Source organism: Neolewinella lacunae (assembly GCF_014349155.1).
GTDB classification, from domain to species: Bacteria; Bacteroidota; Bacteroidia; order Chitinophagales; family Saprospiraceae; genus Neolewinella; species Neolewinella lacunae.
Genome location: NZ_JACSIT010000030.1, coordinates 1 through 49803, shown reverse-complemented (window position 1 = coordinate 49803; position 49803 = coordinate 1). Strand labels below are relative to the sequence as shown.

The following is a 49803-nucleotide window of genomic DNA, read 5'->3' as shown; positions in this document are numbered from 1 at the left end:
GGGGCCGTCTAAAAAGTCAGCCCCAAAGCTGTGGGGTGCGCCACGGTGGCTGTGCTGGTTGCGTTCTGACACATTTAAGAAAAAATATGTGTTCCTTTTTTGGGCCTCCCCACATGCTGGGTGGGCCTTCAGGGAGTTAAAAATGCCGTCTAGACGGATTTTTGGGCCGTTTTAGGTCATTTGGGCCCTTTGTACGACCGGAGTAAGCAGACTACGCCCTTGCTCAATCGATAATTTATGTAATCGACGAAGATTTGTGGCTATCGAAAGGAGGCCCATCTCAATGTTAACCCCCGTAAGTCCCTTTAGTGTAAACCGACGTCTTCCCAGATTGGCCTTCAAGTTGCCAAAGAAGCCCTCGACTTCTGCGTTACGGCGCAGGCACTTTGCTCTACCCTCTTTCGTGCTCAGACGAGCTCGGGCTTGCTGGCGATAGCTTTGACCTTTGTGGCTAATGGTTACCACTCGGTTGCCGTCTTGTTTATGACACATCCCGCGCAAGGGGCAGCCTATGCAATTGACGGCTTTGTACTTACTTGTTTCACGGATATACCCACTTGCTGTTTTCTCCTCTCCCTCTCCACAATACGTCATATGCTGACCCATGGGGCATATCAGCACATTTTGCTCTTCGTTATAGTATAACTGGCTTGGCGCAAATGGCGCTTTAAGTACTCCTTGCTCTTCCTTGTAATAGCCCGGGTATTTGAGGTAGGCTTCTATCTCCTTGCCCTCACAATAGCGATAGGCCTCTTCGTTGCCATACCCCGCATCGGCTGTAATGGCCTTGGGCAAGTTCAATCCGATTTGGCTTAAGATCGATTCGGTGTCTTCAAGATGAGGAATGAGGCAGGCCGCATCAGAAGGCGTCTGGTGCATTGTCCAGTTTACAACAAAGTGGTTTTCCGTTCCCACTTGAGCATTGTAGCCGGGTTTTAGCTCCCCGTTGCCCAAGTGGTCGTCTTTGGGCCTCATGAACGTAGCACCATGATCCGTTTTAGAGTAAGACGACCGATCTCCCAGTAATTCTTGCTGGCGCTCATATTCCTGGAGTTTGGGCAAGGACTTGCTCTCCAGGTTTTTCAGTTTTGTCTTTGCCTTTTTGACCTCTTTGGCTTCCTCCTTGGTGCTGGGGGACTGACTTTCTAAGGCTTTGTTGAGTCGATCAATCGTTTCTTGGACTGCTGCACTGTCGCTGAGTTTGTCCCCTTGATCATCCCCATCGGCAGCTTGCTCATCCTCTTTATCCGCTTTTTCACATAAAGCGTCAATCTGAGAAACGATCATCCCTATCTGGTCTAGCACCGACTTCTTGTAACGCTCAACGTTTGACTTCCAAACGAAGGTGTACCGGCCAGCTACTGACTCCAGTATAGTGCCATCTAAAAAGTAATCATCCAGCTTGACATAGCCTTGTTCATGTAAAGTCAACAAAACGTGGGCAAACACTTCCTTTACCCGGCCACCCATGCGGTGCTTGCGAAAGTTATTGATCGTATTGTGATCGGGAGTGGACATCCCACTTAGCCACATGTAGCACACGTTCTCATAGCAAGCCTTCTCAATCGAACGAGATGAGTACACCCGATCAGAATAGGCATAAACCAACACCTTAAGCAGCATCCGAGGAGAGTACGCGCTACTGCCACCTCCTAAATAGGTGCTTAGGATCGAATCAATGTTCATCCCATCTATAATCTGGCTGATCAGCCGCGCCTTATGATGAGGCGGTACCATGTCGGCAAGATGTGGAGGGAATAGCAAGCCTTGGTTCTGGAGGTCAGGCTTGAAAACTGCTCTTTTTGTGCTCATCGGCTACGGGGATGGGAACAGCCTCAAAATACTACTTTTTCGTATTTTGTACCAGAATGCCCCCCTAGTAGACTTTTTAGACGGCCCCGAACCTCAATAACCCCGGATGGAGGATGCGAAGCATCCGTAATCCGGGGTACTCCCACGAAAGTAAGGGAGTAAGGGGGGAAAGGAGTAAAGGGAATCGGCTGACCATCCTCCCATGAGCCATCAGAACCGCACATTCATCAAACCACAGATGTCCTTGGCTTCGCGGAGGGTTTCCTGGGCGCGCTTGCGGATGTCGGCACTCGACTGCTTGATCTGGTCTTTGACGGCCTTGCGGTCTTTTTTCAGTTCGGCGAGGTTTTCGCGGATCTCGCGCGAGATGGCAATGAGGCTGTCGGCAACGGCTTCTTTGAGGTCGGCGTACTGCAAAGCCCCTGCTTCGTAATCGGCCAGCAGGGAGGCGTGGGCCTCGGCGTTCCCACTGGCGTCGAGCAGGGAAAAGAGGTTGCTGACCCCGGCGGACATTGCACCTGCGTCCGCGCCCCCGGCATCGGTCACGGCGCTGCGGACTTGCTTGCGGATGCGGTTATCGTCGGCAAACACGTCGATGTTGTGTTTATCGCCCAGGCTGGCGCTCATCTTGCGGGTGGGGTCGGCGGTGCTCATCACCTTGGGGACCTTGGTGTAAAGCCCCTCGGGGGTGGGGAAGAATTCCCGGCCCGCGAAGTTGTTGAAGCGCTGGGCGATGTTGCGCGTCAGCTCCAGGTGCTGCTCCTGGTCTTTGCCCACGGGTACGTAGTGGGCGCGGTAAATCAGGATGTCGGCCGCCTGCAAAACGGGGTAGGTGAACAGGCCCGCAGAGATGAAACCCTCGCTGCCGCTTTCCTCGTTCTGCTGGCTTTTGTCCTTAAACTGCGTCATCCGCGAAAGCATCCCGTAGCCCGTGAAACAGTTGAGGATCCAGTTCAGCTCCACGTGCTCGGGTACGAGGCTTTGGATGAAAATGTTCTCCGCCTTGATGCCGCAGGCCAGTAAATTGAAGCACAACTCCCAGCTGTTTTCGGCCAGGGCTTTGGCCGTAAAGGGCATCGTCATGGCGTGGTAATTCACCACCATGTAGAGGCAGTCGTATTCTTCCTGCAGGCGTTTCCAGTTCTCCACGGCCCCGAAATAGCGTCCGAAATGGAGTTTGCCGGTAGGCTGGATGCCGGAAAGGATCGTCTTGTTTTGGCTCATGGCGCGAAGATATGCTGGTTTAAGCGGTGGGAGGAATAATGGGGGAGGAAAGTAATGGTTGCCGGTTTGGGGGCGTCAACACCCCATGACCGGGTTTTCGTTGCAGTTAGGGAAATCTTAAAGCGCCGCAACAGGCCAATACTTACGTTAAAATCGGCTTAAAGCGACCGCTTGGTCGGGGTAAATCAAGGCCAGGCCCCGATCTTGGGTGGACGCAAAAAGCTCCCCAAATGAAAAACCCCTTCCAGCTTTTACTCCTGCTTCTGCCCCTCTTATCCGCCTGCTCCATCGAAGACCGCATCGAGCGCCGCGAAGACCGCCTGCTGGGTACCTGGGTGATTGAAAGAGCCTCCTTCGACGGCGATGGCTCCCTTTTTAACAACAACGTGACCGACGAATTCCGCAACGACCGCATCACCTTTTTGCGCGGAGGAACGGTGGAATACGTAACGGGAGACGGCCGCTTTTTCGTCGGCACCTGGTACATCGATGCCATTCGGGATCTTCAGGACGACGTGGAGTTTACCCTCGATGCCGACTTCTTCGACGGCAACGGTTTTTTGGCCTTCCGCTGGCTGGGGACGATCACCAAACTGACCAAAAACAACTTCAACCTCAACGTCTCCGAAGTCGACGGCACCCTGCGATTGCGCTGGGATAAGCTCTAAGCGTGGGCAAACTACTGCTGCTGCGCCTCCTGGATTTGCCGGACGATGGAGTCCTTGCCCTTTTTTTCGACGGTGCTGACCAGGTCGTTGATCCAGTCTTCGGGGATTTCCTTGATGGCCGCTTTGAGCTTCTCGCCCCAGGCGTTGCCGAAGTAGGCCGTTTCACTTTCTTCAAATCGGGCCTCGTGCATGAAGCCCGTGTCTTTGTGGTAGATGACCATGTCTACGGGGTAACCGACGTCGTTGGCACTCACGCGGGTGCTGTCGAAAGACAAAAAGCCCGTCTTGATGGCGAAATTCAGGGAGGAATTGTAGGTGAGTGTCCGTTTCAAAATCGGGGTACCGTAGCCGGAATTGCCGATGATGGTGAAGGGCGTTGCTTCGCCGATCTCGATCCAGTTGCCTTCGGGATAGAGGAGGTAGAGTTTGTGGTCTTTGTCCTTTTCGAGTTGCCCCCCGACGATGGTGAAGAGGTTGAAAGAGATGCCCGATTCGGCCAGCGAAGCCTTGTCTTCCTTTGCTACCCGCCGCAGTTGCTCGCCAAAGGCATTGACGGCCTTGTACATCTTATCGAAGTGGTTGCCCTCGCTTTCCAACACTTCCTCAAAGTAGGTCACGGCTTTATCGCGGACGGAGCGCAGGCCGCTCGTCATCAAAAAGATGTTGTTGTGGCCTTGCTTGTGGATGGAAATTTTCTTGGCTGAGGTCGTCTCACTACCGGAAGTGATGCGGGTATCGGCGATGGCAACGAGGCCTTTTTTAACGCGGATGCCGAGGCAGTAGGTCATGGGGCGGGAAAATACTGGTGAACAGAAGTGGGAAATAGGAACGTGGTCTCGCAAAGATACGCGAGTTCTAAGAGCAGAGGGAGGTCTGGTAGCGCGGACCAGGGCTTATTCACTTTCCCCGAAGTAACGTGCCTGGATGGCGTCGTGGAGGGCGTAGACGGAATCGAGGGCTTTGGAAAGCTGGCCCACCAGGTCGTCTTCCACCTCGGCGTACTCCAGATAGCGGAAGTAGTGGAAGAGCTTGCCCGCCTGAAACAGGACGGGGTTTTTCTCCGGCGCGTTGCCGTCCAGGCGTTCGATCAGGGTGGTCACCGCGCGCAGGTTGTAGGTGGCTGAGCGGGCAAACTGGGGGTGGGCCACCAGGAAGTCGACCGTAGTTTGCGGAGACAGGGGCTGGTGGTAAATCTGCTGGTGCAGGTCAAAACCCTCCAGGATTTTCAGGATCACCGTCCCCTGGTACTGCCGCAGGATGGGGTTGTCGCCCCGGGCGTTCATCTCCTCGATGTCGTAGAGCTTGCTCAGCAAGATCCGCAATAACTGCACGGCCCGCTCCAGGTGGATGCCCAGTTTCATCAGCGTCCAGGTTTCGTCCTGCAACAAGGTATCGTCGAGCCGCGAACGAATGATCGCACAACAGCGGCCCACCTCGCTGGTAAACTCGTGGAGGCCGTGGGTGACGAAAAAGTCCGGACTGAAATTATTGCAGTAGAGGTAGAAAGCGTTGATGCTTTCCCACAGCTCCGTGGAAATGACGTGGCGCAGCGCCCGGGCGTTTTCCCGTGCCAGGCGCACGGTGGAGCGGATCGACGAAGGCTCTTCGTAAGACATGCCCACGGAGCGGAGCACCTCGGCTTCGCTCAGGGTTTTTTCCGGGTCATTGTCGCCCTTGTACATGCGCTCGATGCTGCGCAGGGTAAAGGCGCGGCTGTCTTGCATGGGGATGTCCTGCATCGAAAAGTACTGTACCCGCAGGTAGCGGGCCAGGTGTTCGGAACGTTCCAGGTAGCGGCCCGTCCAGTAGAGGGAGTTGGCAATTCGGGTAAGCATCAGTGGTCGGTTGGGGAGGAACTGGAAAATGGGCCTTGGTACTGGCTTTGGGATTGGCTGGGGGCTGCGGACCCATCGGCCACCACCCAGGTGTCTTTCGAGCCTCCGCCCTGGGAGGAATTGACGATCAGGCTGCCCGCCTTGAGTGCAACCCTGGTCAGGCCGCCCTTGAGCACCTGGCTACGGAATTGCCCCAGCAGGGTGAAGGTCCGCAGGTCAATGTGCCGGGGCGCAAAAGTTCCGGCCTCGTCGATGAAGGTAGCGTGGGTGCTCAGCATGATTTTGGGCTGGGCGATGTAGTTGCGCGGGTCGGCTTTGATCTGGGTGGCCACGGCGTCTAGCTCGGCGCGACTCAGGCGGTCGCAAATCGTCACGCCGTAGCCGCCCGACATATCCACGGGCTTTACCACCAGTTCCCCCAGGTGCTCCAGTACGTAGGCCAGGTCTTCGGGACGGTCGCAGATGTAGGTTTTTACGTTTTCAATGATGGGCTCCTGCTGGAGGTAGTAGCGGATCATGTCGGGGACGTACGAGCAAATGGCCTTGTCATCGGCAATCCCCGTTCCCGGTGCATTGACGATGGTGACGTTGCCCTTCAGGTAGGCCCCGATGAGGCCAGCCACGCCCAGCATGCTGTCTTTGCGGAACACCTGGGGGTCGAGAAAGGCATCGTCGATGCGGCGGTAAATGACGTCAACCCGCAGCGGACCCCGCGTCGTTTTCAAATACACCAGGTCGTTGTTGACGAACAGGTCTGCTCCCTGCACCAAATCGATGCCCATCAACTGGGCCAGCAGGCTGTGCTCGTAGTAGGCCGAGTTGTACTGCCCGGGGGTGAGGAGGACGCAGCGGGGCACTTCCGCCGATTGGGGCGACACCGACTGCAGGGTTTCCAGCAGCATATTGGGGTAGGCGCTGACGTCTTCCACCATCGTGCGGTTGAACATTTCGTACATCGTGCGGCGCATCACCTGCCGGTTGGAGAGGACGTAGCTGACACCCGACGGGCTGCGCAGGTTGTCTTCCAAAACGTAGAAATTGCCGTCGGTGTGCCGCACCAGGTCCGTCCCGCAAATGTGGGTATAGATATTCCCAACGGGCGAGAAGCCCTCCATTTGCTTCACGTAGTGGGCCGAGGAGTGGATCAGGGCGGCGGGCACGACCCGGTCTTTGAGGATTTTGCCCTCGCTGTAGACGTCGGCCAAAAACAGGTTCAGCGCTTCGTTGCGTTGTTTGAGGCCGTTTTCCAGTTTTTGCCATTCTGCGGCGGCGATCACGCGGGGGAACAGATCGAAGGGAAATACTTTTTCCGTTCCGCCGCCGTCTTCTGTGTACACCGCGTAGGTGATGCCCTGGTTGAGAAAAGACAGCTTGGCCATCTGGTTGAGCCGTTCGAACTCCGCTTGTTGCAGGGCTCCGAACTCTTCCGAGATGCGGTCGTAAGCGGCGTAGGCCCCGGGAAACTCGGAGAAAGCTTCGTCGAGGGTGCCCGGTGAAACGGTGTAGTTGGCGAAAAGCCCGGCGTGTTTTTTCATGTGGGTAAGTTAAAAAGTGAAAGTGCAGGTCTGCTGATCAACGCTAAGCCGAGTGTCATTTGCCATCAGAAGGGGCGCAGGGGCGGTCTGCGCAGGTGCTATCGATTTCCAAATAAATCAAATATTCGCGATACAAGGGTGTCTTTGGCGGTAAATATGTGTTTACCTTGGCAATTAAGTAGCATTTTGCCCCCCACCAATGAAAATTTTCTAATGCCCATCCGCGTCGCCATCCGCCACCATACCAGCTACCACTACGATCGTGCGGTAAAACTCTCGCCCCAGATCATTCGCCTGCGGCCCGCGCCGCACGCCCGCAACCCCATCGTGGGCTACAGCCTCAACATCCGGCCGGCCAACCATTTCATTAACTGGCAGCAGGATCCCTTCGGGAATTACCAGGCCCGCGTGGTGATCCCCGAGCCCACCCGTGAGCTGAGCATTGACGTGGAGGTGATTACGGATCTGGTGACGATCAACCCCTTCGACTTCTTCCTGGAGGACTACGCCGAGCACTTTCCGTTTGCCTACGAAGAGCAGTTGCGGGCGGAACTGGCACCCTACCTGCACATCAGCGAAACCGGGCCCTTATTGAAGGCATATCTGGCGCTGCCGCAGGTGCAAGGCGCGTTGGGCCGGCGAACGGTTGACTTTCTGGTGGCCGTCAACCAGGCGCTGGCCAAAGACATCCACTACAACATCCGCATGGAGCCGGGCGTGCAGGCCTGCGAAGTCACGCTGGAGCGCCGCAACGGCTCCTGCCGGGATACGGCCTGGCTGCTCGTCCAGATGCTCCGCCACCTCGGCCTCGCCGCCCGCTTCGTCTCCGGCTACCTGGTGCAGTTGACGCCCGACGAAAAGGTACTCGACGGCCCCAACGGACCCGAGGCCGACTTCACCGACCTCCACGCCTGGGCGGAGGTCTACCTGCCCGGCGCGGGCTGGGTGGGTCTCGACGCCACCAGCGGTCTCTTCGCCGGCGAAGGCCACATCCCCCTGGCCGCCACGCCCGAGCCGGCCAGCGCCGCACCCCTCTCCGGCTACTCCGAACCAGCCGAGGTGACCTTCGAATTCGCCAACGTCGTCGAACGCATCCACGAAACGCCGCGGGTAACGAAGCCCTACAGCGAACACCAATTTGCGGAACTCCTGGCCCTGGGCGACCGAGTCGAGCAGGCCTTGCAGGCGGGAGACGTCCGCCTGACCATGGGCGGAGAGCCCACCTTTGTCTCGGAGGCCGACATGGAATCCCCCCAGTGGAACGAGGCGGCCGACGGCGAAGACAAGCGCCGCCTGGCCTACGACCTGGCCACCCGACTCTGGAAAGACTTCGCCCCCGGCGGCTTCCTCCACCAGGGCCAGGGCAAATGGTACCCCGGTGAGCCCATCCCCCGCTGGCAGTACGCCATCTACTGGCGCACCGACGGCGAAATCCTCTGGCAAAACCCCGCCCTGCTGGCCAACCCCACCCAAAAGGGCGATGCCGACCACACCCACGCCGCCGCCTTCGGTACCGCGCTGGCCCGAAACCTGGCGCTGGACCCCAACCACCTGCGGCCCGCCTACGAAGACACCTTCTACTTCCTCTGGGAAACGGGCAACCTCCCCTTCAACGTCGATCCCCGCCGCATCAACCCCGCCGATAAGCTCGAACGTCAGACGCTCGCCCAACTCCTGGAAGTGGGCCTCGACAAGCCCAAGGGCTACGTCCTGCCCCTCGGCTACGACCTCGACGCCGACCAGTGGATCAGCAGCCCCTGGGAATTCCGGCGGGAACACCTCTTCCTGCTGCCGGGCAACTCCGGCATGGGCTTCCGCCTGCCGCTCGATCGCCTGCCCGAGTTTGTGACCCAGCCGGCCGAGGTCGTCGTGCCCGCCAGCCCCATGGAAGACCTGCCGCCACTGCCCGGCCTGACTTCCCCCGCTCCCCAGGACTTTCCCAGCACCCGCGTCCGCGCCCCCTACGAAAAATCAGCTGACGCAACGGCCAGCCGCCCCCGGAACGTCCGCACCGCCCTCTGCCTGGAGCCGCGCGACGGCAACCTCTACCTGTTCCTGCCGCCGCTGGAAGACAACGGGGCCTACGTCCGCCTCCTGCAAGCCATCGAACGTACCGCCGCCGAGCTGCAACGGCCCGTCATCATCGAAGGCTACCACCCCGCGCCCGATCCCCGCCTGACCAAACTCGTGGTGGCCCCCGACCCCGGCGTCGTGGAGGTGAACGTGCACCCGGCGACGAACTGGCGCGACATCGTGGCGACCTACACTACGCTCTTCGCCCGGGCCCAGGAAAGCCGACTGGGCACCAACAAATTCATGATCGACGGCCGCCACACCGGCACCGGCGGCGGCAATCACATCACCCTCGGAGGCACCACACCCGCCAACAGCCCCCTGCTGCGCCGCCCCGATCTGCTGCGGAGTTTCATCAACTTCTGGCAAAACCACCCCGGACTTTCCTACCTCTTTTCCTCGGCCTTCATTGGCCCGACGAGCCAGGCACCGCGGGTGGACGAAGGCCGGCAAGACCAACTCTACGAACTCGAAATCGCTTTTGCGGAGCTCGACCGCCACCCCAACCCGCCGCACTGGCTGGTCGACCGCGTCTTTCGGAACCTGCTCATCGACGTGACGGGCAATACCCACCGTGCCGAGTTCTGCATCGATAAGTTGTACAGTCCCGACAGCCCCACGGGTCGCCTCGGCATCCTGGAAATGCGGGGCTTCGATATGCCGCCGCACCGCGATATGTGCCTGGCCCAACTGCTGCTGATCCGGGCCCTCTGCGCGGCCTTCTGGGCCAAACCCTACCGCCGGCCGCTGGTGCGCTGGGGCAGCGACCTCCACGACAAATTTTTGCTCCACCACTACGTCCGCGAAGACCTTCTTGAGGTGCTCTGGTACCTGCGCGAGGCGGGTTTTGACTTCAAAATGGAGTGGTTGGAACCCTTCCTGGAATTCCGCTTTCCCGTCTTGGGGCACCTGCGCCTGCAAGGGATGGCACTCGAAGTGCGCAGCGCCATCGAGCCCTGGCACGTCCTGGGCGAAGAACTGGGCAGTGCGGGAACGGCCCGCTACGTCGATTCTTCGGCCGAGCGTATCCAGGTGCGGATGACGGGGCTTAACCCCGACCGCTACGCCCTGCTCTGCAACCAAACGGTCGTTCCGCTCGATCCCACCGGCGTGCAGGGCGAGTACGTGGCGGGCATCCGCTACAAGGCCTGGAACCCGCCCTCGGCGCTGCACCCCACCATTGAACCCGATGTGCCGCTGACTTTCGACGTCTACGACCAGTGGAACGAACGCAGCATTGGCGGCTGCACTTACCACGTGGTGCACCCCGGTGGCCGGAGCTACGATACTTTCCCGATTAACTCGCTGGAAGCGGAAAGCCGCCGCGTCAACCGCTTTTGGGCCTACAACCACTCGCCCCGCACCACTGAGCAGATCATCGACCCCGCCGGCAGTGCGGCGACTACCACGAGCCGGTACTTAGCGACGAATTACAGTCCGCCGCCCGCCATCGAGGTGCGCCGCCTGGAACCGAAGCGGGAATTTGCCAAGACGCTGGATTTGCGCTGGGCGGAGAAGCGCTGAGCTGAGGCACCCTTCACCGAAGGATGAATGCGCTTAATCAAAAATCTTCAGCAACTCTTCGGTGGCGTTTTGCAGAGGGGTGGGGTCGGCATTGAACTGATTGAGGACCTTCACGCCGTTGTAGTAGGTAAACAGGAGGTTGGCCAGGGCGGGCAGGTTGCGGTCGGCCGAAATTTCACCCTCGGCTACGGCCCGCTGCAGTACGCTGTGGAACAGCCCTACGAAGGTTTCCTGGTTGAGGAGGAGGAATTCGTTAATTTCGGTGGATCCCTGGCTCAGTTCGGCGCTGGCGCTGACGATGAAGCAGCCCACCGGGTCATTTTGTTTATCCGGCGGAGCGGTGGCGCGTTGGAGCAACTCACGCAGGGCGGTTTTTGCCGAGGGGTGAGCGGTCAGAAAACATTGGGCGCGCTCGGTGTTGATGTTGCGATAATGGCTTAGGGCGCGGCGGTAGAGGCTTTCCTTATCGCCAAAAGTGGCGTAGAGGCTGGCGCGGTTGATGCCCAGGTGATCGACCAAATCCTGGATAGAAGTGCCGTGAAAACCCTGGCGCCAGAACAGTTCGATGGCCTTCTCGAGTGTAGCGGTTTCGTCAAAAGCTTTACTGCGGGCCATGTTGTAAAATTGAGCGAGGGCGGAAGTGGTTCATCCACCTCGGCCCCCGCTAAGTTAATCAGGTTTTTCGTCTTGGCGCTTACGGACCTAGCCCACCAGGGGGTTTACGGCCGCTCCGCCGTCGACGGTAAATTCGCTGCCGGTGATGAAGGCGGCCTCATCGGAGGCGAGAAAAGCCACCAGGTTGGCAACTTCTTCCGGCTGGCCAAAGCGCTTGAGGGGAACCCGGGCTTGCATGGCTTGGGCAAAGCCATCGAGCTGCTCGGCGGGCATTCCGGTTTTGCCGAAGATGGGGGTGGAAATGGGGCCGGGGTTGACGACATTGACGCGAATCCGCCGCGGGGCCAGCTCCGTGGAGGCGGTGCGGGAGTAGGAATTCATGGCGGCTTTGGAGGCGGCGTATACGGAAGTGTTGGTCATGCCAGCGAGCGCATTGATCGAGGAGAGGTTGATCACGGAAGCACCGTCGTTGAGAATGGGGAGGAACTTTTCCAGCGTAAAGACCGCACCCTTGAAGTTGATGCCCATCTGCCGGTCGAACATCTCTTCGCTGATGGAACCGACGGGGGCGGGCTCGAAGACGCCGGCGTTGATGAACAGGACGTCCACCTTGCCGTGGCGGGCTTGCACCGTATTGGCCATTTGGCTGATGTCGGCCACGGAGCCGACGTCGCCCACCAAGCCCTCGACCCCCAGGGTGCCGGCGGCTTCGGCAACGCGGTCGGCGTTGCGTCCGGTGATGATGACGGTGGCCCCGTTGGCTTTAAAACGGGCGGCCGCAGCGTAGCCGATGCCAGAATTGCCGCCGGTGACTACGGCGACTTTACCTTGTAAAGAAGACATGTGGTATTATTTTGGAACGATCGTTCCGTTATTGGATGACTACAGAACGATCGTTCCAAAATAAAGTTGAGCGGGCTGGTTTTTTATTTTGGTTGGGTATTTGGAGGCGTTTTAAGTGGGCGCTGCCGCAGGATGCAGGGGACGGTTTTCAAGAGCAGGGTAGGGCACACGGACGGTTTCTTCGGAAATGGAAGGAGCTGGATACTTCCGTGGCTACGGTAGGGAAGGCAAAAGAATGGTGAAAAATAAAAGTTAGATATATCTAACAAAAATATTCTGCTTGACTATCTTTGCTCGTAACAAGACGGACGTGGCATCCTGCGACCGCGCCCCAAAAGCGAGATGGTGATGAAACAGAGCATACTGATGATGGCCATGGCATTGGCCTTAGGGCTGGGAGCCCAGAACGCCAGTCTGGGAGGGCTGGTGCTGGATGAAAACGGCGAAGCGCTGCCCTTCGCCACCGTTGGCATGCAGCCCGGTAACCACGCGGTTACGGCCGATACCGACGGTCGCTACCGGCTCGACCAACTGCCCGCTGGCCGTTATACCCTCCGGGCGACTTCGCTGGGCTTTAGTCCGCTGGCCACCACCATCAGCCTGGCGGAGGGCGAGGCCAAAACGCTGGACATCCGCCTGGAAAGCACCGCCGCTGCGCTGGAAGAAGTGGTGGTGTCCGCCACGATGAAGGAAGTCTCGAAGGCCAACAGTCCGGTACCCGTAGAAGTCTACAACGCCCAGTTTTTCCGGGCCAACCCCACGCCGAGCATCTTTGAATCCCTGCAGAACGTCAATGGCGTGCGGCCGCAACTCAACTGCAACGTCTGCAACACCGGCGATATCCACATCAATGGCCTGGAGGGACCCTACACGATGGTGCTCATTGACGGCATGCCCATCGTCAGCGGCCTGGCCACGGTGTACGGCCTGACGGGCATCCCCCAGGCCATGATCGAGCGCGTCGAAATCGTCAAAGGACCCGCCTCGACGCTCTACGGCTCCGAAGCGGTGGGTGGCTTGATCAACATCATCACCAAAAAGCCGGGCAATGCACCCCGGTTTTCGGCCGACGTTTTCAGTTCCGACTGGGGGGATGTCAACGCCGACCTGGGACTGAAATTCGGGCTGGGGCCGCGCGGACAATCGCTGCTGGGCATCAATTACTTCAATTTTCAGAACCGGATAGACCGCAACGATGATGGGTTCACCGACGTGACCCTGCAAAACCGGCTCTCCGTCTTCCAGAAGTTCACCCTCGACCGGCCGGAAAACCGCGTCTTTTCCCTCGCCGCCCGCTACGTCTACGAAGACCGCTTCGGCGGGGAAATGGACTGGACAAAAGCCGACCGGGGAGGCGACGAACGCTACGGCGAAAGCATCCTCACCAATCGCTGGGAATTACTGGGCACCTACCAACTGCCCACCCGCGAACCCCTGATGTTCCAGTACAGCGTCAACGGCCATCATCAGGACAGTTACTACGGCACGGTAGCCTACGCCGCACGGCAGTACGTCGGCTTCGGCCAGCTGACCTGGAACAAAGTCCTGGGCAACAGCCACGATCTCCTGCTAGGTGCCGCCTACCGCTACACCTGGTACGACGACAATACGCCCGCCACGGCCGCCGCCGATAACCCAACGCAGACGGCGCCTTCCCGCATTGCCCTGCCGGGCATCTTCGTGCAGGACGAAATTACCCTCGGCCCCCGCCATACTTTCCTGCTGGGCCTGCGCTACGACTACAACAGCCGCCACGGCAGCGTCTGGAGCCCGAGGTTGAACTACAAATACACCTCGCCGGACAAAAAGCACACCCTCCGCCTCAGCGCCGGCAACGGCTACCGGGTGGCCAACGTCTTCACCGAAGACCACGCCGCCCTCACCGGAGCCCGGACGGTAGAATTCCGGGGTGACCTGAGCCCGGAAACCTCCTGGAACGGCAACCTCAATTACGTCCGCAAAATTTACGCGGGGCGCGGCACCTTCATTGGTCTGGACGCCTCCGCCTTCTATACCTACTTCAGCAACCGCATCCTGCCGGATTACGAGACGGACGTGAACAAGATCATCTACGCCAACCTCGCGGGGCATTCCGTTTCGCAGGGGCTGAGTTTGAATGTCGACGTGGAATTTGCCAACGGGCTCCAACTCCTGGCCGGGGGGACGTTCCAGGACGTGAGCCTGACGGATGAGGACGGCACGCGGCAGCGCCAGCTGCTCACGGAGCGTTTTTCGGGCGTCTGGAGCATCGCTTATCGCTTGCCGCGCTGGGGCCTGACGGTGGATTATACCGGCAACGTCTACGGCCCCATGCGCCTCCCGCTGCTGGGGGAACTGGACGATCGCCCCGGCACCTCGCCAGTCTGGAGCCTCCAAAACATCCAGCTGACCCAGCGCCTCGGCGAACGGGTGGAAGTCTACGGCGGCGTCAAGAACCTCCTCAACTACACGCCGCCGGCCAACAGCATCGCCCGCGCTTTTGATCCCTTCGATCGGGGAGTAACTTTCGGCCCCGAAGGCCAGGTGGAGCCTACCCCCGAAAATCCCAATGCCCTGTCTTTCGACCCCACCTACGTCTTTGCGCCCAACCAGGGGCGGCGGGGGTTTTTGGGCTTGCGGTGGACGCTTTGGGAGTGAATTAGTTCATAGTGCAGTAGTTCATAGGGAAACTTGAAGATTTTTCGGGGGCGTCTGGATATATGATTTGGGGTGCCAGGGAATTACACATTAACTACGATGCTGCCTGGCGGCGGTGATACATTTACCATCAGTATGCCTGTTCCGATGATTTTCTGGCTGTTCATCAGTGCGTTTTTGGGCGGCGTGGCGTCGCTCGGGGCGCAGCCGGTGGCCTACCGCTTTGAGCAAGTCGATAGCCTGCAGGCCGTGGAGGCGCGGCCGGTACTGGTGTTTTTGCGGACGGACTGGTGTCGCTACTGCCACCGCATGGAGCACACTACTTTGCGGGATACGGCGGTGGTGCGGCTATTGAATACGGACTTTTATTTCGTCTCTTTTGATGCGGAAACGGAGCAGGACGTTCAGTGGCGGGGCCACACTTTTCGCTTTCGGCCTACGGGTCGCAAGACCGGCGTCCACGGCTTGGCGGAGGCCTTAGGAACGGTAGATGGGCGGGTGGCTTACCCGACAGTTTGCATCCTCAACCCCGCTTTTGAACGCATTTTTCAGTACAACGGGGCCCTGGACGCAGCCGGTCTTTTGCGGATATTGCGGACCGTTTCTGGTGGGGGATGATTTAAGTTGGGCGCGGCCGCAGGTGCTCCCCCCCCGACCCCCCGAAAGGGGGAGAAAGTTGGCCCCCCGACCCCCAAAGGGGGAGTAGCAGGGCAAGTCGGGGCCAGCGGTAGTTATAAATTGCGCATACCGCGTTTGACGATGTAGGCGGTGGCGGGGCCTGGCGACTCGGCCAGCCAGCGTTGGCAGACTTGGCGGACCCACGCGGGCTGGCTTTTGGCGGCGTCGTTGAGCCAGTTGGCCACGGCGTTTTGTACGTAGCGGCTGGGGTCTGCCCGTAGTGGTTCGAGCAAGGGAAGGCCGATGCCGGGTTGGGCCTTGAGGGCGGGAAGGTGGGACGTCCAGACCCCAATTGGGCGGGTGGCTTCAATGGCGAAGCGGCGCAGGTTTTCGTCGCTTTCGGCCGTGAAGGGCCGGAGGAGGCGGACGGCCAGGTCGAGGTCACGGCCGATGCAGGGCTTGGCGGCAAACATGGCGATCTCGCGGGGGCCGAAATGCGCATCGGCTGCAACGGGACGCAGGCCTTGCAGGGTGTCGGCCAGGGGAAGGTCCAGGGCCGCAACCATTGTCGCAGCGTAACCCCGGACGGTATCCGACGGATGGGCCAGCAGCCAGTTCAGCGTCGCATCAACCGACCCGGCCTTCGTCGCCAGGGCCGCCAGCTGCGCGCCTACGCAGCGGGTGACCGCCATCGCCGTTGGCTTTTTCAGATCCTGGATCCCGGCCGTCAGGACAGGTATCCAGCTGGGCCGCAACTTTTTAAAGACGGTACTGACCAGGGCTACTGGGTCAATGGCCAGCCACTCCGTCAGGTTCGCACTCTCCAAAGTGCCGAGATTGAGGTAGTGTAGGACTTCGGCGGGGACGTCGGCAACTTTCAAGGCAGGCTTGCGGCCAACCAGGTGGGCGGGGATGGACACTGGGAGCTATTATTTGGCCCAAAGATCGGAAGCTTAGGCTGAAGTAGCGGCAGTATTCGTCGGGCTGAAGCCGCGACAATACCTGGGGGGGGCTGAAGCCGCGACAATACCTGGGGGGGGCTGAAGCCGCGACAATACCTGAGGGTCGGGCTGAAGCCGCGACAATACCTGGGCTGAAGCGGCAACAGCATTGATCTAAGCCTATTTAGTCCTGCTCCAAATTGCTCAAATTCAGTGTGTTAGGCTAACCTTGCGCAACTGGCTGGCGTTACATTAGCATCTGTCACTAAAAAACCTTTTACCATGGAAGCTACTTGCAAAACCTGTAACCACTGGGAGCACAACGCCCCCGCCGTACAAAACCGTGAAAACTTTGGCGAATGCGAAGTGCTCAGCGAAAGCGGCATGAAATTCGTCCTGCCCGTACTCCAGTCACAGTCGGCTACGGCTGGCCTGGAGTTCATCACCAACGGTGATTTTGGCTGCAACCAGTACGAGTCTTAAGCGACCGCATTGGAAAACAGCGAAACTGCTCCCCCATCAACCAGGCGTTGGTGGGGGAGCGGTGTTTTTGGGAGCAGGCGGTGCTCAACGGGGGGGCGGGGCTGGCCATTTGGGCATCTGGCCCCCAACGGGGCGGGCCGAAAAGTTTACCTTTGCCTTAATCGCTCATAAATCCACCCCATGGCAAAGCGCATCCCACTTAGCGAAGAAATGAAGAAGGCCGTCAGCCGGCTTTCCCCACGGGAAAAAGACAAACTCCTTTTCCGCCTCTTGGTTAAGGAGCCAGCTTTGGTGGCCAAGCTGGAATTTGAGCTGCTCGATGCGGGCGAAACGGCTGAAGATCGCCGGCTGGACCTTCTCAAAGAAATTGAGGGCTACCTGCAAGCGGAAGCTGACCATTTTTACTCGCCCGGCTACCTGTTGCTGGCCATGCGCTCCATCAGCGGAGACATCACGCGCCACGTAAAAACCACCAAAGACAAGTACGGAGAAATTCAGGCCAATCTGTTGCTGCTCAACGACGGGTTGCGGCCAAACCGCCAGAAGATTGCCTCTTTCAGCGCTGGGAAAGCCCGTACGCTCAACGATTACGTAGTGAAACGGACGAGCAAAATTGTGAGCCTGCTCCACAAGCAACACCCGGATATTCACCTGGATTTTCAGGACGACTTGCGGGAGCTGGGGGAAAACATCGTCGCCATTCCCCTCATGGCCAATCTGGCTAAGGTAGCCGGTATTGACCTTGCCGCCCTGCTGCGGGGGGAGGTGCCGGCTTAGTGCGGGCATTGCTTCTTGTTCTTGCTGTGCACCTGCGGCCGCGCCCACTGGCCGCCGGCAATGCTGTCTACGCTACGGCAAAACGGGAAATCAGCTGGTGCGCGAAGGAGCGGGAGGCGTACCTTCACGCGATGTTGCGCAAGATCCTTTTTAGCCTGTTGTTGGTTGCGGCCCTGCCCCTGGGATTGGCTGCCCAGTATTTTTTGAACGGTTCGGCGGTGCAGACCAACGACTCCTGCTTTCAACTTACCTCTCAGCGGATGTTTGACGTGGGGTCCATCTGGTACCCCGAAAAAGTAGACCTGCGCAGAAGTTTTGACCTGGTGATGGACATCTTTTTCGGCTGCTCGGACGCGGACGGGGCGGACGGGGTGGTTTTTGGACTGCAGCCCATCAGTGCCAGTGTGGGGCAGGCGGGCGAGGGCCTGGGCATTGGCGGAGTCCGGCCGGCCCTGGGCGTGGAATTCGACACTTACGAGAACACCAACCGGCTGGACCCGGTATTTGACCACGTGGCTATCATGGCCAATGGCTCGGTGACGCACTCGGGGCCGGATAACCTGGCCGGGCCGGTGCAGGCTTCCGAGCGGAGTGCCAATATTGAAACCTGCCGCTTCATCCCCCTGCGCGTTACCTGGGATGCCCCGGCCCAGACGCTGCGGGTGTACTTCGACTGCAGCCTGCGCCTGGAATACACCGGAGATATTGTGAACGAAATCTTTGGCGGCGACCCCTTCGTGTTTTACGGCTTCGCGGCGGCTACGGGGGGCTTGTTCAACCGCCAGGAAGTCTGCTTTCGCTTCAATTCTTTCCTCAAGCAGCTGGAGGACGTAACGATGTGCCCGGGCGGGCAGGTCTTGCTGGACGTAAGGGGCGGGGAAAGGTACGAATGGTCGCCGGCGGCCGGCCTGGACGACCCCACCGCACCGAGTGTAACGGCCGCGCCCGACACTACGACGGTCTACACCGTGCGGATTTTTGATGCCTGTGGTATTCCGTTGGTCGATACCGTGCGCATCACGGTGGAAGGAGATTCTGCCTTCGTGAAGCTGGGGCCGGATACGAGCATTTGCCCGGCCGACTTCATCAGCTTCGACGTTACCACGCCCACGGCGATTTACCAGTGGGCCAACCCCGAGCTGGCCGGGCCCCGGGTGAGCGTCAATGCCCCCGGCACGTACGAAGTGACCGTGACGCGCCAGGACATCATCTGCGAAGCCTCCGACCGGGTGGTGATTGATCACCTCCCCGTTCCGATTCTCGACCTCGGGCCGCCCGATACCACCCTGTGTTTGGGGGAACTGCTCCGTATCAGTCCGCAGAACGACGTGGGCCAACCCGTTCTGGATTTCAACGACGGCCTGCCCTTCGATACCCTGTACATCTCCCGGCCCGGGCGGTACCGGGCCTTCGTGGACGACCCCTGTGGGCTGGTATTTGACCAAATTGACGTGGACTTCATCAACTGCCGGGAAATCTACCTGCCCACGGCCTTTTCGCCCAACGGAGACGGCATCAATGACCAGTGGTTCCCGCAGGACGGCGGCGACGTGGTGCTCATCCACCGCCTGAGCGTTTTCAATCGCTGGGGGGAGCAGGTCTTCGAGGCCTTTGACCTGGCACCCAATGACCCTGGGGTGGGGTGGGACGGGCGATTCAACGGCCGCGAGCTGCCCTCGGGCACCTACGTCTGGACCCTGGAGGCGAGTTTTATCGACGGTGGCCGGGGCATCCGCGAGGGCAGCGTGGTGCTGGTGCGCTAGTGGGTTTTCTACGACCACCCTACCTTTGCCTTTGTTCCAGACCACGAAAGTCCGCCAAAAACGCTCTTAGCCAGTAGATGATCAGATCCTTTCTTGCCGCTGCCGCTTTTCTTTTGCTGTTACTGGCCCAGCTGACGACCCTGCAACGTTGTGCAACGCCCTCGGCTCCCACGGGTGGTCCGCGGGATACGATCGGGCCGGCCCTGGTATTGGAAAAATCCAGTCCCAATTTCCAGACCAACTCCCGGCCGGAGGAAATCATTCTCACTTTCGATGAATGGGTGAAGCTTGACCCCAAGCAGCAAATCCTGATTTCTCCACCTTTGGAATTGGGAGAAGACAACCGCCCCGAACTGCAGCGGCGCAGCCTGGTGATCAACCTGGCGGGCCTGGAACTGCGGGACAGCGTTACCTACGTGGTGAACATCGGGGCGGCCGTGCAAGACCTCAATGAAGGTAACCCTACGGAGAACCTCCGCTTCGTCTTCGCCACCGGGCCGGTGCTCGATTCGGCTTCCGTATCGGGTACGCTGGTGGAGGATTTTACGGGCAAACCCATTGACGGGGCCACGTTTACGCTGTACGGCAACCTGGCGGATACCGCCGCGCTGACGGAAAACCCGACGTACTTCGCCCAAACCAATAAGGAAGGCAACTTCACGGTGTACAATATTCGCCCCGGGCGCTACCGGGCCATTGCCCTGCTGCGCAATCCGGCGGCCACGAACTACTACCTCGATTTTACGGGTTTTGCCCAGCCGCAGGCGGTGGGTTTTGTGGACAGTGTACTTAACGTGGCCGACGGCAGTAATACCGTTGGCACCATCCGCCTTTCGGCCATCCCCCGGCCGTTGCGCGTCAATACTTTTGATTCAACAGCGGTGGGGCAGTACCGGCTGGTGCTCAACCAGGCGGCGGAAGGCGTGGAGGTGATCAGCCAACGGGATTACCTGCGCCGCAACGATCAGGACACCCTCCGCCTGTTCTACCGCAGTGCTGGCCCCGACTCCATCCTGGTGGGGCGCGACGGCGTGTGGGTGGATACCCTGGTGGTAGGGAACAGGCCGGCAACGCAGGAGACGCCACTCCGGCTGCTCTCTGCCTCCGGCGGCCGCCTGAACCCGGAGGAAGGCGTCGTCTTGCGCTACAACCAACCCCTGGAAACGGTGGATACCAGCCGCATCCGCCTCCTGCGCGACACCCTGACCAGCGGCCTGCCCTACCGCTTCGCCCTCGATACGCTCTACCCCGGGGTCTTGCGCCTGCAAGCCAGATGGGCACCCGAAGGAAAGTACCGCCTCCGGGTATTGCCCGCTGCCCTTACGGCCTGGTCGGGCGCCACCAATCCCGATACCCTGGCGCTGGCCTTTACCGCCGCCTCCCCCGAACAGTACGGCACCCTGAACCTGGGGATTGCGGGACTGGACTCCACCCAACAGTACTTACTGCGCTTGGTGGAGAGTGATAAAGTCGTGCCGGAGACCCAACGGGTGCTGCGCTTTACCACGGAGGCCAATTTGCGCTACGCCGGCCTCAAGCCCGCTACCTACCTGGTGGAAATCATCGTCGACGCCAACGCCAACGGCCGCTACGATGCTGGCAACTACCTCCTCCGGCGGCAGCCGGAAACCATCCGGCGCTTTCCCATCGAAGCGCTGCGGGCCAACTGGGAAGTTGACGAAAAAATAAACTTGATTTCGTCAGAATAAAGCAGACAAGCCTGTACCTTCATCCCGTTACCTTTTTGGCGACCCTTCGTCACACCACGCACAATCCCGGAAATTCGGTCTGCTGACCCAATGTCCGGTAAAACCATTAAATGTTCATCCATAATTAACCAGCAATGAGTTTACACGAAAAGTACCGCAGCGTCCTCACCATGGGCGAAAAATTCGATGCCAAAGACGGCTACGTAGAAGAAGCCGACGGCCGGCTCCGCATGGGCGGAACCGTTGAATTCCAGTACCACAAAGACCTGATGTGGGACGAGATCAAGCGCATCGGTGGCGAAAACCCCTCTGACGTGGAGGCCGACATCAAAGTGCGCAACCGCACTGCCTACGCCCACCACACGGTAGAGAAGGGAGACAGCCTCTCCAAAATCGCCAAGGAATACCTGGGGGAGGCCATGGCCTACAAAGCCATCTTCGCGGCCAATACCCACACGCTGGACGATCCCAACAAGATCTTTCCCGGCCAGGAGCTCGTTATTCCCTTCCCCGAAGGACGCAGCGCCGACGCCTAACTGCTCCGCAGTTCGCCCATCCGGTGCCGTTGCAGCCTCCTGCGGGCTGGGCGGCACCGGGTGCGGTGAAAGGCACTGTACAATAGCCTTTTGTTAAAGTGGATTGGCCCTGTTCGGCGATCCCACCAGGTGGTAATTTCCTTGCTGGACGTTTGCCCCCCGACCCGAGCCTCTCGGCAGCCTTTGGCTACTGCGAGGCCTCAAAGCAACAAATCCACATCGACGTACTCTTCGATCAATTCCACCGCCCGGCGAATCTTCCAGGGGGTTTTCAGGTTGATCTTTACCTCCATCTGGCTGATGCGGATGGCGGCGCCGTAGGTATCCAGCGCACAGGCGAGCACGGGAATCTTGTGGGTATTGATGAAGTCCAGGTGGGGCAGCTCGATGTTCTGGTCTTCTTCGCCGGTCACTACGATGCCGGAGATGGTGGAGCCCGGCAGCTCGCGGTCGGCCAGGATGACCTGCAAGGCCCCGAGGGCTTCTTCCAGGCGGCGGTGGCTGACGATGATGAGGAGGTTTTTGAGGTTTTCGACTTCTTCGAGGGCCAGCAAACTGCCGCTGGCGATGTTTTCGACCTGGTTATCGAGCTGGTCGCGGTGTAACAGCGTGCGGCCGTTGAGGGCGTGGCGTACCGTGGCCATGATGGGGCTGGAGAGGGACTTCTCGTAGGGCAACACGCCGAGCAGGGGGATGCCGAGTTTTTTCAGGTAGATATCGACGTAGTGCCGCACTTTATCCAGCTTCTTGGGGATGGTTTTGTTGACGATCACCCCGCGCACGGGCACGCGGCGTTCGCGGAACATGGCCAGGTTCATGTTCAGCTTATCGATTGTATTGCCGATGCCGCCTTCGACGATCATGACCACGGGGGCATCGAGCAGCTGGGCGACCTGGGCGTTGCTCACCTCGCAGACGGAACCGACGCCGGGGTGGCCGGTACCTTCGTAGATGACGAAGTCGTTTTCGGCCTGGAGCCGCCGGCTGGCCCGGGTGATCTCGGCCGCAAAATCAAACTGCGTAGGATCATCGAGGTACTGCGCCGTGACGCCGTGGCCGATGATGACGGGGCTGTGGATGTCGGCGCGCAACTCAAAATCCATGCCCCGGGCAAAGAGGAGGGCGTCTTTATCCACACGCAGTTCGCCCAGTTCGACAAATTCCTGGCCCACAGGCTTGCAGTAACTCACCTTTTTGCCGCGGGCCCGGATGGCCGCCATCAGGCCCAGGGTGGAAGTGGTTTTGCCAACGTGTTGAGAGGTGGCGGCAATGTAGAGGCGATCGAGCATGGAAGGTGGAATTGTACGCTAAGGGCCAAGATAAGGGCTTTGCCGAAAGGAAGCTCTTTTTTGCGCGGTCGCAGGTGCAGGGGAGGTTGGATGTGTGATGTCAGATGTCAGATGTGTGATGTTGTGACATCCTACATCTGACATCACACATCTGACATCACACATCCCCTGCACCTGCGACCGCGCCCGGATAAAAAAAGTGAAAAAGTTGGCCTGGGGGGGTAAGATTGATACACTTGTAGCTACTATGGGGTAGCCTCACACCAGAAATTCATCCCAGCTTATGTCACCACGCTACTACCTATCGCTTCTTCTTGTGTTGCTCTGTGCGAGCCTGCGGGCCCAGCAGTTCGACTTTCCGCCCGACACCATCTGCGTACCCTCTGGGCGCGGCCTCATCACTAATCTCGTCGCTGAAGACCTGCCCCCGGGGCTGGGCTTTGTGGTCTCTGAAGTGGAGCGGGAGTGCTTCTTCGTCGATCGTAAGGGCGATCTTTACTTCAGCAACAACGCCAGCGAAGAGCGTTGTTGCGGCCCCCAGGAACCCTTCTTTCTGGAGGTATTCCGGGTGGGCTCCAACGGCCAACCCGGGGAATTTCTCGGCGTTCAGGCCGTCTTCCTCACCATAAAGTGCCCGAAGCCCGATTGTGCGCTGGTTGACCTGGCCGACTATCCCCCCGCCGGCGATCCCACGGGCGGCGACGACCCCAACGGGCAGGCAGCGTGCATCCCCGCCTGCGAAAACAGCACCGCCACCTACCTCTTTCCCGAAGACCCGGGCCTGACTTACGTCTGGACCGCCACCAACGCCACGGCACCGCCGGATTACAGCCCCGGACTGCCCAGGCAAGTGTCCGTCGACTGGGGCAACGCCGGGGCTGCTACCCTGACGGTCAGTGTTTTTCAGGGCAATACCCTCCAACTGACCCGTACCTGGTGCGTGGAACTGACGCCTTCGCCCGTTGCGGACTTTTCCGCCAGCAGCGCCGCTTGCTTGGGCCAGGACATTTACTTTACCAATACTTCTACCGGCGCGCCAGCAACGTTTGACTGGGATTTTGGCGACGGCAACACCGCCCAGAACGTCGCCAACCCCGTCCACAGTTACGGCGCGGCGGGTACCTATACCGTTACCCTCTACGCTACTTCCAGCGGGACCAACCCCGACGGCAGCCAGGCCTGCTGCTGCCAGGACTCTATTTCCTACGACATCACCATCGACCCTAAGCCGGGGCCAGCCATCTACTGGGTATCCACCCTTTGTGAAGGCGACGTGAGTAAGTACTGGACCGATGCCACCAACTGCGGCGACTACGATTGGACGGTCTCCGCCAACGGAACCATCATGGGCCCTACCAACAATGATACCATCATGGTACAGTGGGGTGCCGGCCCTGCGGGCATCATCACCCTGGAGGCTACGGGCTGCGACAGCATGTACTGCCCCTTCCCCACGCAGGTGGTGGTACCGATCATCTCCACTACGGGCGTCATTGCCGGACCTACTGAAGTGTGCAAAGGAGAAAGCGCGAGTTATGAACTGCCGAAGTGGCTCACCGTGGCCTACAACTGGAGCACGGGAGCAAGCGGTGGCACCATCATCGGGCCCAACGGCGGACACATCATCAACGTTACCTGGCCCACCACGCCGGGGACTTATGTGCTGGAAGTCGATTACGGCAGCGCCTTCCTGAATGGCCTGCCCAACCATAGTGGAGACGACTGCTACGGTACGGCTCAGCTGTCCGTCACCGTCCTCGGCGATTTTACCCTGAGTGCTTTCCCCAACCCCGCCTGCGTTTACGATGCGGTCACGGTTTTTGGCAACAGCGACATTGATCCCCTGGCCCAGTACGACTGGGAAGTGATGGGCTATCCTTCCCTGAACGCCAGTGGCTCCAGTTTTACGCTCAATCCGGGCGACGTTCCCGGTCCTGGCGTCTACATCGTTACCGCCACGGTACAAAACCCGGCGGATTACTGCGTGGCGGAGCACAGCATTGCCGTGGTGCTCAAAGAAGCCATTGCCCCGGTCATCCTGGGCCCTGCCGACTACTGCGTGGGCGAGCCCGTGGTGTACACCATTGCCAGCCCCGCGCCGGGATACACTTACAACTGGTCCATTCCTCCGGGAGTGGGTTCGGTGATGGTTGGCCAGGGCGGGCCGACGGTGACGGTGGTTTTTACCTCCACCACCGGAGCCACCTTGACGGTGACGGGAACGGACGGCAGTGCACCCAACTGCGTTTCGCTGCCCGCTACGGTGAATCCTACGACCATCGACTTCATTGGCTCACCGGCCATTACGGGGCCCGCCGCCTGTACCAACAGCCTCTTCGGCTACGGCATCAGCGTAGCCCAGCACCCGGATGCGAACTACTTCTGGTCCGTTTCCCCCGAATTCCGGGGCAGCGTAGTGGCCGGAGAGGACACGCCTTCGGCCACCATCCAGTGGAACAACGACCCCGGGATGGTGACGATTACGCTGGAGATCGAGCTGTGTGGGCAGGTGCTTACGCTGACGGAAAACCTGACCCTGACCGCGCCAGAGGAACCTACGATTGTGCAGCTGGGTGATTTGTGCCCCGATGGTTCGGCGGTGTTGTACATTGATAGCACCCTGTTTTCCAGCTGGCAGTGGAATACCGGCGCTACGACGGGGGCCATTACGATCACCCAGCCGGGTAACTATCTGGTCAATACCATCGACCTGAACGGCTGCCCCAGTGTTGGGATTTACAAAGTGGAGGAAGTGGATGGCCCCGCCGTCTCCCTCTCTCTGGCGGGGGTCAATGCAATCTGCGTTGACAACGTACCTTACCCCGCCAATCCGGTCCTGACGGCCACTACGGCGGGCGTGAATACCATTGAGTGGTTCTGCAACGGGATCTCTCAGGGGGCCGCCGCTACGGGCAACGCCACCTTCACCCACGTTTGGAACGATACCATCAAAACCTACGCCTACACGGTAGTGGTAACCGACCCCAACGGCTGCACCACCAGTCCGGACCCCTTGTTCGTGTACCAGCAGGCCTGCTGTGGACCGCCCTACCAGACCCAGGCCCTGCCCGTCAACCACTTCTTCACCGCCACCCAGCGTTCGCCCGATTGCGACATCTGGGACCTGGTGGCGACTTTCCCGGCGGACAGTGTGGATTGCTACAACTTTGACCTGCCCCTTTACACTTCCATCCTCGGCTTCGGAGGGGACGAAACGGTGGCCAACGATTCCATCACCATTCGCCTTCCCGGGGTAGGTTGTTATACGGTAGAAAGTGAAATTTACCGTTGGGCCTACGACTACGATACCTTGCAGGTTCCCGGTCCGGTAGCGGGCGTCCTGATCGACTCCATCTTCAAGGTGGACTCCATCAAGTGCGGTACGGCCATTCCGCTGACCATTTGCAACCCGCTGCTGGCGGAGTTTGATTACAGCGAAAATTGTGGGGTGGTCACCTTTGAAGACGAAAGTGAAATTGCCCTGACCCTCGTTACCGGCACCGTTACTTACGCCTGGGATTTTGGGGATGGTCTGGGCACGAGTACGGACACCAACCCGACCTACGCTTACGGTGCCAATGGCACTTACACGGTCACGCTGACCATTACGGATGGTACCTGCCAGTCGGTATTCACTTCGGTGGTCACGGTGAGCGACTTACCCAACAGCGACTTCACGTTCCTCCCCAACCCGGTTTGCTACGGTAAGCCGGTGACCTTCGTGGGCACGGGATCCAACGTGATTGAGTATTTCTGGGATTTTGGGGACGGAGCCACTTTCACGGGCAACGGCCCCCAGCACACCTTCCTTCCGCCCCCGGGCACCGACGATTACGACGTGACGCTGATCACGACCAATACTGCGGGTTGCATGGATACGGTGGTAAAAACCATCGACATCTACCCCGCGCCCCAGCAGGATACGATCCTGGCCTCCAACGGATTCATCATCTGTGACGGAGAATCCACTACGCTCAGCGTCAACCTGGTCAGTGGCCTCGATTACCTCTGGAATACCGGGGCAACGACCAACAGCATCACCGTCAGCACCGCCGGAACTTACTCCGTCACCCTGACCACCAGCGACGGTTGTACCTTGGTACCCGACCCGGTTGAAGTCCAGGTAGTTCCGCTGCCCGACGTCTCCTGGAGCGGTAATCCATACATCTGTGACCAGGGGGCTACTACGCTGAAGGCCCTGGCGGGCGGCGGTCATACGTACGCCTGGACGAACCTGACTACCGGGGCAACGGGTACAGCGATGAATTTTACCGTCAACTACCAGGCTGGCCCCGCTACCCAGGTCATTCTTCTGGAAGTCACCAACGTGGCTTATGGATGCGTGGCCGATACGGCGATTAATGTCCAGCAAGTGACCAGCCCCGCACCCGTACTGGTCATCACGGGTGGCGATTGTGAAGGGGACGGCAGCACCATCACCGTTACCAACCCGGAACCCGACGTAGTGTACACCTGGAACACGGGAGAAACGGGCCTGAGCATCTTCACTTTCCAGGCGGGCACCTACACCGTATTGGCCACCAACGTCATTAGTGGCTGTACGGGCACCGACCAGGCCACGATCAACCCGCTGCCCGACATCTGCATCGTTCCCACCGGCTGCTACGAAATCTGCGCGCCCTACACCCTCTACGCGCCAGCGGGAAATTACAGCTACGAATGGTACCAGGATGGCAACCTGGTGGGCAGCGGAAATCAATTGGTCGTCACCACCTCCGCAACTTACAGCGTAGTGGTTACGGATAATACTACGGGTTGCTTCAGCGTCAGCGACAGCCTTATTTTGGTCGTCATCGATTGCGACTCGACGGCCTGTGATGACATCATCACGGAACTGAAGCCCTACGTTAATCCCGACGGGACTGACGCGGGGTGCTGCTACGAGCTGGTCTTTGGTGGCCTGCCTGCGGGGATCCACGCCATTGAGATCAGCAGTCCGGATGCCGACCTGACCATCCTTCCCGGCAGCGTCAATCCCTTGTTTGGGTACGCAGCCAATGCTTCACCGTCGACGATACAGCTGGCGGCGGACGCGACGGCATCCGGGCCCTTACCCGCAGGCGGAGTTGCGACGAGTGCGGTGGCGTTCTGTCCGGGAGATTTCCTGGTGGATCCCCAAACGGTGATCATCAACTACCTGGGTGCCGACCTGGCGGTAGTGTGCAGCGATACCCTGGAGACGACCTGCCCCGTGGAGCCCGATTGTGTTTACGTGACGAGTGATACCCTGGCGTGCAATGCCGATGGTGGCCTTACCCTCACCCTGGAACTGTGCGTGCCCAGCGACCTGGATTACAGCATTGGCTACGTGGAACTGCTGGCTGCTTCGTTTGCTGCCACGGGTAGCTTACCGCAGGGCATTCCGGTGGTTCCGGCCATGCTCCCCGGGGAATGCCGCACCTTCACGGTCACGCTGGCCAGCCTGCCCGAGGGCGCTGAATTCTGCTACACCCTGGTGGCCCACAGTGCTGATCCCAACATCCACCCCGACGCCCTGTGCTGCTCCGATCTGGAGCCCCGCTGCCTGGAGGTTCCCGATTGTGATCCCTGCGATGAGGTGAGGGTACGCGACGTGCGCCGGGTGGGCCGGGACTGCTGCTACGACATCGTCCTCTTCGACGGTGAGTCTGACTTCGATTTTGATGGCATTGACCTCTGCGTCCTGGGTGGCTCCGGAACCCTCTCGGTGTTCACCAGCCTGGGCGACCCGCTGACGGCGGTGACCAACGCTGGAGGCAGCAGTGTTTCCGTTACGGCTACGGGAGGTGGCGCGCTGCCCAACGGCCTGATCCGTCTGCCCCGCATCTGCCTGGATGACCCCAGCCAGCCCGTTACGCTGGTAGAAATCAAGTGGTTGCAGGGCGACGGCGTAGTGTGCCGTGATACCATTCGCCTGGAATGTGACCCACCGTGTGGCTACCTGAAAGTGGATACCATCGTCTGCAAGGAGGAATTCTACGTCTGGGCGGGCAACATTGTCAATACGAGTGCCTTCCCGATGGGCGAAGCACACATCACCTTCCCGGCGGCCCAGGGCCTGAGCGCGTGGGATACGACGATCGTACTGACCGGAGGCCTGGCACCGGGCGGCAGCTTCCCGATCAACCTCTTCATTGGCGCTCCGGCTGGTCCGCTGGACTCTATCTGCTTCACCGTCACGCTACACCAACTCGGGGAAGACGACGAGCAGCACCTCAACTGTTGCCAGTTTAAAGTCTGTATCCAATTGCCCGACTGCCAGATTGAGAAGTGCAGCTGCGACAACGATGAAGAACTGGCCAGCCTGGTCAACCAGGGCTTCGGGATCAACTTTACGGGACCGGCACCGCTGAGCTACACTTTCGAACCCGTGGCGGATTTCACGGGCTGCGACAGCTTTACCTGGGAGGTTCGGCGCCTCAACCCAACGGGGCCATGGATCACGGTTGGCAGCAATGTCAACCAGGCCTACACCTTCCCCTCCGCGGGAAGTTACCGGGTGCGGATGACCGTGGTGCGGACGGACGAAAACGGCAAAGTATGTACGGGCAACTTCATCCGGGGCATCAACGTGCTGCCAGTAGGTACCGGTGGAGACACTACGACGGACATTGGGGTCTTCCCCAACCCGGCCAGCGGAGAGGTCTTCGTCATCACCGGCACCCTGGACCGCAACAGTCCCGTCACCCTGCAACTCTACGACGTAAACGCTAAACTGGTGCGGAACTACCCACTGCTGGCAGATGAAGCTACGGAAAACAACCCCGTTCGCCTCGACCTGCGTGGCCTTCCCTCCGGTGTGTACATCCTGCGCGGCAGTAATGCGACGGGACCATGGACACGGCGGTTCGTCGTTCAATAATCCACATCCAATACCTGCACTTTTGGGGAGGCTTACCTGCGGGTAGGTCTCCCCTTTTTGATGTTTGATGTTTGATGTACGATGTCAGATGTACGATGTCAGATGTACGATGTGTGAGTCCTTCTGTTAACATCTGACCTCAAACATTACACATCTGACATCGTACATCCGACATCCATTGCACCTGCGGCCGCGCCCAAAGAAAAACCTGGTCGGCTAAAAAGGCTTAGGCTTTACGACGGGCCGCCCAGGTATCGAGCAGAGTGATGAGGCAATAGTAGCCGGAGCATGCCAGAGCGATGCCCTGCCACCAATGACTGGGCTTGGGGTAATACCAGACGTTGAGCACGGCGGAGAGCACAAAAAGCAGGGTGACGCCGATGGTGAGCATCCACCAGCGGCCACCGCGGCTGGGGTAGGGCACCAGGATGGGGACGAAATGCAGCACGGCCAGGGCCAGCACCGCACCAAAAACCAGGGGCCAGGGGAGGTCGGGAACCACAAAAATCAGCAGGTACACCACCATATTCCACATGACGGGGAAGCCGACGAAGTGGCGGCCATCGGCACTGACCATCCCGTCCAGGCCGTAGTAAAGCGCGGCAGAAAGCAGCATGGCGAAACTGCCCAGCAGGCGTGGCGTGGCGGGTAAATCGGTTGCCACATAAAAGAGATAGGCGGGGAGAATGGCGTAGGTGAAAAAGTCGATGACGTAATCGATCATCTGCCCGCTGACGTGGGGCAGTACCTCCGAGACGTGGGCCAGGCGGGCGAAGGTGCCATCAATGCCATCAATGACCAGCGTGGCCAGCATCCACCACATGGCAGTGCGGTAGTCTCCCGCCACAGCGGCCAGCAAACCCATGAACCCGGCCAGGAGGCCCGAGGCGGTGAAGAGGTGGACCAGCCAGGCGAATGCTTTTTTCATTGGAGGGAAGTATGGGGGTAAAGGGAGTAAAGTAATAAAGGTGGGAACAACTGAACTATGCACTACTGAACTAACTACTAAACCACAGCAAGGTACGCGCCTCCCGCCGGCTTAGCCTATTTTTGGCGCTGGCACCGTCTCCGGTGACGGATAAATTTTCTAGTGTGAAACCTTTCTTGCTGCTATTTGGCATGCTGGGCGCTGCGGCGGCGTACCTGGCCTGGTTCACGGACCAGTCGGTGAACTGGCCAGCCTTCGGGAGCATGGCGGCGTTCTACGCCCTGGTGTACTACGTGGGGGCCAGGGCTGCGGGTCGGCGCGAAGCCGATGCGGATGCCGACGGGCTGATGCTGGCCGGGCGGAACTTGCCCCTGTGGGTGGCCATCTTCACGATGTCGGCCACCTGGGTTGGGGGCGGCTTCATCAACGGAACGGCGGAGTATACCGCCACCAGCGGCCTGGTGTGGGTGCAGGCCCCGTGGGGCTACGCTTTATCCTTAATTGTGGGTGGCTTGTTCCTGGCCCGGCCCATGCGGCGGCGGCGTTACCGTACCATGCTTGATCCCCTCGAGGATCGCTACGGGAAGCGACTCACCGCCCTCCTGTTTTTGCCGGCCCTGACGGGCGAACTCTTCTGGACGGCCGCGATTCTTACTGCGCTGGGAGCGACTTTCGGGACCGTGCTGGGCATTGATCTGGAGACCTCCATCCTACTCTCGGCCGCCATCGCCGTGGCTTATACCGCCTTGGGCGGGCTCTGGGCCGTGGCGTTGACGGACGTGGTGCAGCTGGGGATTTTACTCTTTGGCTTGGCCATCATCGTTCCTTTTGCCCTGGAGTACACCGGAGGTTTGGCGGCGACGTACGAGGCCTACCAGGAAAAATTCGGGGCGGCGGCCAGCTTTTTGCCGAGTCGCGAAGCGCTCGGTAATGCCTACTGGACCTGGTGGGATTCGGCGCTGCTGCTCGTCTTTGGCGGCATCCCCTGGCAGGTCTACTTCCAGCGGGTGTTGGCGGCGCGGGACGAGCGTTCGGCGGTCATCCTGAGCCTGGTGGCCGGGGGAGTGTGCCTGCTGGCGGCCGTTGCTCCGGTGCTCATCGGGATGGTGTCAGCTACGGTGGATTGGTCGGCCGTGGGCAGTGGCCCCCCGACGGATCCGGCGGCGACCCTGCCCTGGGTCGTCCGCTACCTCACCAATCCTACGGTGGCCGTCATCGGTCTTGGGGCGGTGGCCGCTGCGGTGATGAGCAGTGTAGACAGCAGTGTGCTTTCGGCCAGCAGCATGGGCATCTGGAACGTGTACCGCCCATTAATGGACCCGGGGATGTCGGACAAGCGCCTGGTAAAACTCATCCAGCGCTGCATCTGGATTGTGGGCGTAGCCGCTACCCTGATTGCTTTCCAGGTGAAGAGCGTTTATGCGCTGTGGTTTTTGTGTTCGGACTTCGTCTACTGCCTCCTGTTTCCCGCGCTGGTGTGCGCCATTTTTGATCCGCAGGCCAACCGCCACGGGGCGCTGGCGGGTTTTCTGGTGGCGGCTTTTCTCCGCTTCGGCGGGGGAGATGCTACGCTGGGCTTGCCGGAGTACTTGCCCTATCCCGAAGGTTTTCCGTTCCGGACCCTGGCCATGGGCGCGGGGTTGCTGACCATCGTGCTGGTGTCGCGCCTCGTCCCCGTCCGGACGCCGCCCAAGGCTAACGCAGCGAAATTAAACGAGCAATAGCGCTACCTTCGCGGCCATGTCCCTGCGCAAACTCGGTGGAGAAACGATCGTTTACGGCCTCAGCAATATCCTGGGGCGGCTGCTGAATTTCGTGATCGTCACCAAATTCCTCACCGGCATTATGTCTTCCGAAGAATACGGCGTGGTAGGCGACCTTTTCTTGTGGACGGGCCTCCTGATCGCCCTGCTCATTTTCCGGATGGATACGGTGGTCTTTCGCTTCGCCAGCCGGGACGAGTACGATGCCGGGGCCGTGTTCCGCCGGGCGCAGCAGTTCGTGGTGGTGTTGGTCCTGCTCTGCATCGGTGGGATGCTTTTGCTGGACGATGCCTTGGCGGACTGGCTGGAGTACCCCGATCGGGTGGTGTACGTCCAGCTGGTTTTGGCTACGGTGGCCTTTGACGTGCTGAGTGCCGTGCCGCTGGCCCGCTTGCGATTGGAGCAGCGGGCCTGGTTTTTTGTGGCGGTCAACCTTGGCAACGTTGCGGTGAATCTCCTGCTGATTTACCTCTTTCTGGTGGCTTTGCCGGCGGGCGGACCGTGGTTTGGCCATGAGTATTTGCCCGAATACCGGGTAGGCTACTATCTGCTCACGATTGCGGGCGCGGCGGCTTTCCGTTATTTTTTGTTGCTGGGGGATGGCCTGCGGCAGTACGGCCGGCGGCGGCGGGAGGTGCCGGAACAAGCCACGCCGCTCCGGGCTCCCGCTGTGCGTACGCTGCTGCGCTACAGCCTGCCCCTCACCATCGTTTCGGTGGCCGGGGTGATCAATGCGCTCTTTGGCCCCACCTTTTTGAAATGGTACTTCGGGGAAACGGTCAGCGAGAACCTCTACTGGTCGGGGCAGTTCAACGCGGCGATGAAGCTGGCCGTTTTCCTCAATCTCTTCATCACGGCCTACGGCTACGCGGCGGAGCCCTTCTTCTTCCGGCAGGCGGGCAAAGATCTGGCTACGGCCGACCGCACGATCTACGCCGATGCCACGCGGGCCTACGGCATCGTGGGGGCGCTGGCTTCGGCGGGCATTTTGCTCTTCCTGCCCTGGCTCAAGGAAATCATCGACGAAGGTGAGCAGCAAGGCCTCTACATCCTACCCGCTTTGCTGGGCGCCAACTTTCTTTTCGGCCTCTACAGCAACTTCGCCATGGCCTACAAGCTGACCGACCGCACCTACCTCGGCGGGGCCATCGCCTTCAGCGGTACGGTGGTGGCCATCACGCTGAGTGTGTTGCTGGTAGACCGCTACACCATCCTCGCGCCGGCCTTCGGCATGCTGGCCTGCTACGCGCTGATGTGCCTGCTGGCCTGGCTCGTTTCCCGCCGCTACTTTCCCGTCAATTACCCCCTGGGGCGCATCTTGCTGTACGTACTTTTGGCGGCTGGAGCCGTTTTTTGGGGCAGTAGCCAGGATGCAATGTGGGGTAGGGGAGCGGTGTTCGTCTTGCTGCTGGCCGTGTTTTATTTCCTCGAGCACCGTTGGCTGCAAGAGACCTTTCTCCGCCGGAAATAGGCCCCCGGTTGCCGCAGATGACGTAAATTGTGCCTCATTCGCGGCCCCCGTGCCCCAATTGTGAAAACCTTCGTACCCATGCTCCGACTGTTGATTTGTTGTCTTTCTCTTGCCCTCGTTTCCTGCACCACACCCCTCAAAAAGCGCAATCTGCTGGTCATTGGCGATAGCAACGGAGCGGGCCAGGGCTGGGTGTACGAACTCCAAAAGCTACGCGCGGGCGGCCCTATGGTCAATACCTCCCTGAGCGGCAATACCCTGGGCTTTACCTACGAAGCGGGAGGACTGAGCACCAACACCCTGGAAAACCTGACCAGCTACCTGCGCAAGGGCTACGCCGAAATGGGTTCCATCGATGAGGTCCTCATCGCCCTGGGCACCAACGACTGCAAGGTAGAATTCGCCGACCGCCACACCGAAATCGCCACCAACCTGACGGAGGTAGTAGACCGCACCCTGGCCTTTTTCAGTGAACGCGGCCAAGACCAGCCCCGGATCGTTTTGCTCACCCCACCACCTTTGAACGACCAAGACGTGGTGGCCCAGTTTCGCGGCGCAACGGCCTGCGTGGAAGGCGTCGCCGCCGAGGTACGCAGCCTGGCCGCCAGCCGGGGCTACTGTCTGGTTGACCTCCACGCCAAGCCGGGGAAGAAAGTCCTGGAATACAGCAAAGACGGCATCCACTTCAGCCGCGAAGGCTACGAACTCATCGCCCGGGCAGTGGTAAACAGCTGCTATTGAGCGGAGGGACTCCCTCTTTTCAACTCTTTTCCCGTGCCCGTAGTTGCCCGCATCGCCCCAACGCCTTCCGGCTACCTCCACCTGGGGAATGCGGCCAACTTTGCCCTCAACGCCCTGCTGGCGGGGGCAGAGGGAGAACTGCTGCTCCGCATCGACGATTTAGACCGGGCCCGCTTCCGCCCGGAATACCTGGCCGATGTTTTTCGGCTCCTCGACTGGCTGGGGCTGCGGCCAACCCAGGGACCGGAAGACCCGGCCGACTTCCACGCCCACTGGCGGCAGGAACTACGGATGCCCCAATATCTGGACGCCTTGGAGCACTTGCGGGGCCATCCCGCCGTTTTTGCCTGTCCCTGTTCGCGGAGCGACCTGGCCGGCGGGCAACACCGCTACGGCTGCCCCACGGCGGGCATTGACCTGGATGCGGCAGACGTGAGTTGGCGCGTGGCTACGGATGCTTTCAGCGCGGGGATTTACCTGCCCGATCTGGTCGATCCGGCGGGCTTCCGGGTGGCGGTGCACGAGGAAGTGCCCGACTTTGTAATCCGCAAAAAAGACGGGACGCCGAGCTACCAACTGGCCTGTACGGTGGATGATGTGTTGTTTGGCGTCACGCACGTCGGCCGGGGCCAGGATTTGCTGCCGAGCACCGCCGCCCAGGCCATTTTATCCGATCTTTTGGGCTACGCGCCCCTGGTGGAGCGCATCACCTTCTTGCACCACCCGCTCCTGCTGGCGGGCGATGGCGAGAAATTGAGCAAAAGCGCGGGGGCGCAGTCGGCCCCGGGCCTGGGGGAGGGAATTGATCGGGAGGCGGTGTTTGCACTGGCAAGGGGGTGGATGGCGGGGGGTGAATAAAGGTAAAGTCACTGGTGAAATAATCTCCAGGAAAACCCCCTAACACTTTACCTTAGTTCCCCGAAACACTCCTGTACCGAATGGCCTACGATCACCTTTTGGCAAGCCGCATCGGCAATTTGCTGACGCTGAAGAATGTCGATTTCACGGAAAAAGACATGATGGGCGGCCGAATTTTCCAAGTAGATGGTAAGATGCTCTGCGGTATTCATTTGGATAAACGCTACGGAGACCACCTCTTGATGGCCCGCGTAGGGGAAGTCGCATATCCTCAAGCCCTCGCTATGGACGTCTGCTTGCCGATGGATTTTACGGGCAGGCCGATGAAAGGCTACGTGTTCGTCACCCCGGCGGGTTTTGTGGATGATGACAGTTTAGGGTACTGGCTGGACCAATGCCTGGTGTTCAACCCACTGGCCAAAGCCAGCAAAAAGTAAGGGCTGTGCCCATCTCAGCAGCAAAGATTTCAGGTAGCGACTGAGGCTCTGGCCACCAAATTGCTTTACCTTAGCGCCTATGAAGACTGCCGTGCTCACCCTGCTTTTGTCCTTGCTCTGCACCTGCGTCAGCGCCCAAACGGTCGTGGATGACTTCGAGGACGGCGACCTGCTGAACCCCGAATGGACGGGCGATCTCGCCAAATTTGTCGTCCTGGATGGCCGCCTGCGCCTCCTCGACCAGTCTCGCCAAAGCCCGGCCAAACTGGTCATAAACCTGCCCGCCGAACCTGCTGCCGACACCCTGCGCTACGAATTTTTGGTCGATATGAAATTTGCGCCCTCGGCCAGCAATTTTGCCGAGATTGCACTGCTGGATGGCCCCGCTGATTTCCCCACCGGCGTTTTCCTGCGCTTCGGCGGCATTTCCGGCGACCAAGACGCGCTCAACGTTTCCTTTGTGGAGGGTGGCGACGTTTTTTTAGGCGAGTTCGCCAGCGCCCCCGGCACGCTGGGTACGGAGCCCGCCATCGTCCGTTTTCGCCTCCAACGCATCCTGGGCATTTGGTCTTTGGACGCCGACTTCACCGGAGGGCGGGAATTTGCACCAGTTGGCCAACTCACGGAGCCGAATTTTATCACTCCCGATCGCCTGGAACTCACCTGCACCTACACTTCCACGCGCTTCGATAAATTCAGTTTTGACGACCTCAATTTTTATTCCTCCGGCCTTCCCGACGACACCACAGCCCCGACGCTGACCTCCGCCCGCGCCACCGCGGCCCGCGAAATTACCCTGGATTTCAGTGAGTCGGTGGCCAGCGCAGCCATTAGCAACCCCGCCAATTACCTACTTTCCCTGCCCGCCATCACGGTGCTGGAAGTGACGCAAGAACTCGAACAACGCCGCGCCGTCCTGCGCCTTTCGGGGGATTTGCCCCTGCGGGAATCCTTTGAAATTACCGTAGCCGAAGCGAGCGACCTGGAGGGTAACGTGGCCACCAACCTACGCGCCAGCCTCTGCTACAACCCGGTCTCGCTGCCCAGCCCCGGCAACCTCATCATCACCGAATTCATGGCCGATCCCACGCCCCCGCTGGGCTTGCCCGACGGAGAATACCTGGAGATTTACAACCCATCGGACCTGCCCGTCGTGCTCGCGCCCCTGCGCATTGCCAGCGGCGGCACGCCGGTGGTCTACGGCTTCCCCGACACCCTCGCCCCCGGCGCTTACCAGCTGCTGATCGGTTCCGCCACCGCCGCCGATTTCGCCGCCCTCGGCATCCCCGCCCGCAGCATCAGCCTGCCAAGTCTGACGAATTCTGGCGACGTCATCACCCTCAGCGACGCGAGCGGCACCATCATCCAGGAAATCAATTACACGATCGGTTGGTACAATGATGCGGACCGCGACGACGGCGGCTACAGCATCGAGTACACGGCTTTGACGGGCGCGGACGCAGGATGCAGTGGCCGTTGGCGGGCCAGCCTAGACCCCACGGGAGGCACTCCCGGCCGCGCCAACAGCGTCCTCGGCCAGCCAGCCGATACGGAGGCACCCTTGGTGGTGTTGGCCGATATCGACCCCGACGGCATCACCATCGGCTTCAGCGAACCCGTGCCGGAAACCCCGGCTTTTGCCCTGGCCAACGGACCCACCATCACTTCGGTCACTTCGCCCGACGGCGGACTGACTTACCGCCTGGGATTCGCCGAAGAACTGGTTGAGGGCGTTGTGTACACCCTGACCATTCCTGGCGTGAGCGACTGCGCGGGCAACTTGGGCACAGCCGTAACGCGGGTCTTAGGCATTGCCCAGCTGCCCGCCCCGGGCGAAGTGGTGATCAACGAGATTTTGTTCAACCCCGCTTCGGGCGGCAGCGACTTCGTGGAACTCTACAATTGCTCCGACAAAGTGTTCCAAATTGAAGGTTGGGTACTGCGCAATGACCAGTCCACCTCCTCCACCGCCAGCCGCACGGTGACGGCCACCCGCCTTTTCCTTCCCGGCGAGTATTTGGTCTTGACGGAAGATCCGGAAGACGTACAAAATCGTTTTCGCTCCGTTAACCCCGACCTGCTCGTCGACCAAACCCTGCCCTCCCTGCCGGATGACGAGGGCAACATCAGCGTCGTTGCGGGCGGTACCGTCCTCGATGCCTTTGATTATACCGACGACCTCCACTCCCCGCTCCTGGACACCGACGACGGCGTGAGCCTGGAACGCCTCCGGCAGAAGTCGGCCACCCAAGACGATGCCAACTGGGCTTCCGCCGCCGCCCGGGAAGACTTCGGGACGCCCACCCGCCCCAACTCCCAGGCCCGCGATGCCCTCCCGGAAACAACGGAAAATGTCTTTTCTCTCCTCAGCACCACCTTTAGTCCAGACGGCGACGGCAACGAAGATTTTTTAGAATTGCAGTACGCTACCGCCGGTGCGGGTTACCTGGCCCGTGTGCGGATTTTTGACGCCCAGGGCCGCCTGGTCAAAACCCTCCGCCGCGTCGAACTCCTGGGCTCCGAAGGCACCCTCCGCTGGGATGGAACGGACGAAGACCAGCTCCTGGCCCGCGCCGGCGTCTACGTTCTGTTCGTAGAACTGTTTAACCCCAACGGCGATACGGCGGAGGAGAAATTGGTGGGGGTTTTGGCGCGGTAATGCGTGACCGCCGTAGGCAGCAGCTTAGCTAATGAGCGAATGAGCGAATGAATGTAGACACACTTAGATGAACAGTCTCGAACAGTCCCTGCCGTGGTAGCGGGGTACCCAAGGACCAACGCAACAAACGTCAATCTGGCCTATCCCGTGCGGTAGCTCCTTTTATCCTTTACTCCTTTACTCCTTTACTCCTTTATTACCCCGAACAACCGCCGCTCCAGCAAAATCCGACCCGGCACCTCAATGGGTGCGCGCAGCAGCGAATCGGTTGGAGAGCGACTGACCAGCCGGAGGTCGGCCGCCGCAGTATCCTGGACGGTGGGAATGCCCGCCCGCCGGAAGTAGGGTAGGGCCACGGAAAACATCGGATCCGCTGGCACGTAAGTCGGCAGGGGCACTTCCACTTGCTCCGCCAGCCGGGCCGCCCAGCCGCGCTCTGCCTCAAAGTAGGGGTAGACCTGTACCCAAAAAAACAGCACGCCCAGCAGCCCGGCCAGGACACTGCCGCCGATGGCGAAGTCGCGCCGTTCCCCAAATAGACCGATCACGCCCAGCAGGGAAAAAATCCAGTAGGCGGCCACCATCCCCAGGGCCGCCCGGTAGCCCGCGCCGGGAAAGGCAATGCCGATACCCGCCAGCGCCATGAAAGCACCCAGCGAAGCGAGGGCTACGTGGACCACCGCGCCGCCCCGCACCCAGTCGCGCCAGGGGTAGTTGGCTTCGCGGAAGTAAAGTTGCAGTTGTTTACCCGCCAGCAGGGCCAAGAGCAGGGGGAAGAGCAGCGACTGCGTAGCAAAGCCAAGGAGCAGGCCAGCGGCCATCAGCCGGGCCGCCAGTTCTTCCCGCTGCAGCTTATAGACCAGGTCGCGCAAGCCGCCCAGTAGCCAACCCGTCAGCGGCAACATCCCCAGCAGGCAGTAGCCCAGCCATCGCCCGTAAGCCAAGGGCTGCCCGCCCCAGAACCAGTAACTACGCACGCCCTGGTTGCCCTGCAAGATGAGGATGAGTACCGGGATCGCCAGCAAGAACAGCAGGTTCATCCACTGTTTCCCCCCTCCCAGCAACATTCTTCCCGCCACGATGGTGCCCAGCCCAAAGGCCAGGGTGGAAAGCGGAGCCGCTACCGCTGCCACGAACAAGAACAGGCCGGCCTGGATGAGGTAGTTCCGCTCGGCGTCGGCCCCAGCGAGGAGGACGGACCAAAAAAAGCCCACCTGCCCCAGCAAGGCCAAGGCATCGGGCGTAGCCACCTTGCCGAAGAAGGGGAGGAACAGGGACGCACCGGCGCAGAGGAGTCCGTAGCCAATTGCCTGGGGACCAAACAAACGCCCCGCCAGGCGGTAGGTGAAAAAGCCCGTCAGCAAGACTGCCAGGGCCGAAAGCAGGCGGGGGAAAAGCCAGATGGCCTCCGTTTGTGCGTCAATGGCTTGTCCGGGACCAAAAAGCAGACCCGAAACGAAGGCGTAGAGGGACTGTCCGCGCTCGTTGCTCAGCGCCAGGTCGAGGGCATACCCTTCGGCGCCCGGCCAGACGGTGATGACGTCGAGGCGCATCACCAGGGCAGCAAAAAAGAAGAAGGAGCAGATCCAGAGGAAAAACTGAAAACGCGAAGACCCGCTCCCGGCAGTTTCCGGCTCGGGCGGCGTTACGGTCTTTTTGAGGCGGTCTTTTTTGGGCATGGCAGTACGCTTGGATGGGCAGCAAAGTACGGGCGGTAATACACCGCACCGGCCACTCGCCAGGATCGCTAATGAACGGGGAGGGGCAAGGGTTCAGACCGGCACGCGATTACCACCCTTGAGTGCCTCTACTCGTTCTTTTTCAGGAATTCTTCGGCGAGATTGAGGAAGTTGGTGGCACCCCGGCTGCCGGCGTTGATCATGATGATCGGCAGGTGCATGTTGGGGGCTTCGCTGATGCGGGCGTTGCGGTGGATGATGGTGTCAAATACCTTATCCCCGAACATCTCCCGCACTTTTTCCACCACGACGTTGGCGAGGCGCAGGCGCTGGTCGTACATACTCAACAGAATGCCCTCAATGCGGAGGTTGGGGTTGAGCTGGGCCTGCACCAGGCGGATGGTGTCCTGGAGTTTGGTCAGACCTTCCAGGGCAAAAAACTCACACTGCACCGGCACCAGCACGGTATCGGCCGCCGTCAGGGCGTTAACGGTGATGAGGCCCAGGGAAGGGAGACAGTCGATCAGGATGTAATCGTACTGGTCGCGCACCTTGGCGATGATGTTGTTTTTCATCACGTCTTCGCGCCGAAAACGGTTGATCAACTCGACCTCCGCGCCGACCAGGTTGATGCCCGCCGGGATGAGGTGGAGGTTGGGCGTTTCGGTTTCGTAGATGACTTCATTGACGTCGAGGTCATTGACCAGCACCTCGTAAATCGTGGCTTCCAGTTCGTCGCTGGGGATGCCTACGCCGCTGCTGGCGTTGCCCTGGGGGTCGGCATCGACCAAAAGCACCTTCCGCTCCAGGATGGCGAGGCTGGCGGCTAAATTGATGGCAGTGGTGGTTTTTCCTACGCCCCCCTTTTGGTTGGCAATAGCGATGACTTTTCCCATGGGCTCTTTTGAGGCGGCGAAGTTACGGGATTTTGGCTTGGCCAGGGTGTGTTTAGTTCAGTAGTCTGGTAGTTCAGTAGCTTCACTATGAACTATTGAACTATGAACTATGAACTACTGAACTGCCAACGTCGGCTGGTAGCGCGCTACGAGTTCCTCGTCGAGGTTGGTGACGATTTTCAGGTTAGGGTTGTTGCGGATGGCTTCCTCGATGGGACGGTGGTCGCTCATCAGGTCGGCCGGGGCTCCGCCGGCGGTAATGGCTACGGAATGCTCGTAGTGGGCGGCGGGTTTGCCGTCGCGGGTAACGATCGTCCAGCCATCGGAGCGGGAGTGAACGTCTTTGCGACCCAGCGTAATCATGGGCTCAATGGCGATGATGAGGCCAGCCTTGAGGACGGGCCCGCGGCCGCGCTTGCCGAAGTTGGGCACGTCGGGGGCTTCGTGGAGGCTCCGCCCCAGGCCGTGGCCGACCAACTCGCGGACCACCCCGTAGCCACACTCCCGCTCGGTGAAATGCTGCACGGCGTGGCTGATGTCGCCTACCCGGTTGCCCTCCCGCGCCGCGTCGATGCCGAGGTAGAGGGAATGCTTGGTGCGACGGCAGAGGTCCATAACTTCCTCGGTAACGTCGCCTACACAAAAGGTGTAGGCTGCATCGCCGTAGAACTCATCGACTACCGTGCCGCAGTCGATGCTCAGGATGTCACCGTCTTTGAAGACTTGCTTCTCGTCGGGCAGGCCGTGGACGACCTCCTCGTTCTGGCTTACCAGCAGGGTGGATGGGCAGCCGTAGAGGCCTTTGAAGCCGGGGATGGCACCGTGGTCGCGGATGAAAGTCTCGGCGAAGGCGTCGATCTCCTTGCCGGTCATTCCGGGCTTGAGGAGTTTGCCCACCTCGGCCAGAGTCTTGGTCACCAGCAGGCAGGCGGCGCGGCTGCGTTCGATTTCCTCCGGGGTTTTAAAAATCATTTTGCGGTCCTTCCTGCCCATCTGTTCTGCTTCCGTTTACTCCTGTGCACCGATCTGGCGCGCTGGTAAGGGCCGCAAAGATAGGCAATGCCGGGCCCTCCCGGAAGAAGAAGGCGCTTTTTGAGGCGGAGTTGTAAACTTAGGCCATTTTCTCTGCTGGCCGCACGCCGCCCTTGCGACGCGCCTGGCGGGCTTGTCTTTTGGCTTCTTTGGCCGCTTCTTTGGCCGCCTTTTTTGCTGCCTGTTGGCGTTCCTTCTCGCTCATCTGGTAGCCAATGATGTGGAGGTCGCTTTTCTCCCGCAGGACAATAGCGGCGGTAACGGAAGTGACCAACGGACCAAGAACGGTACCCAGCAGCGGCACCTTCAGCATCAGGAAGAGCGGTAGCCCAAGGCCAAGGCAAATGCCCAGGTAATGCAGGCGGAGGTTGCGCGCACTCTGCTTAATGGTAAGCCCGAATTGTTCATTGTAGTTGTCGGCAATAACGTAACCCAGCAGCAGCGCCTGAAAGAGGACGGCAAACAGGGAATAGAGTAAACCATCGTGGATGGCTTCCGCTACGTTGAGCACGGCCGTTTGTACTATTAGCGCATAAAAAGAAACAATAATCATTCGCTTCTGGGCCTCGAGGAAGGGTTTGAAGGCGTGGGCGTTCTCGATGTTCTTTTTCAGGACGATCTGCAAAGTCCGCCGCATAAAGTGGTAAATCACCACCTCCAATAAAACCAGGGTTACCCAGTTGAGGGCACCGCCGGAAAGGGAGTCGTAAGCATCCGTAATCCAGGTCAGCAGGATGCTCTCCTGACCCATGATCATGGCGCTGAAGGTCGCATCCTGGTGGCGGTCGAACCATTCACTCACGCCATCTACCAGATAAAGAACGATGAGCACACCAACCACGACCAAAAACCTGGCCACCCAGCCGTACTGCCGGAGACCTTCCCAGAGGCGGTAAGTCCGCATGAAACTCCAGGCACGGGGAAAGGCCAGCAGGGTGTAGAAAAATTCGTGGATCTGGCGAAGCATCGGGCAGACTCAGGTTTTGCGTTGCTTACGGTGGATGGGTGTGCGTCGGGGTGTAATACATTAGTCTATCCCACTGGTCTGGCAGCGGGAGAGCTTTTCTTCGGCCACGGCCAGCTCGCGTTTGAGGCGGGCAATTTCGTCGCGCATATTCTGCACGTTCTCGAAAGTGGCAGGGGCCTCGGTCACGGGTTGGTTGTCGCGGCCGGGTTCGTAGGTCTGGCTGGAACCCTGGCTGCCCTGGTCCATCCCCAGGTAGCCCTTGATGTTGGCAATGGGGTCTTCGCCGTTGTAGTAGCTGGCGCCGAAATAGGCCAGGGGGACGAAAAAGATGAGAAATAAGAGCAGGCGGCTGAATCCGGTCAATTTTGTTCTTGGCATCGTTGGAGGGGATGTTGATTAATACACACAAATAAACAACGTCCCCAAGGTACGGCAAAAGTATGTTCTACGAAGATGGGGCTTCTATCGACGGGTGGGGTCTTGCTGGGGTGAAGGGATCAATAATTGAATAATTGAAGGAAAGAATGAGCTGCCGCACGTTACAGGCGAGATAAAGGCTCCCCCCTGGGAATAGTTCCATTTAGTGTGTCTACAGAACTACAGAACTACAGAACTACTAAACTATCCCTGGTCCAACAAAAGCCGGGAATCCACCAACGGTGGCAGGCAGCGGCAACGTCTTGCCAGGAAACAAGCCACCAAACCATGAAAATTCCTGCTTTCTCCCTTCTTCTCTTCGCGCTCCTTGGCTTCGTAGCCTGCGAAAAAGAGAACCTCCAGCCAGAACCCGCGCTCAACCCCGAGCGGGTCAACTTCCAGGCACCCGAGGTGGGGCAGTTCAATACCTTCGAGATGTTCTCCTACGCCTGCGGAGAAGCCCTGCCCGAAGCGCCGAGTACCCTGACCCTGACCATTACGGGGGTGACGGAGACGGAGATTGAATTTACCGAGTCCTATTCCAGCCGTACCGATAGCCTGGTGTTCACGGCCGACCGCAAGCCGGGCAACCTCCTCATCAGCCCCGAAGAACGGGCCAGCAGCTCCCTGTTTTTCTTCTACGGCTCCGATAGCCTGCGCTTCATGGCACCGCCAGTGGCCTCCCTCCAGTACCGCGATTGCGTTTTTTACAACGGCGACGAAAAGTTTACTGGCGATTACGTGGCCCGCGTGCCCAGTTTTACGTTCGGCGACACCAACTTCCGCAACCTGAAATCCGTCAGCTGCGTCCCCGTCATCCTCGATCTGGATGGCTACCTGCTCTACGATGAGCACAGCCTGAAGGCGTCCATCAGCACCAGTACGAGTGAGTTTGGGGGGGAGGAGACTACTTTTACTACGGTGTACCTGCTACAGTGAGTGAATGCGTGAATTGCCAATGAGTGAATGCGTGAATGAGCGAATGAGTGAATTAGCTACCGCGAGGGATAGGCGAGACAGGGTAAAAGAGTAAAGTTGAAAGGATAAAGGAGCTGCCGCACGGGCCTTTATGGGGTTCTTAATCCCCGTTCAGAGATAATGTGTTTATTATCAAAACTTTACACGGGTTTCGAGTATCCGTTCAAAAGTGGTGGGCTCACCGGATTTGCCCTCTCCCTCGGTCCCTCTCCAACGGAGAGGGATGACCCTCGCTGATCTTTTTCTTGTTTGAGGGCAATACTTATAGTACCCAGAGCGAAAGAGAAGATACTACTCCTACGAACAATGAAAAGAACACAAGCTGCTGGAAATCAAATCTTTAAGATAGTAGTGCCACGACTCACAGGTCATCCCTCTCCTTTGGATGCGTTTTATGGGGTAGGGGCCCCAGAAATAAGCGAGGGAGAGGGATTCACAACTAGCTGATAATCAACACCTAGAATAGGAAAAAGTATGCGGTAAAGAGCAATGGGTCTAATGAACACACTGTAATTACAGTATTTCACAGACCCGACCCACCACTTTTTGAACGGATACGGGTTCGGCGGCGTTTGACCCAATTCTTGGAGCATGCCAGAAGGGCAGAGGCCATACCTAGGCGCGTCCGGCCTCTTCTTCGAGACGGTGCAGCTAAGTGGCCCCAGATTCACGCATTACCTACGCTGCTGCCTAGTGCGGTAGCTCCTTTTCGCCTTTACTCCTTTTCTCCCATACTTTGTCTCGCCTATCTAGTGCGGTAGCGCATTCGCTCATTCACTCATTCGCTCATTCACGCATTAACCCCCAACCCACTCCGGCAAAACCCCCAACCGAAAACCCCACACCAGCGGCAACAGAAAGTAGGACGCCAGCGTCACGATGATGATGGAGATGACGTTCATCCGAAAGCCGGCCCGCACCATATCGGGGATGCTCAAGTAGCCGGAGCCGAAAACCACGGCGTTGGGCGGGGTGGCTACGGGGAGCATGAAGGCACAAGTGGCGGCCAGCGTAGCCGGCACCATCAGCGCGTACGGATGAACGCCGAGTGGGATGGCCGCCGCCGCCAGCACCGGCATCAGCATCGAAGTGGTGGCGACGTTGCTGGTCACCTCCGTCAGGAAATTCACGGCGGCCACTACTACGAGGATCACGACCAGCAAGCCCACGCCTTCGGGGATGCTGAGGTTTCCCGCAATGTAATCCGCCAGGCCGCTGGCCGAGAAACCCTCCGCCAGGGCAAATCCTCCGCCCAGGAGTAGGACCACGCCCCAGGGCAGTTTCACCGCCTCCGACCAATTCAGCAAGGCCTCCCCGCGCTCCCGACCGGGAATGAGGAACAACAGCGTTGCCCCCAGCATCGCAATCACCGTATCCGAAATGCCGGGGATGAGGGGATCGAGCAAGGACTTCCGCGTAATCCACGCCAGTGCCGTTGCCGAAAACAGGAGCAGGATTTTCCACTCTTCGCGCGTCATCGGCCCCTGCAGCTTTTGCAGCCGACGAATTTCTTCCCGGCCACCAGAGAAATTGGACGAGCCCAGCTGGAAGGCCACGAAAGTGAGGTACCACCAGCAGATGAACAGCAACACCACGGACACCGGAAAGCCGATCCGGAACCACTCCATGAAGCCAATTTCTACGCCGTAGACCGTCTCCAGCTGCCCGACAAAAACCATGTTTACGGGCGTGCCGATCAGGCTGGCCATCCCCCCGATGGAGGCGGAGTAGGCAATGGCCAGCATCAGGGCTTTGCCAAAGGCGGCGTTCTCGTCGACGTCCGTGTCGGGGTCGTCCTGGAGCTGCCGGGCAATGGCCATCGCGATGGGAAGCATCATCACCGCCGTGGCCGTGTTGGAGATCCACATCGACAACAAGGCCGTTGCCAGCATGGCCCCCAAGACGATCATCCGCGGGTTAGAGCCGATGAAGTTGATCGTAGCCAGCGCAATGCGGCGGTGCAGGTTCCAGCGCTCGAAGGCCATCGCCAGCATAAAGCCGCCGAGGAACAGAAATACCAGGTAATGCCCAAAGGCCGCTGTCGTCTCCCCGATGGGCAACACGCCCGTCAGCGGAAACAACACCATCGGCAGCATGGAAGTGACGGCAATCGGGATGGCCTCGGTGATCCACCACGTTGCCATCCACGCCGTGCCCGCCAAGACGGCCGTGCCTGCCGACGGCAGCCCCTCCGGGTGGAAGAATACCATCACCAACGTAAAAAGAAGAGGCCCCAGGATCAGGCCGATGCGCTTAGCGGTCATGTCGTAAAATGGCGTGTAAATGGTGATGCGTGGTAAAGACGTCCATCGCTGCTCCCCCCTTCGGGGGGTTGGAGGGGACACCCTTCCCTGCACCTGCGGCCGCGCCCCAATTACGCTTTAGAGTTCCCGGATCCAGATGTTGCGGAAGGCCACCAGGTTGGAGTGGTCTTGCAGTTCGATGCTGTCGTCGCCGTGCGCCTTGTAGTGGGGCAGGCCGATGTACTCGGTGGGTCCGCGGAGCGTGAAGTGGTTCTGGACGAGCACGCCGTTGTGCAGTACCGTCACGTGGGCCGGTGCCACGAGCATGCCGTTGGCATCAAAGCGGGGGGCGGTGTAGATGATGTCGTAGCTGTTCCAGTCGCCCATCTTGCGGGTAACGTTGACCAGCGGGGGAGACTGCTTGTAGAGGGAAGCGGCCTGGCCGTTGGTGTAGGTCTCGCTGCCGTTGCTTTCCAGCACCTGGACTTCGTAGCGGCGTTGCAGGAAGACACCGGAGTTGCCGCGGCCCTGCCCGGTCTTATCGGGTTCCTGGGGGCTGCGCCATTCTATGTGGAGCTGCACGTCGCCAAAAGTCCGTCGCGTCTTGATGTTGCCAGTACCGGGTTTTACCACGAGCGCATCGCCTTCGGTGGTCCATTCCACCGGGCCGCCGGAGTTGACGCTGACCCATTCGCTGGCGTCGGCGCCTTTGCCGAGCAGGATGATGGCGTCGCTGGGGGGCGTGTTGACGGATTCGCCGGCCGTCACCTTGGGCGGTACGGGCTCGTAGAATTCGGTGGCCTTGGGGTCAGTGATCTGGGCGGCGAGGGCCGTGCAGCAGTAAAAGGCGAGGAGGGTGAGGCAGTACTTTTGCATGTTGTCGATTTTGGCCGACAATATAGGTACTGCACCCGCGCTGGCAAGACAATTTTGCCAAAAGCCTTTTTTACACCATCAAGCGCAGGGGATTTTCGAGGCTGGCCTTGACGTCGTTGAGGAAGGCAGCGGCGGAGGCACCGTCCCCATTTTACCTCTCCCCCGTCCCCTCTCCGCAGGAGAGGGGTGACCCAAGCACCATTCTTTTCTAGCAATAAGAATGATAAGTGTTTACTGATGTTTTTGCAGCAGTTTACACTTACATGATAGCCCTAAACGGGCTAAATTGAGCACTACTAGGGCGGTTCAACTTCACACCATCAAGCGAAGGGGATTTTCGAGGCTGGCCTTGACGTCGTTGAGGAAGGCCGCGGCCGAAGCCCCGTCTACTACCCGGTGATCGCAGCTGATGGTTACTTTCATCACTTTGCCGGGGACCACCTGTCCGTCTCTCACTACCGCCTTATCGTTGATGCCTCCCACGGCCAGGATACAAGCGTTGGGTGGGTTGAGGATGGCGGTGAACTCTTCCACGCCGAACATCCCCAGGTTGGAGATGGAAAAGGTGCTGCCGGTCATTTGCTCGTTGCCGAGTTTGCGGGCCTTGGCCAGGTCCACGAGTTCTTTCACTTCCGTGTTCACCTGGCTGAGCGACTTCATATTGGCGTAGCGCACCACCGGCATCATCAGGCCATCGGGGATGGCTACGGCCACCGAGATGTGGACGTCTTTGTTTTCGCGGATGGTTTCGCCCTGCCAGCTGGAGTTGATGACCGGGTGCTTGAGCAGGTTGACGGCACAGGCCTTGATGACCAGGTCGTTGAAGCTGATCTTGACGGGCGCTACTTCGTTGATGCGGGTGCGGAATTCCCAGGCCTTATCCATCGCAATTTCCACGGTCACGTAGAAGTGGGGCGCAGTGAATTTGCTATTGCTGACCAGGCGGGAAACGGCCTTGCGCATTTGGCTGACCGGCGTTTCCGTAAAGTTGTCCCCTCCGGCGTTGAAGGCGAAGGCGGGTACGGCAGGAACGGCAGTTTTTTCGCTGGCCGGTGCAGCAGTGGGCGCTGCCGCAGGTGCAGGGGAAGTCGTTTGAGGAGCGGGGGACGCCGCAGGGGAAGACTTGGCCTTCTCAACGTCTTCTTTGACGATGCGTCCGTTGGGTCCGCTGCCGGTGACGGTGCTCAGGTCGAGACCAGCGTCTTCGGCCATTTTTTTGGCGAGGGGACTGGCTTTTACGCGGCTGTCGTCGGCGGGAGCTTCGGCCTTGGCGGGAGCTTCGGCCTTGGCTTCGCTTTTGGCGGGCGCCGCTTCTGGGGCGGGAGCTTCAGCTTTGGCGGGAGCCTCTTCTTTTTTGGCGGGGGCTTCTTCCTTGGCCGGGGCGGGGCTGCCTCCTTCGGCGGCGGCGAGGGCGGCTTTCCAGTCTTCGCCTTTTTCGCCGATTACGGCAATGACGCCGTCGATGGGCACGGTACCTTGCTTAACGGCAATGTGGAGCAAAACGCCCTCGAAGTAGGAGTCGAGCTCCATGGTCGCCTTGTCGGTTTCCACTTCGGCGAGGGTCTGGCCGGGTTCAACGCTGTCGCCTTCGGCTACCAGCCAATCAACAATGTTTCCCTCTTCCATCGTGTCGCTCATGCGCGGCATGCGAATTACCTCGGCCATAATTTTTTCTTTGGTGGGCGGCAAGACGCTGCGTGCCGCGGTGGTTGCTTGAATGATGAAGACGCGTACACTGGTACGTGCCCCTGGGTTGGGCGGGCAAATTTGCCGCTTATTTGGGGAAATAACAAACTAAAGCTACTAAGTTCTCGGGGGGAGGGGTTTATTAGTTCAGTAGTTCAGTAGTTCAGTAGTTCAGTAGTTGGTAGTTCATAGTTCAGTAGTTCGTGGTTGACTACTCTCGGGAGTGCCCCGGATTACGAATGCTTCGCATTCTCCATCCGGGGTTATTAAGGTTGGACCCCTAGCGGGGTCTGGCGTGGTGGGAATGAGGCGGACTTACTTGGGAGGCCTGTCGGGATAGTTCAATTAAGTGTGTCTGGGTTAGTTATTACTCTATCGCAAGGCGTAGCCTTGCGACGAGCGCGCGATCCGCGCCGCACAGTCGGAGG

35 protein-coding genes are annotated in these 49803 nt (G+C 59.6%); 17 read left to right on the top strand and 18 right to left on the bottom strand.

The annotated features are described in order from the left end of the window. Positions 1–171: 171 nt before the first annotated feature. Both H9S92_RS00445 and trpS read right to left on the bottom strand, forming a co-directional pair. Positions 172–1812 (bottom strand): IS1182 family transposase, encoded by a 1641-nt coding sequence (locus tag H9S92_RS00445; protein WP_187464761.1) that lies wholly within the window; start codon positions 1810–1812, stop codon positions 172–174. A gap of 210 nt (positions 1813–2022) precedes the next feature. Then, positions 2023–3036 (bottom strand): tryptophan--tRNA ligase, encoded by a 1014-nt coding sequence (trpS, locus tag H9S92_RS00440; RefSeq protein WP_187464760.1) that lies wholly within the window; start codon positions 3034–3036, stop codon positions 2023–2025. Positions 3037–3266: 230 nt separating this feature from the next. Here trpS and H9S92_RS00435 point away from each other — a divergent pair, with 230 nt between their 5' ends. Further along, entirely contained in the window at positions 3267–3704 is a 438-nt protein-coding gene (locus tag H9S92_RS00435; protein ID WP_187464759.1) for a hypothetical protein, read from the top strand. A gap of 11 nt (positions 3705–3715) precedes the next feature. On the opposite strand, the gene H9S92_RS00430 is transcribed toward H9S92_RS00435, so the two are convergent. From H9S92_RS00430 to H9S92_RS00420, 3 genes are all read right to left on the bottom strand, one after another. Beyond that, on the bottom strand, positions 3716–4492 hold the full coding sequence (locus tag H9S92_RS00430; RefSeq protein ID WP_187464758.1) for a peptidase: 777 nt from the start codon (positions 4490–4492) through the stop codon (positions 3716–3718). A gap of 105 nt (positions 4493–4597) precedes the next feature. Further along, positions 4598–5539, bottom strand: coding sequence for an alpha-E domain-containing protein (locus tag H9S92_RS00425; protein WP_187464757.1), 942 nt, complete (start codon positions 5537–5539; stop codon positions 4598–4600). Further along, positions 5539–7074, bottom strand: coding sequence for a circularly permuted type 2 ATP-grasp protein (locus H9S92_RS00420; protein ID WP_187464756.1), 1536 nt, complete (start codon positions 7072–7074; stop codon positions 5539–5541). Before H9S92_RS00420 ends, H9S92_RS00425 begins: the two co-directional genes overlap by 1 nt. A 213-nt stretch (positions 7075–7287) precedes the next feature. Between H9S92_RS00420 and H9S92_RS00415 the strand changes: the two genes are divergently transcribed. Then, on the top strand, positions 7288–10671 hold the full coding sequence (locus H9S92_RS00415; RefSeq protein ID WP_187464755.1) for a transglutaminase family protein: 3384 nt from the start codon (positions 7288–7290) through the stop codon (positions 10669–10671). Between the two features lie 33 nt (positions 10672–10704). On the opposite strand, the gene H9S92_RS00410 is transcribed toward H9S92_RS00415, so the two are convergent. Continuing rightward, positions 10705–11286, bottom strand: coding sequence for a TetR/AcrR family transcriptional regulator (locus tag H9S92_RS00410; RefSeq protein WP_187464754.1), 582 nt, complete (start codon positions 11284–11286; stop codon positions 10705–10707). A gap of 87 nt (positions 11287–11373) precedes the next feature. Next, positions 11374–12129 (bottom strand): SDR family oxidoreductase, encoded by a 756-nt coding sequence (locus H9S92_RS00405; protein ID WP_187464753.1) that lies wholly within the window; start codon positions 12127–12129, stop codon positions 11374–11376. A gap of 348 nt (positions 12130–12477) precedes the next feature. On the opposite strand from H9S92_RS00405, the gene H9S92_RS00400 reads away from it, so the two are divergent. Both H9S92_RS00400 and H9S92_RS00395 read left to right on the top strand, forming a co-directional pair. Further along, entirely contained in the window at positions 12478–14766 is a 2289-nt protein-coding gene (locus tag H9S92_RS00400) for a TonB-dependent receptor (protein WP_187464752.1), read from the top strand. A 135-nt stretch (positions 14767–14901) separates the two neighbouring features. After that, the gene (locus H9S92_RS00395) at positions 14902–15384 is read left to right on the top strand and encodes a thioredoxin family protein (RefSeq protein WP_246463563.1); all 483 of its coding nucleotides are present in this window, start codon (positions 14902–14904) and stop codon (positions 15382–15384) included. Between the two features lie 113 nt (positions 15385–15497). Here H9S92_RS00395 and H9S92_RS00390 read toward each other — a convergent pair whose 3' ends face one another. Further along, entirely contained in the window at positions 15498–16304 is an 807-nt protein-coding gene (locus H9S92_RS00390; RefSeq protein WP_222935916.1) for a hypothetical protein, read from the bottom strand. A 303-nt stretch (positions 16305–16607) separates the two neighbouring features. On the opposite strand from H9S92_RS00390, the gene H9S92_RS00385 reads away from it, so the two are divergent. From H9S92_RS00385 to H9S92_RS00365, 5 genes are all read left to right on the top strand, one after another. Next, a complete protein-coding gene (locus H9S92_RS00385) occupies positions 16608–16808 on the top strand; it encodes a hypothetical protein (RefSeq protein WP_187464751.1) in 201 nt (66 codons plus the stop codon). 180 nt (positions 16809–16988) lie between these two features. Further along, positions 16989–17585, top strand: coding sequence for a hypothetical protein (locus H9S92_RS00380; RefSeq protein ID WP_187464750.1), 597 nt, complete (start codon positions 16989–16991; stop codon positions 17583–17585). A 131-nt stretch (positions 17586–17716) separates the two neighbouring features. Further along, positions 17717–19348: a lectin-like domain-containing protein gene (locus tag H9S92_RS00375; RefSeq protein ID WP_187464749.1), complete on the top strand. Its 1632-nt coding sequence runs from the start codon at positions 17717–17719 to the stop codon at positions 19346–19348. 77 nt (positions 19349–19425) lie between these two features. Next, on the top strand, positions 19426–21057 hold the full coding sequence (locus tag H9S92_RS00370; protein ID WP_187464748.1) for an Ig-like domain-containing protein: 1632 nt from the start codon (positions 19426–19428) through the stop codon (positions 21055–21057). Between the two features lie 134 nt (positions 21058–21191). After that, entirely contained in the window at positions 21192–21593 is a 402-nt protein-coding gene (locus H9S92_RS00365; protein ID WP_187464747.1) for a LysM peptidoglycan-binding domain-containing protein, read from the top strand. Positions 21594–21793: 200 nt separating this feature from the next. Here H9S92_RS00365 and H9S92_RS00360 read toward each other — a convergent pair whose 3' ends face one another. Then, the gene (locus H9S92_RS00360; RefSeq protein ID WP_187464746.1) at positions 21794–22882 is read right to left on the bottom strand and encodes an AAA family ATPase; all 1089 of its coding nucleotides are present in this window, start codon (positions 22880–22882) and stop codon (positions 21794–21796) included. Positions 22883–23165: 283 nt separating this feature from the next. Between H9S92_RS00360 and H9S92_RS22585 the strand changes: the two genes are divergently transcribed. Then, positions 23166–29744 carry a PKD domain-containing protein gene (locus H9S92_RS22585; RefSeq protein ID WP_187464745.1) on the top strand — a complete coding sequence of 2193 codons (6579 nt, stop codon included), beginning with the start codon at positions 23166–23168 and terminating at the stop codon, positions 29742–29744. 226 nt (positions 29745–29970) lie between these two features. Here the strand turns inward: H9S92_RS22585 and H9S92_RS00350 are convergent, their stop codons facing one another. Then, a complete protein-coding gene (locus H9S92_RS00350; protein ID WP_187464744.1) occupies positions 29971–30672 on the bottom strand; it encodes a CDP-alcohol phosphatidyltransferase family protein in 702 nt (233 codons plus the stop codon). Positions 30673–30836: 164 nt separating this feature from the next. Here H9S92_RS00350 and H9S92_RS00345 point away from each other — a divergent pair, with 164 nt between their 5' ends. The 6 genes from H9S92_RS00345 to H9S92_RS00320 all read left to right on the top strand — a co-directional run bounded on the left by H9S92_RS00345 (position 30837) and on the right by H9S92_RS00320 (position 38601). Continuing rightward, positions 30837–32396: a sodium:solute symporter family protein gene (locus tag H9S92_RS00345; RefSeq protein WP_187464743.1), complete on the top strand. Its 1560-nt coding sequence runs from the start codon at positions 30837–30839 to the stop codon at positions 32394–32396. A 16-nt stretch (positions 32397–32412) separates the two neighbouring features. Then, on the top strand, positions 32413–33906 hold the full coding sequence (locus H9S92_RS00340) for a lipopolysaccharide biosynthesis protein (RefSeq protein WP_187464742.1): 1494 nt from the start codon (positions 32413–32415) through the stop codon (positions 33904–33906). A 78-nt stretch (positions 33907–33984) separates the two neighbouring features. Further along, the gene (locus H9S92_RS00335) at positions 33985–34647 is read left to right on the top strand and encodes an SGNH/GDSL hydrolase family protein (RefSeq protein ID WP_187464741.1); all 663 of its coding nucleotides are present in this window, start codon (positions 33985–33987) and stop codon (positions 34645–34647) included. Positions 34648–34680: 33 nt separating this feature from the next. Beyond that, the gene (locus tag H9S92_RS22580) at positions 34681–35505 is read left to right on the top strand and encodes a glutamate--tRNA ligase family protein (RefSeq protein ID WP_187464740.1); all 825 of its coding nucleotides are present in this window, start codon (positions 34681–34683) and stop codon (positions 35503–35505) included. Between the two features lie 80 nt (positions 35506–35585). Further along, a complete protein-coding gene (locus tag H9S92_RS00325; RefSeq protein WP_187464739.1) occupies positions 35586–35942 on the top strand; it encodes a TfoX/Sxy family protein in 357 nt (118 codons plus the stop codon). 79 nt (positions 35943–36021) lie between these two features. Continuing rightward, positions 36022–38601, top strand: a complete 2580-nt coding sequence (locus tag H9S92_RS00320; protein WP_187464738.1) for a lamin tail domain-containing protein — start codon at positions 36022–36024, stop codon at positions 38599–38601. 185 nt (positions 38602–38786) lie between these two features. Here H9S92_RS00320 and H9S92_RS00315 read toward each other — a convergent pair whose 3' ends face one another. From H9S92_RS00315 to H9S92_RS00295, 5 genes are all read right to left on the bottom strand, one after another. Continuing rightward, positions 38787–40280 (bottom strand): ArnT family glycosyltransferase, encoded by a 1494-nt coding sequence (locus H9S92_RS00315; protein ID WP_187464737.1) that lies wholly within the window; start codon positions 40278–40280, stop codon positions 38787–38789. A gap of 128 nt (positions 40281–40408) precedes the next feature. Then, a complete protein-coding gene (locus H9S92_RS00310) occupies positions 40409–41176 on the bottom strand; it encodes a ParA family protein (protein ID WP_187464736.1) in 768 nt (255 codons plus the stop codon). 114 nt (positions 41177–41290) lie between these two features. Beyond that, complete coding sequence (map, locus tag H9S92_RS00305; RefSeq protein ID WP_246463561.1) at positions 41291–42148, bottom strand: type I methionyl aminopeptidase; 858 nt, start codon at positions 42146–42148, stop codon at positions 41291–41293. 139 nt (positions 42149–42287) lie between these two features. Continuing rightward, positions 42288–43175, bottom strand: a complete 888-nt coding sequence (locus H9S92_RS00300) for a hypothetical protein (protein WP_187464734.1) — start codon at positions 43173–43175, stop codon at positions 42288–42290. 60 nt (positions 43176–43235) lie between these two features. Further along, positions 43236–43553, bottom strand: a complete 318-nt coding sequence (locus tag H9S92_RS00295; protein ID WP_187464733.1) for a hypothetical protein — start codon at positions 43551–43553, stop codon at positions 43236–43238. A gap of 327 nt (positions 43554–43880) precedes the next feature. Between H9S92_RS00295 and H9S92_RS00290 the strand changes: the two genes are divergently transcribed. Next, on the top strand, positions 43881–44531 hold the full coding sequence (locus H9S92_RS00290) for a hypothetical protein (protein ID WP_187464732.1): 651 nt from the start codon (positions 43881–43883) through the stop codon (positions 44529–44531). An 836-nt stretch (positions 44532–45367) separates the two neighbouring features. Here the strand turns inward: H9S92_RS00290 and H9S92_RS00285 are convergent. The 3 genes from H9S92_RS00285 to H9S92_RS00275 form a co-directional block, all read right to left on the bottom strand. Then, a complete protein-coding gene (locus H9S92_RS00285) occupies positions 45368–46834 on the bottom strand; it encodes an SLC13 family permease (RefSeq protein WP_187464731.1) in 1467 nt (488 codons plus the stop codon). 117 nt (positions 46835–46951) lie between these two features. Further along, complete coding sequence (locus tag H9S92_RS00280) at positions 46952–47689, bottom strand: 3-keto-disaccharide hydrolase (protein ID WP_187464730.1); 738 nt, start codon at positions 47687–47689, stop codon at positions 46952–46954. A gap of 312 nt (positions 47690–48001) precedes the next feature. Next, positions 48002–49354, bottom strand: coding sequence for a dihydrolipoamide acetyltransferase family protein (locus H9S92_RS00275; protein WP_187464729.1), 1353 nt, complete (start codon positions 49352–49354; stop codon positions 48002–48004). Positions 49355–49803: the final 449 nt, after the last annotated feature.

Excerpts from the sequence above, each read along its gene's own strand:
- H9S92_RS00365 (WP_187464747.1), top strand. The coding sequence starts at position 21,192 with ATGAGTTTACACGAAAAGTACCGCAGCGTCCTCACCATGGGCGAAAAA.
- H9S92_RS00360 (WP_187464746.1), bottom strand. The coding sequence starts at position 22,882 with ATGCTCGATCGCCTCTACATTGCCGCCACCTCTCAACACGTTGGCAAA.
- H9S92_RS00335 (WP_187464741.1), top strand. The coding sequence starts at position 33,985 with ATGCTCCGACTGTTGATTTGTTGTCTTTCTCTTGCCCTCGTTTCCTGC.
- H9S92_RS00300 (WP_187464734.1), bottom strand. The coding sequence starts at position 43,175 with ATGCTTCGCCAGATCCACGAATTTTTCTACACCCTGCTGGCCTTTCCC.
- H9S92_RS00295 (WP_187464733.1), bottom strand. The coding sequence starts at position 43,553 with ATGCCAAGAACAAAATTGACCGGATTCAGCCGCCTGCTCTTATTTCTC.
- H9S92_RS00375 (WP_187464749.1), top strand. The coding sequence starts at position 17,717 with ATGTTGCGCAAGATCCTTTTTAGCCTGTTGTTGGTTGCGGCCCTGCCC.
- H9S92_RS00315 (WP_187464737.1), bottom strand. The coding sequence starts at position 40,280 with ATGCCCAAAAAAGACCGCCTCAAAAAGACCGTAACGCCGCCCGAGCCG.
- H9S92_RS00395 (WP_246463563.1), top strand. The coding sequence starts at position 14,902 with ATGCCTGTTCCGATGATTTTCTGGCTGTTCATCAGTGCGTTTTTGGGC.
- H9S92_RS00385 (WP_187464751.1), top strand. The coding sequence starts at position 16,608 with ATGGAAGCTACTTGCAAAACCTGTAACCACTGGGAGCACAACGCCCCC.
- H9S92_RS00280 (WP_187464730.1), bottom strand. The coding sequence starts at position 47,689 with ATGCAAAAGTACTGCCTCACCCTCCTCGCCTTTTACTGCTGCACGGCC.
- H9S92_RS00410 (WP_187464754.1), bottom strand. The coding sequence starts at position 11,286 with ATGGCCCGCAGTAAAGCTTTTGACGAAACCGCTACACTCGAGAAGGCC.
- H9S92_RS00430 (WP_187464758.1), bottom strand. The coding sequence starts at position 4,492 with ATGACCTACTGCCTCGGCATCCGCGTTAAAAAAGGCCTCGTTGCCATC.
- H9S92_RS00290 (WP_187464732.1), top strand. The coding sequence starts at position 43,881 with ATGAAAATTCCTGCTTTCTCCCTTCTTCTCTTCGCGCTCCTTGGCTTC.
- H9S92_RS00425 (WP_187464757.1), bottom strand. The coding sequence starts at position 5,539 with ATGCTTACCCGAATTGCCAACTCCCTCTACTGGACGGGCCGCTACCTG.
- H9S92_RS00405 (WP_187464753.1), bottom strand. The coding sequence starts at position 12,129 with ATGTCTTCTTTACAAGGTAAAGTCGCCGTAGTCACCGGCGGCAATTCT.
- H9S92_RS00340 (WP_187464742.1), top strand. The coding sequence starts at position 32,413 with ATGTCCCTGCGCAAACTCGGTGGAGAAACGATCGTTTACGGCCTCAGC.
- H9S92_RS00400 (WP_187464752.1), top strand. The coding sequence starts at position 12,478 with ATGAAACAGAGCATACTGATGATGGCCATGGCATTGGCCTTAGGGCTG.
- H9S92_RS00420 (WP_187464756.1), bottom strand. The coding sequence starts at position 7,074 with ATGAAAAAACACGCCGGGCTTTTCGCCAACTACACCGTTTCACCGGGC.
- H9S92_RS22585 (WP_187464745.1), top strand. The coding sequence starts at position 23,166 with ATGTCACCACGCTACTACCTATCGCTTCTTCTTGTGTTGCTCTGTGCG.
- H9S92_RS00435 (WP_187464759.1), top strand. The coding sequence starts at position 3,267 with ATGAAAAACCCCTTCCAGCTTTTACTCCTGCTTCTGCCCCTCTTATCC.
- trpS (WP_187464760.1), bottom strand. The coding sequence starts at position 3,036 with ATGAGCCAAAACAAGACGATCCTTTCCGGCATCCAGCCTACCGGCAAA.
- map (WP_246463561.1), bottom strand. The coding sequence starts at position 42,148 with ATGATTTTTAAAACCCCGGAGGAAATCGAACGCAGCCGCGCCGCCTGC.
- H9S92_RS00275 (WP_187464729.1), bottom strand. The coding sequence starts at position 49,354 with ATGGCCGAGGTAATTCGCATGCCGCGCATGAGCGACACGATGGAAGAG.
- H9S92_RS00320 (WP_187464738.1), top strand. The coding sequence starts at position 36,022 with ATGAAGACTGCCGTGCTCACCCTGCTTTTGTCCTTGCTCTGCACCTGC.
- H9S92_RS00310 (WP_187464736.1), bottom strand. The coding sequence starts at position 41,176 with ATGGGAAAAGTCATCGCTATTGCCAACCAAAAGGGGGGCGTAGGAAAA.
- H9S92_RS00370 (WP_187464748.1), top strand. The coding sequence starts at position 19,426 with ATGATCAGATCCTTTCTTGCCGCTGCCGCTTTTCTTTTGCTGTTACTG.
- H9S92_RS00325 (WP_187464739.1), top strand. The coding sequence starts at position 35,586 with ATGGCCTACGATCACCTTTTGGCAAGCCGCATCGGCAATTTGCTGACG.
- H9S92_RS00415 (WP_187464755.1), top strand. The coding sequence starts at position 7,288 with ATGCCCATCCGCGTCGCCATCCGCCACCATACCAGCTACCACTACGAT.
- H9S92_RS00285 (WP_187464731.1), bottom strand. The coding sequence starts at position 46,834 with ATGACCGCTAAGCGCATCGGCCTGATCCTGGGGCCTCTTCTTTTTACG.
- H9S92_RS00380 (WP_187464750.1), top strand. The coding sequence starts at position 16,989 with ATGGCAAAGCGCATCCCACTTAGCGAAGAAATGAAGAAGGCCGTCAGC.
- H9S92_RS00445 (WP_187464761.1), bottom strand. The coding sequence starts at position 1,812 with ATGAGCACAAAAAGAGCAGTTTTCAAGCCTGACCTCCAGAACCAAGGC.
- H9S92_RS00350 (WP_187464744.1), bottom strand. The coding sequence starts at position 30,672 with ATGAAAAAAGCATTCGCCTGGCTGGTCCACCTCTTCACCGCCTCGGGC.